This is a genomic window from Bacillus sanguinis, assembly GCF_018332475.1.
In the GTDB taxonomy this organism is placed as follows: domain Bacteria; phylum Bacillota; class Bacilli; order Bacillales; family Bacillaceae_G; genus Bacillus_A; species Bacillus_A sanguinis.
This window is the reverse complement of record NZ_BOQB01000019.1, coordinates 1-57,671: the sequence shown is the minus strand read 5'-3', so window position 1 is coordinate 57,671 and position 57,671 is coordinate 1. Positions and strand designations below refer to the sequence as shown.

Genomic DNA, 57,671 nt, shown 5'->3' with positions numbered 1-57,671 from the left:
CCAAGTTGTTTTTCAAGCAGATAATCCAAGTGAAGGATATGTGCTTGAAGTATTTGATCGAAAAAATGAACTTGTTAGGCCTCCTATTGCTAATGTTGATCAAGCAATTCTCGTTTTCTCTGCAGTAGAACCAGATTTTAATCCGGGACTGTTAGATCGATTTCTAGTGCTGATTGAATATCATAACATTAAGCCAATTATTTGCATTAGTAAGATGGATTTAGTGGATGACAAAATGAGAGATACTGTTGAATCTTATGCAAATGACTATCGAGAAATGGGATATGATGTATTATTTACTTCTATCAATACATCGGAAAGTATTGATATTTTAAAACCATTCTTAGAAGGCTGTGTTTCTGTCGTTGCAGGGCAATCTGGTGTTGGAAAATCTTCTATGCTTAATGTTTTACGTCCAGATTTAGAACTGAAAACGAATGATATTTCCTCACATTTAGGACGCGGGAAACATACGACAAGACACGTGGAATTGATTGCGATTGGAAGCGGACTAGTTGCAGATACACCTGGTTTTAGTTCACTTGATTTCATAGATATAGAGGTAGAAGATCTTACATATTGTTTTCCAGAGTTGAAAGAAGCGAGCCAATACTGTAAATTTAGAGGGTGTACACATCTTTCTGAACCGAAATGTGCCGTGAAGGCTGCGGTTGAAGAAGGGAAAATTACGGAATATCGTTATAAGAATTACAAACAATTCGTAGAAGAAATTAGAGAGAGAAAGCCGAGGTATTAGTTATGATTAAAATTGCACCATCGATCTTATCAGCAGATTTTTCAAAATTAGGAGAAGAGATTAAAGATGTTGAAAAAGGCGGAGCAGATTACATTCACGTCGATGTAATGGATGGACATTTCGTGCCAAATATTACGATTGGACCATTAATTGTAGAAGCGATCCGTCCGATTACATCTTTACCATTAGATGTACATTTAATGATTCAAAATCCTGATAACTATATCCCGACTTTCGCAAAAGCGGGAGCGGATATTATTACTGTTCATGTAGAGGCGTGCCCTCATCTGCATCGTACAATTCAGTTAATTAAATCTCATGGCATTAAAGCGGGAGTTGTATTAAATCCGCATACGCCAGTTTCAACGATTGAGCATGTATTAGAAGATATAGATATGGTATTACTTATGACAGTAAATCCTGGATTTGGTGGACAGAAATTTATCCATTCTGTATTACCGAAAATTAAACAAGTTGCAGAAATGGTTAAAGAACGCAATCTAGAAGTAGAAATTGAAGTTGATGGTGGTGTAAACGCTGAAACAGCAAGACTTTGTGTGGAAGCAGGAGCAAATGTACTTGTAGCTGGATCAGCAGTGTACAATCAAAGAGACCGCGGTGAAGCAATTCGTGTCATTCGTGGATAATGAATGAACGAGTCTTTATCCCAGTGAATCTTCTAGTGTAGTAAGTTTTCACTTATTTATAAAGGGTAGAGAAAAAATATGTAAAAAGGCAATCTACCGAATGGCAGATTGCCTTTTTATAATAGAAGGGGAAGGAAACATGATTATTCATATTTTAGCGGGCGGGCCTGCGGAATATTGCGCAGATTTTTCTCGATATGAAACTGAGAAAGTAGTGTGGGCGGCAGTTGATAGAGGAGTATATCGTTTATTAAAAAGTGGAATTACTCCAGCTGTTGCGTTTGGAGACTACGATTCGGTTACTGAAGAGGAATTAGTATGGATGGGACAGCAAACAAATGACTTACATATTGTTCCTCGTGAAAAAGATCAAACAGATTTAGAAATTGCGATTAACTGGGCGTTAGAACAAAATCCGACATTGATTCGTATTTTTGGTGCTACAGGCGGAAGGTTGGATCATGGTTTAGCAAATATACAAATGCTTTTAAAAGGGTTAGAAGTCGGAATAGAAATGTGTATTGTAGACAATAAAAATGAAATAAGCGTGAAAAAAGTAGGTACACATATAATTGAAGAAAATGAAAATTTCCCTTATGTATCTTTTGTACCAGTTACTGAAATAGTGGAAGGGATTACATTACTTGGTTTTAAGTATCCCCTAACTAATAAAACAATAGAATGGGGATCAACACTTTGTATTAGTAATGAACTCATTGAGGAAAAAGGTACTTTTTCATTTACTTCTGGCATATTAATGGTGATAAGAAGCACTGATTAAAGAAACAATTTTGCTCCTTACATCATATAGTGAACAAGTGGAGTAATGGGGATTAGGAGGGAAACCATGAGATTTTATACAATTAAGTTACCTAAATTTCTTGGTGGAATTGTTCGTGCCATGTTAAATACCTTCAAAAAAGATTAAAAAAAGCACCTATTACCGGTGCTTTTTCCATTTTAATAGTAAAAAAAGAGCCTAGCGGCTCTTTTTTTTATTATTAAACACGTTCGATTTTGCCAGATTTTAATGCTCTAGCAGAAACGTAAACACGTTGAACTTTTCCGTCGATGCGTACGCGAACTTTTTGAAGGTTAGCGCCCCACTTACGTTTTGTAGCGTTCATTGCGTGAGAACGAGAGTTACCAGAACGAGCTTTTCTTCCAGTAATAGCACAAACACGAGCCATTTATATTTCCCTCCCTTGATACCTTACCATACGTAATTTTTCAATGTTAGTCTTTTATGCGATGCTAAAAACACTACTATAATTTAACACAACTAAATAGAGAATGCAACACCGTAGAAAAAAGAAATCAAGAAAAATTACTTGACACTATATGTCAATGAAGAAAAGTTGAAATCAAGAAAAATTGCTTGACATATTATAGTGGTACATGTTGTATAATAACAATGGACTATTTTGCTCATCATAAAAAATGTGATTTAAAACATAAAATATGAGAGTGAAAAGAAAGAACGATGGAATTTTCTTTAAAAAGATTATATGATAGTAACTAAAGTAGTCTAACTCACTTTCACCATTTATGAAGGGGGAAAACGAGATGTCAATTGAAATTAAAACGAAGTACGGTCAAATTGATATTAGTACAGATGTAATTGCAACAATTGCTGGAGGTGCCGCGGTAGATTGCTACGGTATCGTAGGTATGGCATCAAAAAATCAGTTAAAAGATGGATTAACAGACATTTTACGAAAAGAAAACTTCACTAGAGGTGTTATCGTTCGTAAAGATGAAGATGAAGTACATATTGATATGTATATTATTGTGAGCTATGGTACGAAAATTTCAGAAGTAGCACATAACGTGCAGACGAAAGTGAAATATACATTAGATCAAACTGTAGGACTAGCAGTAGATTCTGTAAACATCTACGTACAAGGAGTTAAAGTAATAAACTTGTAATGTGCATTAAGGAGGAAAATCTGTGTCAATTCAAAAAATTGATGGAAAACGTTTATCACAAATGATCATGCAAGGAGCGAATAATTTAACAAATAATGTTCAGCTTGTTGATGCATTAAACGTATTTCCAGTTCCAGATGGCGATACCGGTACAAACATGAACTTATCTATGACTTCAGGCGCACGTGAAGTGAAAGCGAATCCTTCACAGCATGCTGGTAAAGTCGGCGTAAGTTTAGCCAAAGGATTATTAATGGGAGCTCGTGGTAACTCTGGAGTTATTTTATCTCAGTTGTTCCGTGGTTTCTCTAAATCCATTGAACAAAAAGAAGAATTAACAACAGTTGATTTTGCTGCAGCTTTAGAAGCTGGAGTAGAGGCGGCCTACAAAGCGGTTATGAAACCGATTGAAGGAACGATTTTAACGGTTGCGAGAGAAACGGGTAAATATGCAGTAACAGTTGCGAAAAAACAGCGCGACTTTGTTTTGTTTATGGAAGACGTTGTGAAAGAAGCAAATGCATCGTTAAATCGTACGCCAGATTTATTACCTGTATTAAAACAAGTTGGCGTTGTAGATAGCGGTGGTAAAGGTCTTGTAGTAGTATACGAAGGGTTTTTAGCTGACTTAAAAGGAGAAACGATTTCTTCTGATGCACCTGCGCAACCATCTATGAATGAAATGGTACGCGCAGAACATCACCGTAGTGTACAAAGCCAATTGAGTACAGAAGATATTAAGTACGGATATTGTACGGAGTTCATGGTGAAATTAGAGGCTGAAAAAGTGAAAGAACATAATTTCTCTGAACAAAAATTCCGTGAAGATATTAGTGTGTATGGTGATTCTTTATTAGTTGTATCTGATGATGAAATTGTAAAAGTTCATATCCATGCAGAGCATCCTGGAGACGCTATGAACTACGGACAACGTTACGGTAGTTTAATCAAGATTAAAGTAGAGAATATGCGTGAACAGCATACTGCTTTATTAGATGAGCCTACTATGATGCCTGAGCCAACTAACCAGTCTAAAGAGAAACAACCGTACGGTATCGTAACTGTAGCTATGGGATCTGGTATCAAAACTTTATTTGAGAGCATTGGCGCGACGAAAGTTATCGAAGGTGGCCAAACGATGAATCCAAGTACGGAGGATATCGTGAAGGCGATTGAAGAAGCAAACGCTGAAAAAATCATTATTTTACCGAACAACGGGAATATCGTGATGGCAGCAGAACAAGCAGCGTCAGTTGTTGATCAAGAAGTGATTGTAGTTCGTTCAAAAACAGTTCCTCAAGGTATGGCTGCAATGTTAGCATTTAATCCAGTTGGAACGTTAGAAGAGAATGAAGAAAACATGAAAGAAGCTTTATCTCATGTGAAAACCGGTCAAATTACGTATGCTGTACGTGATACGGAAATTGATGGTGTAGCAATTCAAAAAGATGATTTCATGTGTATCGCAGATGGAAAAATCGTATCAACAAATGCTGAAAAAGTAGGAGCTGCGAAGCAATTACTAGAAGCACTTATTGATGAAGATTCTGAAATCGTAACGATTCTACAAGGTGAAGATGCAACTGACGAAGAAGTAGCTGAGTTAGTTGAATTTGTAGAAGTGAATTTTGAAGATGCAGAAGTAGAAGTGCATGCTGGAAACCAACCGGTGTATTCGTTCATCTTCTCTGTAGAATAAGAAAAAATTCATTTTAGGAATAAATGGATTACACACTTGCTAATGGATAAGAAGTAGTAATATGAAGTCTATTACTAGTTTTTATTCAAAAGGCTAGCATATTGAAGATAAAAAAGAGCCTTGCTGCTAATAGTGAGGCTCTTTTCTTTCGTGTTGCTTATGAGGTATTTGAGTAGTTTCTCTTAGAATGCCTATGATAGAATATATAAGGTGAAAGAGAGCGATTACAGATGTCAATCGTGTTAATCGATAATGTATCAAAGAAAATAATGTGACGGAGCGTGAGAATCTTGAATGAAGTTGTACAAGTTCCTGTTACGGATGTAAAGGGAATCGGAGGAGAAACATCTGAGTTACTACACGAGATGGGGATTTATACAGTTTCTCATCTATTAGAACATTTTCCGTACCGTTATGAAGATTATGCGATGAAAGATCTTGCTGAAGTCAAGCATGATGAACGTGTAACAGTTGAGGGAAAAGTTCATAGTGCTCCTTTACTGCAATATTATGGGAAGAAAAAGTCGCGCCTTACGGTTCGTGTCCTCGTAGGTCGTTATTTAATTACAGCTGTATGTTTTAATAGACCGTACTATAAGCAGAAGTTAACTTTAGATGAAACGGTAACGATAACAGGTAAATGGGATCAGCACCGTCAAACGATTGCGGTATCAGAGCTTCATTTTGGACCTGTTGTACGTCAACAAGAAGTTGAACCTGTATACTCGGTGAAAGGGAAACTTACAGTAAAACAGATGCGCCGCTTTATTGCACAAGCGTTAAAGGAGTATGGAGACTCTATAGTCGAAGTATTGCCTGATGGATTGCTAAGTCGATATAAATTACTGCCGCGTTATGAAGCGCTCAAGGCGCTCCATTTCCCGGTAGGGCAGGAAGATTTAAAACAAGCGCGTCGCCGTTTTGTATATGAGGAATTTTTCTTATTTCAGTTGAAAATGCAAACATTACGGAAAATGGAGAGGGAAAATTCGAAAGGGACGAAAAAAGAAATTCCTTTAGCAGAATTGCAAGAGTTTATCGATGCACTTCCGTTTCCGTTAACTGGCGCGCAGCGCCGGGTTGTAGATGAAATTATGAAAGATATGACATCTCCTTATCGAATGAATCGTTTGTTACAAGGTGATGTAGGTTCTGGTAAAACGGTTGTTGCAGCAATTGGTCTTTATGCAGCGAAATTAGCGCACTATCAAGGTGCTTTAATGGTTCCTACAGAAATTTTAGCAGAACAACATTATCAATCGCTTGCAGAGACGTTCTCACACTTTGGTATGAAAGTTGAATTGTTAACAAGTTCAGTTAAAGGCGCGAGACGCCGGGAAATTTTAGCAAAATTAGAACAAGGAGAAATAGATATCCTTGTTGGAACACATGCTTTAATTCAAGATGAAGTTATCTTTCATAGGTTAGGTCTCGTTATTACTGATGAGCAACATCGATTTGGTGTAGCGCAGCGACGAGTTTTAAGAGAGAAAGGTGAAAGTCCGGACGTATTATTTATGACGGCGACCCCAATTCCGCGTACGTTAGCAATTACTGCATTTGGGGAGATGGATGTTTCTATAATCGATGAGATGCCAGCTGGTAGAAAGGTAATTGAAACATACTGGGCAAAACATGATATGTTAGATCGAGTTCTCGGTTTTGTGGAGAAGGAGATAAAAAAAGGAAGACAAGCATATGTAATTTGTCCCCTTATTGAAGAATCTGAGAAACTTGATGTACAAAATGCGATCGACTTACATAGTATGCTGACTCATCATTATCAAGGGAAATGTCAAGTCGGATTAATGCATGGAAGATTATCATCTCAAGAAAAAGAAGAGATAATGGGACAATTTAGTGAAAATAAAGTGCAAATTCTTGTGTCGACAACAGTTGTTGAAGTAGGTGTGAACGTACCGAATGCGACTGTAATGGTTATTTATGATGCAGAGCGTTTTGGTTTATCGCAGCTTCATCAGCTGAGAGGGCGTGTTGGCCGTGGTAGTGAACAGTCGTATTGCTTATTAATCGCGGATCCAAAATCGGAAACGGGAAAAGAACGAATGCGTATTATGACCGAAACGAATGATGGATTTGTATTGTCAGAAAAAGATTTAGAGTTAAGAGGTCCTGGAGATTTCTTCGGAAGTAAGCAAAGTGGTTTACCAGAATTCAAGGTTGCTGATATGGTACATGATTATCGAGCGTTAGAAACAGCTAGACAAGATGCGGCGTTACTAGTAGATTCAGAAGCGTTTTGGCATAATGATCAATATGCATCGCTGCGTACGTACCTTGACGGGACAGGTGTGTTCCAAGGAGAGAAGCTCGATTAAAGGGATGCAACAAAAGTTTTTGTTGCATTCTACTTTTAATGATTATATACTACTGTTAGTACCTAGTCATAAAAATGGATGGTGCGGTATGAAAAAAAGAAGAAGTAAAAAAGAAAGACAAGAATTATTACAACAAACTATAGAAACGAATCCTTTTATTACGGATGAAGATTTAGCAGAAAAATTTCAAGTGAGTATACAAACCGTACGTCTTGATCGTATGGAATTATCTATTCCTGAATTAAGAGAAAGAATTAAACATGTAGCTACAAAGCAACATGAAGAAGATGTGAAATCTTTACCGTTAGAAGAGGTTGTCGGAGAAATTATCGATATAGAATTAGATAGACATGCGATTTCTATCTTTGAAGTGAAGGTAGAACACGTATTTAAAAGAAATCAAATTGCCCGTGGGCATCATTTGTTTGCACAAGCAAACTCACTAGCTGTTGCGGTTATTGATGAAGAATTAGCTTTAACTGCAAAGTCTACCATTCGATACATTCGTCCTGTAAAATTAGGAGAGCGTGTCGTTGCGAAAGCGCGCGTTGAAGATGTAGAGAATGATAAAGGACGGACCGTTGTCAAAGTGCGTAGTTTTGTTGGAGAAGAACTTGTTTTTACAGGCACTTTTGAAATGTATCGATCTAGTAATTATAGTGAGGAAGGTAACAACTTATGAAAATCGCAATAGATGCAATGGGCGGCGATCATGCTCCAAAGGCTGTCGTATTAGGAGCAATGAAAGCTATTAAGGAATATTCTGATTTACATATTACGTTAGTAGGGAAAGAAGAGGAAATTCGTCAATATTTAACGAGTGAAGAACGAATTACTATACTTCATACAGATGAAAAAATTGAATCGACAGATGAACCAGTAAGAGCGGTTCGTCGAAAGAAACAAGCTTCAATGGTACTAGCAGCGCAGCAAGTGAAAGACGGCGTAGCAGATGCTTGTATATCAGCTGGTAGTACAGGGGCTTTAATGGCGGCTGGATTGTTTGTTGTAGGTCGTATGGAAGGTATTGAGCGACCAGCGTTATCCCCTACCATGCCAACTGTTGATGGAGAAGGTTTTGTTATGTTAGATGTTGGAGCGAACGTTGATGCAAAACCAATTCACTTATATCAATATGCAGTAATGGGATCTGTATACGCTGAGAAAGTAAGAGGAATTAAAAATCCTCGCGTTGGACTTTTAAACGTTGGAACAGAGGATGGAAAAGGGAACGAGCTTTCAAAACAAGTCTTTGCAATGCTTAAGGATGCCCCAATTAATTTTGTTGGGAACGTTGAATCAAGAGATTTATTGCAAGGTGTAGCAGATGTTGTTGTATGTGATGGTTTTACAGGTAATGTAGCACTGAAATCATTAGAAGGAACAGCGCTTGCATTATTCTCTATGTTAAAAGACCAGTTAATGAGTTCGTTTACGAGCAAATTAGCCGCAGCGGTATTAAAGCCAAAACTTATGGTATTAAAAGATAAAATGGATTATTCGGAGTATGGAGGAGCGGCATTATTCGGATTGAAGGCTCCTGTCATTAAGGCTCACGGTTCTTCTAATGACCAATCGATATTTAGTGCGATTCGTCAAACGAGAGAAATGGTAGCGAAAGAAGTTATTCCTACTATTTCAAGTGTAATGGAGAAAGAGCCACTCCAATAAGAGGAGGATTTGAAATGGGAAAACTAGCATTTCTTTTTCCGGGCCAAGGTTCACAGGCAGTTGGAATGGGTAAACAGTTAGCAGAGAATAATAAAGAGGTTGCAAATGTATTTGCAAAAGCAGATGAGGTATTGCAAGATTCACTCTCGGAAGTGATTTTTGAAGGGCCGCAGGAAAAGCTTACGTTAACGACAAATGCGCAACCTGCCTTATTAACAACGAGTTTTGCTATTTTGACAGCTTTAAAAGAGTATGATATTACACCAGATTTTGTCGCAGGGCATAGTTTAGGTGAATACAGCGCTCTTGTAGCAGCGGGTGCGATAACTTTTGAAGATGCTGTATACGCTGTAAGGAAACGTGGGGAATATATGGAAGAAGCTGTTCCTGGCGGAGAAGGTGCAATGGCGGCTATTTTAGGTGCTGATCCACATATGCTAAAACAAGTTACGGAGGAAGTAACAAGTGAGGGATATGCAGTACAAATCGCTAATATGAATAGTACGAAGCAAATTGTGATTTCTGGAACAAAGCAAGGAGTCGAGATTGCTTCTCAAAGAGCGAAGGAAAATGGCGCAAAGAGAGCTGTTCCGCTTAAGGTAAGTGGACCGTTCCACTCTTCGCTTATGAAGCCAGCAGCGGAGAAATTCCAAAGTGTCTTAAATGAAATTACAATTCAAGATACGAATATTCCGGTTATCGCAAATGTAACAGCAGACGTTATTACAAGTGGTACACATATTCAAGAAAAGCTAATCGAGCAGCTCTATTCGCCTGTCTTATGGTACCCATCCATTGAATACATGGTGAATCAAGGGGTAGATACATTTATTGAGATTGGACCTGGGAAAGTACTTGCTGGACTTATGAAGTCAATTGATTCGTCAGTGAAAGCATACGCGATATATGATGAAGAGACATTACAAGATACCATTTCGAATTTGAGAGGAGAAAATTGATGTTAAAAGGGAAAGTAGCATTAGTAACGGGTGCTTCACGTGGAATTGGTCGTGCAATTGCGATTGATTTAGCGAAACAAGGGGCAAATGTTGTAGTAAATTATGCTGGTAATGAGCAAAAGGCAAATGAAGTAGTTGATGAAATAAAGAAATTAGGTTCGGATGCAATTGCAGTAAGAGCAGATGTTGCAAATGCTGAAGACGTTACAAATATGGTGAAACAAACTGTAGATACATTTGGACAAGTTGATATTCTTGTAAATAATGCAGGTGTAACAAAAGATAATTTATTAATGCGTATGAAAGAAGAAGAATGGGATACAGTTATTAATACAAACCTAAAGGGTGTATTCTTATGCACGAAGGCAGTATCTCGATATATGATGCGTCAACGTCATGGACGTATTATTAATATCGCTTCTGTTGTTGGGGTAACAGGTAATCCAGGACAAGCAAACTATGTCGCTGCTAAAGCGGGTGTAATTGGATTAACAAAAACGTCAGCAAAAGAATTAGCGAGCCGTAATATTACTGTAAATGCAATTGCTCCAGGGTTTATTGCAACGGATATGACAGATGTATTAGATGAAAATATAAAAGCCGAAATGTTAAAATTAATTCCTGCAGCTCAATTTGGTGAAGCGCAAGATATCGCAAATACTGTAACGTTTTTTGCCTCTGATCAAAGCAAATATGTTACAGGGCAAACGTTAAATGTTGATGGCGGAATGGTAATGTAATAAAAGAATTGATTTCAACTAGTTTTTTTGGACAATATTTAATATAATATTTGAGGGGAGGTGAATGGAATGGCAGATGTTTTAGAGCGTGTAACAAAAATCATCGTTGATCGTTTAGGTGTAGAAGAAACTGAAGTAGTACCAGCTGCGAGCTTTAAAGAAGATTTAGGCGCAGACTCCCTAGATGTAGTAGAACTTGTAATGCAATTGGAAGATGAATTCGAAATGGAAATTTCTGATGAAGATGCTGAAAAGATTGCTACTGTTGGCGATGCTGTGACTTACATAGAGAGTCATCTATAATGCTTAAGTGAAGTCCCGTTTTTTAGCGGGGCTTCTCGGCTTATATCTGGAGGGACCTATGCCGTACCGAAAACATAGAGAAAAAAAATACGAAACAAAATATCGTGAAGCGTTTAAAGTATTTCAAGAAGAGATAGGTATTACGTTTTCAGATGAAAAATTATTGATTCAAGCATTTACGCATTCATCGTATGTGAATGAGCATCGAAAAAAACCGCATGAAGACAATGAGCGTCTCGAATTCCTTGGAGATGCAGTGTTGGAACTTACTGTGTCGCAGTATCTGTTTCAAAAATATCCGACAATGAGCGAAGGAGAGTTAACAAAACTACGTGCAGCTATTGTATGTGAACCATCTCTTGTTCGTTTTGCAAACGAGTTGTCATTTGGTAGCCTTGTTTTATTAGGAAAAGGTGAGGAAATGACAGGTGGACGTGAACGACCAGCTTTATTAGCGGATGTCTTTGAAGCGTTTATTGGTGCCCTTTATCTTGATCAAGGGTTAGAAACAGTATGGGGATTCTTAAAAGAAATTGTATACCCTAAAATTAATGAAGGTGCTTTTTCTCATGTGATGGATTATAAGAGTCAATTACAAGAGTTGATTCAGCGTGATGGTAGTGGCAATATTGAGTATCAAATTTTGCAGGAAAAAGGACCGGCCCACAATCGAGAATTTGTGTCACGTGTTACGTTAAATAACGTGGCTTTAGGTCTTGGTAGTGGCAAGTCGAAAAAAGAAGCAGAGCAGCAAGCTGCTGCAGAAGCATTGAAAAAATTAAAAGAACAACTATAAGGAATCCCCCTTTGAATGAGGGGGATTCCTTATGCATAGAATGAAACTTTCTTTTTGTTTGTGAATAAAAGGAAGGGAAATCCGTATGATAGCTCGTTTTTGTCTAGATAACAGTTATAGCGACGGAGAATAGGAGGAAGGCCTTTCGTGTTTTTAAAAAGATTAGAAATAGCAGGATTTAAGTCTTTTGCTGAGCGTGTATCTGTTGATTTTGTCCCAGGAGTAACTTCTGTAGTAGGACCTAATGGAAGTGGGAAAAGTAATATTACGGATGCTATTCGCTGGGTACTTGGTGAACAATCTGCAAAATCATTACGTGGTGCAAAGATGGAGGATATTATTTTTGCGGGCAGTGATACGAGAAGAGCAGTTAATGTTGCTGAAGTAACAATAACTTTAAATAATGAAGATCAACGTTTACCGATTGAATACAATGAGGTATGTGTAACACGTCGTGTATCTCGTTCTGGTGATAGCGATTTTTATATTAATAAACAATCATGTAGATTGAAAGATATTATCGATTTATTTATGGACTCTGGTATGGGAAGAGAAGCTTTTTCGATTATTAGCCAGGGGAAAGTTGAAGAGATTTTAAGCAGTAAATCAGAAGAACGTCGTGGTGTATTTGAAGAAGCTGCTGGAGTGTTGAAATACAAACTTCGTAAAAAGAAAGCGGAAGCAAAATTAGCAGATACACAAGAAAACTTAAATCGTGTACAAGATATCATTCACGAATTAAGTAGTCAAGTAGAACCTTTAGAAAGACAAGCTTCTATTGCGAAAGATTATCTTGAGAAAAAAGAAGAATTAGAGAAAGTAGAAGCAGCGCTTATTGTACATGAAATTGAAGAATTACATGAAAAATGGGAAGCGCTTCGAAATCAGTTTGGGCATAATAAAAACGAAGAAGCGAAAATGTCAACGCATTTACAAAAAGGTGAAGAAGAGCTAGAGGAATTACGAGGCCAATTACAAGCAGTAGATGAGTCTGTAGATTCCTTACAAGAAGTACTTCTTCTTTCTAGTAAAGAACTAGAAAAGTTAGAAGGGCAGCGTGAGCTATTAAAAGAGAGAAAGCAAAATGCAACGACGCATTGTGCGCAACTCGAACAGTTAATTGTTGAATTAACAGCGAAAGCTACAAGTTATGATGGTGAAATAGAATCAAGTACAGAAGTGTTGATGCAATTTGTAAATCAAGTAAAAGAATTGGAGACGAAATTGCATGATAATGAGCAATTACTTGCAACGTTTGCCGACAATTTAGAGGAACAAATTGAGAATTTAAAAGGTGACTATATTGAACTTTTAAATCAACAAGCTAGTCATCGTAATGAATTATCTATGATTGAAGAACAATCTAAACAACAAAACTCTAAAAATGAACGCCTTGACGAAGAAAATGCGAAATATGTAGAAATGCGCATGGAAATTACAGCGAAAAAGACAAAACTTGTGGAAAGTTATGAACAAGTGAAAGAAAAAGTAGCTGGTATCCTTTCGAATATACAAAAGACAGAAGCAGCACTTGGGAAATGTAAGACACAGTATAGTGAAAACGAAACAAAACTGTATCAAGCGTATCAATTTGTACAACAAGCACGTTCTCGAAAAGAAATGCTAGAAGAGATGCAAGAAGACTACTCTGGTTTCTATCAAGGAGTACGTGAAGTATTAAAGGCTAGAGAAAATAGGTTGCAAGGTATTGAAGGTGCTGTTGCAGAACTGCTGACGGTGCCGAAAGAATATGAAATTGCAATGGAAATTGCTCTAGGTGCAGCAATGCAACATATTGTCGTACAAAAAGAAGAACATGCTCGTAATGCAATTGCGTTTTTAAAACAAAATAAACATGGGCGAGCAACGTTTTTACCGCAAGCTGTTATTAAAAGTAGATCGCTATCATTTGAACAATTACGTATTGTAAATCAACACCCATCGTTTGTAGGTGTGGCGGCAGAACTTGTGCAATATAACAATAAATATGAAAATGTAGTTTCAAATTTATTAGGTACAGTTATTGTTGCGAAAGATTTACGCGGGGCTAATGAGCTAGCGAAACAACTGCAATACCGTTATCGCATTGTAACAATCGAAGGTGATGTAGTGAACCCTGGTGGTTCTATGACAGGTGGAGCGGTAAAACAGGCGAAATCTTCATTATTAGGACGTCAACGTGAACTAGAAGAGTGGACGAGCAAGTTAACTGATATGGAAGAGAAAACAACGAAGTTAGAAAACTTTGTTAAAGCAGTAAAGCAAGAGATTCAAGAAAGAGAAGTGCAAATACGCGAACTAAGACAAAGTGTAGAAGCAGAGCGTGTAGATGAACAGAAATTAAGAGAAGAAATTAATCGCTTAGAATTAGAAGAACATCGTATTAATGATCGTTTATCTATTTACGATTTAGAGATTGAAGGATTCTTACAAGATCAAGTGAAGATACAAGGGCGTAAAGAAGAGCTAGAAAAGATTTTAGCGACCCTTCAAGCGGAGATTACGGGATTAGATAGCAAAATTGTCGCTTTAACACAACAAAAAAGTGAGCAACATACTTCGAAAGAAAAAGTTCAAAAAGAAATGACTGAGTTAAAAGTGTTGGCGGCTGAAAAGCAACAACGCTTATCTAATCAAAAAGAAAAAGTTGAACGATTGACGAAGGAAAAAGAAGAAATGGATGCAACGCTTGTCAAAACGAAAGAGGATTTAGCATTCTTAAAACAAGAAATGACATCGAATTCAAGTGGTGAAGAGCAAATTACGAATATGATCGAGAAGAAAGCATATGATCGTAATCAAACTTCACAGTTAATTCGCTCTCGTCGTGAACAACGCGTATCGTTACAAGAGAGAGTAGAACATTTAGAGCGTAATCTGAAAGAAACAACAGGTAAACATAAATACATTCTTGAGATGTTGAAAGATCAAGAAGTAAAAATAAACCGACTTGATGTAGAGTTAGAAAATAGATTACAACATTTACGTGAAACATATACGATTTCATTTGAAGCAGCAAAACTGAAGTATACAATGGTGATGCCTGCCGAGGATGCACGTAAAAAGGTGAAATTAATTAAACTATCTATCGAAGAGCTAGGCACAGTAAACTTAGGAGCAATTGATGAATATGAGCGTGTAGCAGAGCGTCATACATTCTTACTAGAGCAAAAAGATGACCTAGAAGAAGCAAAAACGACATTGCACCAACTTATTACTGAAATGGATGAAGAAATGAAAAAACGATTTTCCACTACTTTTGAAGGAATTCGAATGGAGTTTCAATCGGTATTCTCTGAATTATTCGGGGGCGGTAGAGCGGATTTAGTCATGACGAATCCAGATGATTTATTAAATACGGGTATTGATATTGTAGCGCAACCGCCAGGGAAGAAACTGCAAAACTTAGGTTTACTTTCAGGTGGAGAGCGTGCTTTAACAGCAATTGCGCTGTTATTTGGTATTTTAAAAGTGCGCCCAGTCCCATTCTGTGTACTAGATGAGGTGGAGGCAGCTCTTGACGAGGCAAACGTTGCCCGTTTTGCCCAGTATTTAAAGAAATTTAGTGATGAGACACAGTTTATTGTAATTACACATAGAAAAGGTACAATGGAAGAGTCTGACGTGTTGTATGGTGTAACAATGCAAGAGTCAGGAGTATCTAAACTTGTCTCCGTTCGTTTAGATGATGGAGAAGAACTAGTTGCAAGCAAATAGGAAGGATGGGACAGTATGAGCTTTTTTAAAAAACTAAAAGAAAAAATTTCAAAACAAACAGATACGGTAACAGAGAAGTTTAAACAAGGATTAGAAAAAACGAGAAATTCGTTTGCGGATAAAGTAAATGATCTAGTATTTCGTTACCGTAAAGTAGATGAAGATTTCTTCGAAGAATTAGAAGAGATTTTAATTGGTGCAGATGTGGGCGTTTCAACAGTGATGGAATTAATCGATCAGTTGAAAGAAGAAGTGCAACGCCGTAACATTCAAGATCCAAGAGAAGTACAAGCTGTTATTTCAGAAAAACTAATAGATATTTATAAAGGCGACAGCGATTTTACTAATGAAATTAATATGCAAAAAGATGGCTTGACAGTTGTTTTATTTGTTGGTGTTAATGGTGTAGGTAAAACGACAACAATTGGTAAGATGGCTCATAAGTTTAAATCAGAAGGTAAGTCTGTCTTATTAGCGGCAGGAGATACATTTCGTGCTGGAGCGATTGAACAATTAGAAGTATGGGGCGATCGCGTTGGTGTAGAAGTGATTAAACAAGGATCAGGGTCTGATCCAGCAGCAGTTATGTATGACGCTGTACAAGCTGCAAAAGCACGTAACGTAGATGTATTACTATGTGATACAGCAGGACGTTTACAAAATAAAGTGAACTTAATGAAAGAGTTAGAGAAAGTAAAGCGTGTAATTGAGCGTGAAGTACCAGGAGCTCCTCATGAAGTATTACTTGTTATTGATGCGACAACAGGACAAAATGGTTTAAGTCAAGCGAAAACATTCCGTGAAGCAACGAATGTTACTGGTATTGTTTTAACGAAGTTAGATGGAACTGCTAAAGGTGGTATTGTATTAGCGATTCGTAACGAAATGGATGTACCGGTGAAATTCGTTGGATTGGGAGAGCAAATGGATGATCTGCAACAGTTTGATCCAGAACAATATGTCTATGGTTTATTTGCGAACTTAGTAGAAACAGAAGAAGTATAAGTGAAAGAAGCGGTATTTTCCGCTTCTTTTTCTATAAAAATATGTGATGTTAAGAAAAAAACTTGACACTCTTTTGTACTCCATGTAAACTAATTCATGTAAAGGGAAATCACTTAACAAAGGATGATCCAACATGCTCGAAAAAACAACGAGAATGAACTATTTATTTGATTTTTATCAATCGTTGTTAACGCAAAAACAAAGAAGTTATATGTCGCTTTATTATCTAGATGATTTATCTCTTGGTGAAATTGCGGAAGAATTTGATGTAAGTCGCCAAGCCGTGTATGATAACATTAAACGGACTGAAGCGATGCTTGAAGAATATGAAGATAAATTAGTATTACTTCAAAAGTTTCAAGAGCGACAGCGACTTGTTGCAAAGCTAAAACAGCTAATCAGCGAAGAAGAGCATGTGAATGAAGAAATGAAACAAGTTGTTGAAGCTATCGAAAAATTAGATTAGGAGGGCGGCAATATGGCATTTGAAGGATTAGCCGACCGACTTCAACAGACGATGCAAAAAATCCGCGGCAAAGGAAAAGTTTCTGAAGCCGATGTGAAAGAAATGATGAGAGAAGTTCGTCTAGCTCTTTTAGAAGCGGATGTTAACTTTAAAGTAGTAAAAGATTTTGTAAAGCGTGTGTCTGAACGTGCTGTCGGACAAGATGTAATGAAAAGTTTGACACCTGGACAACAAGTAATTAAAGTTGTACAGGAAGAACTTACAGAACTTATGGGCGGAGAGCAAAGCAAAATTGCTGTTGCTAATAAGCCACCGACTGTTATTATGATGGTTGGTCTGCAAGGTGCAGGTAAAACAACGACGACAGGTAAGCTTGCGAATTTGCTTCGTAAAAAGCATAATCGTAAACCGATGCTTGTTGCAGCGGATATTTACCGTCCTGCAGCGATTAAACAGCTTGAAACATTAGGGAAGCAATTGGACATGCCTGTATTCTCTTTAGGAGATCAAGTAAGTCCTGTTGAAATTGCGAAACAAGCGATTGCAAAAGCAAAAGAAGATCATCACGATTATGTTTTAATCGATACAGCAGGTCGCCTGCATATTGATGAAGAACTAATGGATGAATTAGCGAAAGTGAAAGAAGTTGCGAAACCGGATGAAATTTTCCTTGTTGTCGATGCGATGACAGGACAAGACGCGGTTAATGTTGCACAAAGTTTCCATGAGCAGTTAGGTTTAACTGGGGTTGTATTAACGAAATTAGATGGTGATACGCGCGGTGGTGCGGCATTATCTATTAAAGCTGTCACAAATACACCAATTAAATTTGCTGGTATGGGTGAAAAACTAGATGCACTTGAAGCGTTCCATCCAGAACGTATGGCATCCCGTATTTTAGGGATGGGAGACGTCTTAACATTAATTGAAAAAGCGCAAGCTACAGTTGATGAAGAGAAAGCAAAAGAACTTGAGCAAAAAATGCGTACGCTTTCGTTTACGCTTGACGATTTCCTAGAACAACTTGGACAAGTGCGTCAACTTGGACCACTTGATGAATTGTTAGGAATGCTTCCTGGTGCAAATAAAATTAAAGGGCTGAAAAATGCACAAGTTGATGAAAAACAAATTGGGCATATTGAGGCAATTATTCGTTCTATGACTAAATTAGAGCGAGAACAACCGGAAATAATCAATGCTAGTCGCAAAAAGCGCATTGCCAAAGGTAGCGGTACAACGGTACAAGAAATCAATCGTTTAATCAAGCAATTTGATGATATGAAAAAGATGATGAAAACGATGACTGGAATGCAAAAAGGTAAGAAAAAAGGACTAGGTGGATTAAAGTTTCCATTCATGTAAGGAAAAAAGATGGCTCTGTTAAGAAAAAATACTTTACAAAGCAATAGTCTTTTTGCTAATATAATTATCTGTGTGAAATAAATTCGGAGGTGCTTTATAAATGGCAGTTAAAATTCGTTTAAAACGTATGGGAGCTAAAAAAACTCCTTTCTATCGTGTAGTTGTTGCAGATTCTCGTTCTCCTCGTGACGGACGTTTCATTGAGGAAATCGGTACTTACAATCCGGTTGCTCAACCAGCTGAAGTTAAGATCAACGAAGAAGCAGCATTAAAATGGTTAGGAAATGGTGCTAAACCATCTGATACAGTTCGTAACTTATTCTCTAACCAAGGTATCATGGAGAAATTCCACTTATCTAAACAAGGTAAGTAATTGAGGCAATGACTATGAAGAAGTTAGTCGAGACGATTGTCAAGCCTCTTGTCGATCATCCTGAAGATGTAAAAGTTACACAGGAACTTTACAACGGAGAGATAAAGTATCGATTAACTGTACATCCTGAGGATGTTGGAAAAGTCATTGGAAAGCAAGGGAAAGTTGCGAAAGCAATTCGAATGCTCTTGTATTCAGTGGGACATCATAACGATGAAAAAGTAACACTGGAAATTCAATAAATGTAAAAAGGGCGAGGAGTTATTTCCTCTCCCTTTTTTAACATTTAAAGAGAAGTTGCATGTTCCATATGTGAAATGGAGATGCTTAATTTATATAGAAACCAGGGGTGACATACTATTTATGACAAAATGGTTTAACGTAGGGAAAATTGTAAATACTCATGGCGTAAGAGGAGAAATTCGTGTTATTTCTCGTACTGATTTCCCAGAAGAGCGATATAAAGTAGGAAACACGTTATACATAAGTAATGAGAAAGATACAGAATATCTGCCGGTCAAGGTAACTTCTCATCGTCAACATAAGACATTTGATTTATTAACACTTGAAGGATACAACAATGTAGATGAAGTAGAGAAGTTTAAAGGTTCTTTAATAAAAGTACCAGAAGAGCAGTTAGGCGAACTAGCTGAAGGTGAATACTACTACCATGAAATTATTGGTTGCAGTGTTGTAACGGAAGAAGGAGAAGAGTTAGGGACAATAAAAGAAATTTTATCTCCTGGTGCAAATGATGTTTGGGTAATTAAACGTCCAAAAGGTCAAGATTTGTTGATTCCTTATATTGATGATGTTGTGCTTCAAGTTAGCATTGAGAATAAATTAGTAACCATTCATGTAATGGAAGGGTTGCTATAATGAAAATTGACATTTTAACATTGTTTCCAGATATGTTTACGGGTGTGTTTGGATCTTCAATTTTAAAGAAGGCACAAGAAAAAGAAGCGGTAGAGCTTCGTGTTGTCAATTTCCGTGATTATACAACGAGTAAGCATAATAGTGTAGATGATTATCCGTACGGTGGTGGCGCGGGGATGGTATTAACTCCTCAGCCTATCTTTGATGCAGTGGAAGAGTTAACGAAGGAAACGGATCGTAAACCGAGAGTTGTCCTAATGTGTCCACAAGGCGAGCGTTTTACGCAAAAGAAGGCAGAAGAGCTTGCTGAAGAAGAGCATGTTATTTTTGTATGTGGTCATTATGAGGGGTACGATGAACGAATTCGTGAGCATCTCGTAACAGACGAAATTTCTATCGGTGACTACGTATTAACTGGTGGAGAGTTAGCCTCTATGGTTATTACTGATAGTGTCGTACGTCTCTTGCCAGGGGTACTAGGAAATCATGCTTCACAAGTTGAGGATTCGTTTAGTACAGGTTTATTAGAGCATCCTCATTATACACGTCCAGCTGATTTTCGTGGTATGAAGGTGCCGGATGTATTGATGTCAGGAAATCATAAAAATATTGATGAATGGCGACATAAAGAATCACTACGTCGTACATACACGCGTAGACCGGATCTATTAGAAGAACGAGAATTGTCTAAGCAAGAAAAGAAATGGCTAGAACAGATAAAAGAAGGCAAATAAGGGCTTGATATATTTTCTATTGCAACAGCCCTAGCAATATGCTATTATAACACTTGTGCTGCTGAAATCAGTGGCCGTATTAACGATGTTCCGCTGTAATTTATTTAGACTTTATAAGAGCATCTGTTTAAAGGAGAGAATTTAATATGCAACAATTAATCGCAGAAATTACAAAAGGCCAATTAAAAACTGACCTTCCTTCATTCCGTCCTGGAGACACTTTACGTGTACACGTAAAAGTAGTTGAGGGAACTCGTGAAAGAATTCAGCTTTTCGAAGGTGTTGTAATTAAACGTCGTGGTGGCGGAATCAGTGAAACATTCACAGTTCGTAAGATTTCTTACGGTGTAGGTGTTGAGCGTACATTCCCAGTTCACACGCCAAGAATCGCGAAAATCGAAGTACTTCGCCGTGGTAAAGTACGTCGTGCTAAGTTATACTACTTACGTAACCTTCGCGGTAAAAAAGCACGTATTAAAGAAATTCGATAAGACATGTATGGGAGCTTGTAAATGCACAAGCTCCCTTTTTCCAATCTATATAAAATTTTGATATAATACGAGCAGCTTACATAATCGTGGAGGGGAAATGCATGAAGAAAGAAAAGAGTTCACTTTGGGAATGGATCAAAGCAATTTTGATTGCTGTAGTATTAGCCGGTGTTATTAGACAGTTTTTCTTTGCGCCAATTCTCGTAGATGGAGTATCGATGGCGTCTACTTTACATGATCGCGATCGAATGATTGTCAATAAAATTGGTTATCACATAGGAGATCCAAAACGATTTGATATTATCGTATTCCGAGCAACGGAAGATAAAGATTATATTAAGCGTATTATCGGCCTACCAGGCGATGAAATAGAGTATCGTAATGATAAACTATATGTTAACGGAAAGGCTTATGAGGAGCCGTATTTAGACAAGCAGAAAAAGCAAATTGCTGACGGACCGCTTACATATGATTTTACTCTTGAAGAAATGACAGGGAAGAAAACTGTTCCAGAAGGTCAATTATTTGTTTTAGGCGATAATCGTCGTTTTAGTAAAGATAGTCGTTCGATTGGTACAATTTCAATGGACCAAGTGATTGGAAAAGCAAATATACTATATTGGCCGTTAAAAGATGCTCGTATTGTGAAATAAAAGAAAAAGAAGGTGGCAACATGGTAATTCAATGGTTCCCGGGACATATGGCAAAGGCTAGACGCCAAGTAACAGAAAAATTAAAGTTAATTGATGTTGTAATTGAGCTTGTAGATGCTCGATTACCTTTATCTTCACGAAATCCAATGATTGATGAGATTATCACACATAAACCGAGGCTTGTCGTTTTAAATAAAGCGGATATGGCAGATGATCGTTTAACAAAACAATGGATCGCATATTTTAAAGAAAAAGGCCATATGGCCATTTCAATTAACGCGCAAGCTGGACAAGGTATGAAGGAAATTGCAGCAGCTTGTAAAGTATTAGTGAAAGAAAAATTTGATAAAATGGTTGCAAAAGGTATTAGACCAAGAGCGATTCGTGCATTAATTGTAGGTATACCAAACGTTGGTAAATCTACGTTAATTAATAAATTAGCAAAGAAAAATATTGCTAAAACAGGAGATCGCCCTGGTGTGACAACAGCTCAACAATGGATTAAAGTTGGGAAAGAAATGGAACTGTTAGATACACCTGGTATTTTATGGCCTAAATTTGAAGATCAATTAGTGGGTCTTCGATTAGCGACAACGGGTGCAATTAAAGATTCAATTTTAAATTTACAAGATGTCGCTGTTTATGCACTACGTTTTATGGAGAAACATTATCCAGAACGTTTGAAAGAGCGATATAATTTAAATGAGATTCCAGAAGATATTGTGGAATTATTCGATGCAATCGGAAAAAACAGAGGCTGTTTAATGGGCGGCGGAATGATTGATTATGATAAAACATCTGAGCTTGTACTTCGTGAGCTTCGTGGTGGAAAACTTGGAAAAATGACGTTTGAAACACCAGAAGAGTTTGCAGAGCAAACAGAAGATGTAGAAAAAGTAGAAGAAGTATAAGACGTGCGTTCGTACGTCTTTTCTTTTTTGTATATAAAGGGAGTGGCATGAATGCAAAAAGTGACTATTCAAGAAGCGGAACGTTTACTGCAAGAAATTATGAGTGAAGAAGATGACCGCTTTCGAATTTTAATGAAAGATGAGCGAAAAGGGGTGCAAAAGCTCATTTTGAAGTGGTATAAACAAAAGGAGTTAGCACAGAAAGAAAAAGAAAAGTTTTTCGAAATGTCCAAGTACGAGATTGCGTTACGTGAAAAAGGGATCATATATATTGCAGGTATAGATGAAGTAGGGCGTGGGCCGCTAGCTGGGCCTGTCGTGACGGCAGCTGTTGTCCTTCCGGAAGATTTTTATATTCCAGGGTTAAATGATTCGAAAAAGCTGAGTGAGGCGAAGCGAGAGCGTTTTTATGATGAGATTAAAGCACAAGCAATTGCCATTGGAGTTGGAATTGTATCACCGCAAGTGATTGATGAGATAAACATTTATCAAGCGACGAAACAAGCGATGCTAGATGCTGTTGCGAATTTATCTTGTACACCAGAATATTTATTAATTGATGCGATGAAACTCCCTACACCAATTCCGCAAACATCCATCATTAAAGGTGATGCGAAAAGCATCTCTATTTCAGCTGCATCTATTATTGCGAAAGTAACGAGAGATCGTATGATGAAAGAGCTTGGAGAAAAGTATCCTGCATATGGATTTGAACAACATATGGGATATGGCACAAAACAACATTTAGAAGCGATTGAAGCACATGGAATATTAGAAGAACATCGAAAATCGTTTGCACCAATTAAAGATATGATTCAAAAATAAGCTGTGTTTTCGCAGCTTATTTTTTATTTTGACATATAAACATTACTATTTTCAAAAAAGAATAAAGCGATTTCAGTTTTCTGACACTTTATTGTAGACAGCGTGCCAATCATCTTATACAATGGCAATGTAATGTTTTTTAAACATTAAAAAACTTTTCGAGTAAAACAGGAAAACAGGGGAGGATGGGACCATGAATATCCATGAGTACCAAGGTAAGGCAGTCCTTAGAAGCTATGGGGTTAGCGTTCCGAACGGGAAGGTTGCATTTACAGTAGAAGAAGCTGTAGAAGCAGCGAAAGAATTAGGAACGGATGTATGTGTAGTAAAAGCACAAATTCACGCTGGTGGACGCGGCAAAGCTGGCGGAGTAAAAGTTGCAAAAAATTTAGATGAAGTTCGTACATATGCAGAGAGCATTTTAGGAACTACACTTGTGACACATCAAACAGGTCCTGAAGGTAAGGAAGTAAAACGCTTACTTATCGAAGAAGGTTGCGATATTAAAAAAGAATATTATGTTGGTCTTGTTTTAGACCGTGCAACTTCTCAAGTTGTTTTAATGGCGTCTGAAGAAGGCGGAACAGAAATTGAAGAAGTAGCAGAGCAAACACCTGAAAAAATCTTTAAAGAATATATTGATCCAGCAGTAGGCTTACAAGGCTTCCAAGCACGCCGAATCGCATTTAACATCAATATTCCAAAAGAGCTTGTAGGACAAGCTGTGAAGTTTATGATGGGCTTATACCGTGCATTTATTGAAAAAGATTGCTCTATTGCGGAGATTAATCCACTTGTTACAACAGGTGACGGTAAAGTTATGGCATTAGATGCGAAATTAAACTTTGATTCTAATGCTTTATATCGCCATAAAGACATTTTAGAACTTCGTGATCTTGATGAGGAAGATTCAAAGGAAATTGAAGCTTCTAAATATGACTTAAACTACATTCCTTTAGATGGAAATATCGGTTGTATGGTTAATGGTGCAGGTTTAGCGATGGCTACAATGGATATCATTAAACATTACCATGGTGATCCAGCTAACTTCTTAGATGTTGGTGGCGGTGCAACAGCTGAAAAAGTTACAGAAGCATTCAAAATTATCCTTTCTGATAAAAACGTAAAAGGTATCTTCGTTAACATTTTTGGTGGCATTATGAAGTGTGATGTTATTGCAGAAGGTGTTATTGAAGCAACGAAACAAGTAGGTCTTGAATTACCTTTAGTTGTACGTCTTGAAGGTACAAACGTAGAGTTAGGTAAGAAAATTTTAAATGAGTCTGGCTTAAATATTGTTGCAGCAGAATCTATGGCAGACGGTGCACAAAAAATTGTTTCACTAGTGGGCTAATAGAAAGCGGGGGAGAAAAATGAGCGTATTAGTTAATAAAGATACAAAAGTTATTGTTCAAGGTATTACAGGTTCTCAAGGATTATTCCATACAAAACAAATGATTGAATACGGTACGAAAATTGTCGGTGGTGTAACGCCAGGTAAAGGTGGCACTGATATTGAAGGTGTACCAGTATTTGATACTGTAGAAGATGCAGTGAAAGCAACAGGCGCAAACGCTTCAGTTGTATACGTTCCACCCGCTTTTGCGGCTGATGCAATTATGGAAGCAGTTGATGCAGAAATTGATTTAGTAGTGTGTATTACTGAAGGGATTCCTGTATTAGATATGGTAAACGTAAAGAGATATATGGCTGGTAAACATACACGTTTACTTGGACCAAACTGCCCGGGGGTTATCACGCCTGATGAATGTAAAATCGGTATTATGCCAGGATACATTCATAAAAAAGGTCATGTAGGTATCGTATCTCGCTCTGGTACATTAACGTATGAGGCTGTACATCAGTTAACACAAGAAGGTATTGGTCAATCTACGGCTGTAGGTATCGGCGGAGACCCTGTTAACGGTACAGACTTTATTGATGCGTTAAAAGCATTTAACGAAGATGAAGAAACACATGCTGTAATTATGATTGGTGAAATTGGTGGTACAGCGGAAGAAGAGGCAGCTGAATGGGTGAAAGCTAATATGACAAAACCTGTTGTAGGCTTCATTGGTGGCCAAACAGCACCTGCTGGCAAACGTATGGGTCATGCTGGTGCAATCATTTCTGGTGGTAAAGGAACAGCTGCTGAAAAGATTAAAACGATGGAAGCTTGTGGTATTAAAGTAGCGGAAACTCCAGCGGTTATGGGCGAAACGCTAATCTCTGTCTTAAAAGAAAAAGGTCTATTTGAGACTTGTAAAAACTACTAATCTGTTGAAAGACACCTTCTTGCTTGAAGGTGTCTTTTTACACAATTCTTGTTTACATAATAAAAATTATGGGTAAGGAGAATTGAAATGAAAAGAGAACGATTATTACATCTTCATTATTTGTTAGCAGATCATTGGAAGGCGATAGAAAGACTATTATATGTCGATCCCGAATTGAAGGGAATATACACTTTTAATGCAAAACAAATAGAATACTACACTGGAATATCCTCGAAAAAATCTTCAGAATTAGTAAAATTTCTTCAAAGTTCAAATCTCCCGCAATATATATCTTATTTAGAGAAAAATCGAATCTTTTATATGACAATATGGGATGAAGATTACCCCCAATTATTACGTGAAATACAAGATTCTCCCTTTGTAATATATGGAAAAGGAGAGAAGGGTTTTCTTAATAAATCGAATAAATTAGCGGTTGTGGGAACGAGAGAACCCACCTTATATGGACATGACAGTTTAAAATTTATTTTACACCCATTATTAGAAAGGGGATGGCTTATTGTAAGTGGTTTTGCAAGAGGAATAGATACGATGTCTCATGAAATTACAGTAAGACGGCATTGCCCGACTATTGCGATACTAGGACACGGATTATCGTATATATATCCAAAAGAGAATCGATATTTATATGAAGATTGGAATGAATATATATTGTTATTAACAGAGTATCCTCCGCACTATGCACCGAAAAAATGGTATTTTCCAAAAAGGAATCGGATTATTAGTGGTATAAGTAAAGGTGTTTTAGTTGTAGAAGCGAAATCGAGAAGCGGAACACTGATTACTGCGGACCTTGCTTTAGAACAAAATAGAGAGGTATTTGCACTTCCTGGACCTATATTTATAGATAGTGCATCAGGAACAAATCATCTAATTCAACAAGGAGCGAAACTAGTAAGAAATGCAGAAGATATACTAGAAGAGATTTTAAATTAACCTTATATTTTCATGTTTTTATTAAACAATTATTGACAAATGGTAGATAGGCACTGTATGGTATATTCATTCTTGATTGACAAAAACAAGAGAAATCAATAAGATTAATGAAGACTTGAATCCACCTCTTAAGGAGGCACTAGCATGTCAGATTACCTCGTAATCGTGGAGTCGCCTTCTAAGGCGAAGACCATTGAGAAATATTTAGGGAAAAAATACAAAGTTGTCGCGTCTATGGGACACGTTCGCGATTTACCTAAAAGCCAAATGGGGATAGAAGTAAAGAACAACTTCACCCCGAAGTATATTACCATTCGTGGTAAAGGTCCTGTCTTAAAAGATTTAAAATCAGCGGCAAAAAAAGCGAAGAAAGTCTATCTCGCGGCCGATCCGGACCGCGAAGGAGAAGCAATTGCTTGGCATTTAGCCAATACGTTAAATGTAGACGTGGAATCAGATTGCCGAGTTGTGTTTAATGAGATTACAAAAGATGCAATCAAAGAATCATTTAAACATCCTCGTGCAATTAATATGGATTTAGTAGATGCACAACAAGCAAGACGTATACTAGATCGTCTTGTTGGTTACAATATTAGTCCTTTATTATGGAAGAAAGTAAAAAAAGGATTAAGTGCAGGTCGCGTACAATCTGTAGCAGTTCGTTTAATTATCGAACGTGAAAGAGAAATTCAAAGTTTTGAGCCTGAAGAATTCTGGACAATTAAGACAGAATTTGTGAAAGGGAAAGACACATTTGAAGCAAGCTTTTACGGTGTAGATGGTGAAAAAGTTCAATTAACGAATGAAACGCAAGTGAATGACATAATTGAACAGATGAAAGATAATGCGTTTTCAGTTGAAAATGTAGCGCGAAAAGAGCGAAAACGTAATCCTGCGTTACCGTTTACAACATCTTCCTTACAACAAGAGGCAGCGCGTAAGTTAAACATGCGAGCAAAGAAAACAATGATGCTTGCGCAGCAATTGTATGAAGGGATCGATCTTGGAAAACAAGGGACTGTCGGTCTTATTACGTATATGAGAACTGACTCAACACGTATCTCAGAAACAGCTCAAACAGAGGCGCGTACTTACATTACTGATGCGTTTGGTGCGGAATACATAGGAACAGAAAAGAAGAAAGAAACGAAAAAGTCGAACGCGCAAGATGCGCATGAGGCAATTCGTCCTACTTCGGTAATGAGAAAGCCAGAGGAACTAAAGAGTTTCTTAAGTCGTGATCAACTTCGATTGTATAAATTGATTTGGGAGCGATTTGTTGCAAGTCAAATGGCGTCTGCTATAATGGATACTGTGACAGCGAAACTCATTAATAACAATGTTCAGTTCCGTGCAAGTGGATCGGTTGTAAAGTTCCCAGGATTTATGAAAGTGTATGTAGAGTCGAAAGATGATGGGGCTGAAGAAAAGGATAAAATGTTGCCACCTTTAGAAGTAGGGGAAACGGTATTTTCGAAGGATTTAGAACCGAAGCAACACTTTACGCAACCTCCGCCGCGCTATACAGAGGCTCGACTAGTAAGAACACTTGAAGAGCTTGGAATTGGAAGACCGTCGACTTACGTACCGACACTTGAAACGATTCAAAAACGTGGATACGTAGGTTTGGATAATAAACGCTTCGTTCCAACTGAACTTGGTGAAATAGTAATTGAACTTATTTTAGAGTTTTTCCCGGAAATTATTAACATTGAATTTACTGCTAACATGGAGCAAAGTCTTGATGAAGTTGAAGAAGGAAATGCGAATTGGGTAAAAATTGTTGATGATTTTTACGTAGGCTTTGAACCGCGTTTAGAAAAAGCGGAAAAAGAAATGCGTGAAGTGGAAATTAAAGATGAACCAGCTGGGGAAGACTGTGAATTATGTGATCACCCAATGGTCTTTAAAATGGGTAAATACGGGAAATTTATGGCTTGCTCGAATTTCCCGGATTGTCGTAATACAAAACCGATTGTGAAAGAAATCGGTGTTACTTGTCCAAAATGTGATAAAGGTCAAATTATTGAACGTCGTAGTAATAAAAAGAAACGTCTTTTCTATGGATGCGGTACGTATCCAGAGTGTGATTTTGTATCTTGGGATAAGCCGATTGGCCGTAAATGTCCGAAGTGCGAAGGTATGCTTGTAGAGAAGAAGTTGAAAAAAGGCGTGCAAGTACAATGTATTTCGTGTGATTATGAAGAAGAACAACAAATGTGAGCGTAACTGCTCACATTTTTTTCGGGAAGAAAAGGAAAGGTGATATATATGACAACACAAGTAGTAAACGTCATTGGCGCAGGTCTTGCAGGAAGTGAAGCAGCTTACCAAATTGCAAAACGTGGTGTCCAAGTAAAATTATATGAAATGAGACCGGTAAGGCAAACACCAGCTCATCACACAGATAAATTTGCAGAGTTAGTATGTAGTAACTCGCTTCGTGCAAACACATTAACAAATGCTGTTGGTGTTATTAAAGAAGAAATGCGCCTAATGGATTCTGTTATTATTCGTGCGGCTGATGAGTGCTCTGTGCCAGCAGGAGGGGCTTTAGCTGTAGATCGTCATGAATTTGCAGCTAAAGTAACGGAGTATGTGAAAAACCATCCGAATGTAACTGTGATGAATGAAGAAATTACTGAAATTCCAGAAGGACCTACTATTATCGCGACAGGTCCACTTACGTCTCCTGATCTTGCTGCACAATTAAAAGAATTAACAGGTGAAGATTATTTTTATTTCTATGATGCTGCAGCACCGATTGTTGAGAAAGACAGCATTGATATGAATAAAGTGTATTTAAAATCTCGTTATGATAAAGGTGAAGCTGCGTATTTAAACTGCCCGATGACGGAAGAAGAATTTGACCGTTTTTACGAAGCATTAATTGCAGCTGAAACAGTACCTTTAAAAGAATTTGAAAAAGAAATTTTCTTTGAAGGTTGTATGCCGGTAGAAGTTATGGCAAGTAGAGGAAGACAGACGCTAGTATTTGGACCGATGAAACCTGTTGGATTAGAAGATCCGAAAACAGGGAAAACGCCATACGCTGTTGTTCAATTACGTCAAGATGATGCAGCAGGAACGTTATACAATATCGTAGGTTTCCAAACACATTTAAAGTGGGGACCACAAAAAGAAGTGTTACAGTTGATTCCAGGACTGGAAAACGCAGAGATTGTACGTTATGGTGTAATGCATCGTAATACGTTTATTAACTCACCAAACTTACTTCGTCCAACATATCAATATAAACAACGTGATGATTTATTCTTCGCCGGTCAAATGACTGGAGTAGAGGGATATGTTGAATCGGCAGCATCAGGATTACTAGCAGGTATTAACGCAGCTCGACTTGTGAAAGGTGAAGAGCCAGTTGTATTACCATCTGTAACTGCAATGGGAAGTATGGCGAATTATATTACGGCAACAAACGCGAAAAACTTCCAACCAATGAATGCAAACTTTGGTCTGTTTGCACCGTTAGAGAAGAAAATTAAGAAAAAAGCAGAACGAAATGAAGCCTATGCAACACGCGCTTTAGAAACAATTCAAAATTTTGTAAATATTTAGTTAAATTTCTTGCAAAGGCTACTAAGTTGTGATACGATTTAGTAGCCTTTATTGAGGTGAATTGTGTGAATGTGAAGAAATTGTTACAATTATTCGTTGGATATTTACAAATTGAAAGAAATTATTCAAAATATACAATTGCAAGTTATCAAAATGATTTAGAACATTTTGTGCAATTTATGGAGCGAGAAGGCATATCCTCTTTTTTAGATGTTACATACGCGGATGTTCGTTTGTACTTAACGACGTTGCATGATGAAAAGTTAGCCCGTAAATCTGTCGCAAGAAAAGTATCAAGTTTACGAAGTTTATATCGTTTTTTGATGCGTGAAGGTTATCGGAAAGATAATCCGTTTGCACTTGCGTCACTCCCCAAAAAAGAATTGTCAATCCCAAAGTTTTTATATGCTGAAGAATTAGAGGAATTATTCGAAGTTTCTGACACGGAAACACCGCTAGGTCAAAGGAATCAAGCTTTATTAGAGTTGATGTATGCGACTGGGATCCGTGTGAGTGAATGTATCAATTTACAACTTACTGATATTGACTTCGCAGTGGGAACAATTTTAGTAATGGGAAAAGGAAAAAAACAAAGATATATTCCGTTCGGAAGCTATGCGCAAGATGCTTTAATTACTTATATAGAGAACGGAAGAAAACAGTTAGCTCAAAAAACTGAAGAACACTCTCATATGGTATTTTTAAATGCGAAAGGCACGCCGCTAACAAGTCGAGGGGTACGCTATGTATTGAATGAACTCATTAAGAAAGCTTCGCTGACAATGCGGATAAGTCCCCATATGTTAAGGCATACATTTGCTACACATATGTTAGATGAAGGGGCAGATTTACGTACTGTACAGGAGCTACTCGGTCATGAGAATTTGTCGACGACACAAATTTATACGCATGTCTCTAAAGAAAGATTGCGTTCGGTCTACATGAAGCATCACCCACGGGCATAAATTGCTTTTAAAGCTATAAAAACATATAAAGGAGTTTTTTCTATGGGAAATTTCCACGCTACAACGATATTTGCAGTTCATCATAATGGAGAATGTGCAATGGCTGGAGATGGCCAGGTGACAATGGGGAATGCTGTTGTAATGAAACATACAGCTCGTAAAGTTCGTAAACTTTTCCAAGGGAAAGTTTTAGCTGGTTTTGCAGGTTCGGTTGCTGACGCATTTACTCTTTTTGAAATGTTTGAAGGGAAGTTAGAAGAGTACAATGGCAACTTGCAGCGTGCTGCAGTTGAGATGGCAAAACAATGGCGTGGCGACAAAATGTTACGTCAGCTAGAAGCGATGCTCATTGTCATGGATAAAACAACTATGCTCCTTGTTTCAGGCACAGGAGAAGTAATTGAACCGGATGATGGTATTTTAGCAATTGGATCTGGCGGGAATTATGCGCTTTCTGCAGGTCGTGCTTTAAAGCAATATGCAAGTGAACATTTAACAGCGAAGCAAATTGCGAAAGCGAGTTTAGACATTGCTGGCGATATTTGTGTTTATACAAACCACAATATAATTGTGGAAGAATTGTAGAATCGTAAGGGAGGCATTTTATATGCATTTACATTTTACTCCGCGTCAAATTGTGGAAAAATTAGATCAATACATTATCGGTCAAAAAGATGCGAAGAAAGCGGTTGCTGTAGCTTTAAGAAATCGATACCGTCGAAGTAAATTAGCTGAAAATCTACGTGATGAAATTGCGCCTAAAAATATTTTAATGATTGGACCGACAGGTGTTGGTAAAACAGAGGTAGCACGACGAATGGCGAAACTCGTTGGAGCACCTTTTATTAAGGTTGAAGCTACGAAATTTACAGAAGTTGGATATGTAGGTAGAGATGTAGAATCGATGGTACGTGACCTTGTGGAAACGTCAGTTCGTATCGTGAAAGAAGAAATGGTAGTTAAAGTACAAGATAAAGCAGAAGAACAAGCGAACCAACGTCTTGTTGAAATTTTAGTGCCTAGTCCAGAGAAACAATCTGGATTTAAAAACCCATTAGAAATGCTATTTGGCGGTGCTCAAAATTCGAATCAAACAACTGATGCACAGGAAGATGTTGAAATCGAAAAGAAACGTCAAGATGTAGAAAGAAAGCTTGCTGCAGGACTTCTTGAAGATGAAATTGTATCGATTGAAGTGACTGAACAACAGTCTTCCATGTTCGATATGTTACAAGGAACTGGCATGGAACAAATGGGAATGAATTTCCAGGATGCGCTAGGAAGTTTTATGCCGAAAAAAACAAAAAAACGTAAACTTTCTGTAAAAGAAGCAAGAAAACTCTTGACAAATGAGGAAGCACAGCGCTTAATTGATATGGATGAAGTTACACAAGAGGCTGTTTATCGTGCTGAACAGCTCGGGATTATTTTTATCGATGAAATTGACAAAATTGCTGGTAAGCAGTCGAATAGCGTAGATGTATCACGTGAAGGTGTGCAACGTGACATTCTGCCGATTGTAGAAGGATCGAATGTTGCGACAAAATACGGATCAGTAAAAACGGATTATATTTTATTCGTTGCAGCTGGAGCGTTTCATATGTCTAAACCGTCGGATTTAATTCCGGAACTGCAAGGGAGATTTCCGATTCGAGTAGAACTAACAAAATTATCGACAGATGATTTTGTTAAAATATTAATCGAGCCTGACAACGCGTTAATTAAACAATATATGGCTTTATTAGCGACTGAAGGTATAGAAATTGAATTTTCAGACGATGCTATTCGTAAGATTGCTGAGATTGCTTATCAAGTTAATCAGGATACAGATAATATTGGAGCAAGAAGACTTCATACGATTATGGAGAAGCTCCTTGAAGATTTATCGTTTGAAGCATCTGAAATTACGTTAGAGAAAATAACGATAACACCTCAATACGTTGAGGAGAAATTAGCAACGATTGCTAAAAATAAAGATGTGAGCCAGTTTATTTTGTAATAGTGTCATCAGGTGACTCGCCCTAGTTTCCAAGTGATGAAAAAATATGTGAGTAACATGTAGGAGGAACTTTTGAAATGGAATTATTAGCAAAAACAAGAAAATTAAATGCGTTATTACAGAGCGCAGCAGGAAAGCCTGTAAACTTTAGAGAAATGTCTGACACAATGTGTGAAGTAATTGAAGCGAACGTATTCGTAGTAAGCCGTCGTGGTAAATTACTAGGTTATGCAATTCACCAACAAATTGAGAATGAGCGTATGAAGCAAATGCTTGCAGAGCGTCAATTCCCAGAAGAGTACACACAAAGCTTATTCAACATTACAGAAACATCTTCAAACTTAGATGTAAACAGTGCTTACACAGCATTCCCAGTAGAAAATAAAGAATTATTTGGTCAAGGTTTAACTACAATCGTACCAATCGTTGGTGGCGGTGAGCGTCTAGGTACATTAGTGTTAGCTCGTCTTGGTCAAGAGTTCTTAGATGATGATTTAATTCTTGCTGAGTACAGCTCAACTGTTGTAGGTATGGAAATTTTACGTGAAAAAGCAGAAGAAATCGAAGAAGAAGCACGTAGTAAAGCTGTTGTTCAAATGGCGATCAGCTCATTATCTTACAGTGAGTTAGAAGCAATCGAGCACATCTTCGAAGAATTAAATGGAACAGAAGGTTTACTTGTTGCAAGTAAAATTGCTGACCGCGTAGGAATCACTCGTTCTGTAATCGTAAATGCACTTCGTAAATTAGAGAGTGCTGGTGTAATTGAGTCGCGTTCTTTAGGTATGAAAGGAACATACATTAAAGTATTAAACGACAAATTCTTACATGAACTTGCTAAATTAAAAACAAACTAATTTATAAAACTCTCCTCATTTTTTTGAGGGGAGTTTTTTGTGTATACAAGATTAATGTTGTTTGCAAAAAGCGTCCTAATCGTGTTTTTCGGAAAAACTATGAATTGAATTTCATTTTTTTGCTTAAAAGAAATACGGGTTGGTAATACTAGAATTCGAGTGTGAACAAAGAAAGTTTTACATTGTTCGCATTTTCGACTTGATTGTAATATTTCAGTATGATATAGTAAGCAGTGGTGTCAGTACAAAGTACACACGTTTACTGATTTAAGTGTTGGTGCTACGTTTGTAGTTTCGCTTAGAGATGAAGTAAACGGAGGATATCAAAAACCATTTAGGAGGAACTATATTATGTCAGTAATTTCTATGAAGCAATTGCTTGAAGCTGGTGTTCATTTCGGACATCAAACTCGTCGTTGGAACCCAAAAATGAAGCGTTACATTTTCACAGAGCGTAACGGTATCTACATCATCGACTTACAAAAAACTGTGAAAAAAGTTGAGGAAGCTTACAGAACGATGCGTGACATCGCTGCTGAAGGTGGAGACATCTTATTCGTAGGTACTAAAAAACAAGCACAAGAAGCTATTAAAGAAGAAGCAACTCGTGCTGGTATGTACTTCGTTAACCAACGTTGGTTAGGTGGAACTTTAACAAACTTCCAAACAATCCAAAAGCGTATCAAGCGTCTTAAAGACATCGAAAGAATGCAAGAAGATGGTACTTTCGAAGTACTTCCTAAGAAAGAAGTTGTTCAACTTAAAAAAGAGTTAGAGCGTCTTGAGAAATTCTTAGGCGGTATTAAAGATATGAAAGGTCTTCCAAGTGCATTATTCGTAGTAGACCCTCGTAAAGAGCGTATTGCAGTTGCTGAAGCACGCAAATTACACATTCCAATCATCGGTATCGTTGATACAAACTGTGATCCAGACGAAATCGATCACGTTATCCCAGCAAACGATGATGCAATTCGTGCTGTAAAACTTCTTACATCTAAAATGGCAGACGCGATCCTTGAAGCAAAACAAGGTGAAGAAACTGTTACTGCGTAACAAAGTTGGAAAGGTGATAAGGGGTTCGGCCTTTTATCACCTTTTTTAAGGTATAAACACCTTTATAAAAGGTATAAATACATATTTTAGGAGGATGAATAGTATGGCAATCACTGCACAAATGGTAAAAGAATTACGTGAAAAAACTGGCGCAGGTATGATGGACTGCAAAAAAGCTTTAACAGAAACTAATGGCGACATGGAGAAGGCAATTGACTTCTTACGTGAAAAAGGTATTGCAAAAGCTGCTAAAAAAGCAGACCGCATTGCTGCTGAAGGTTTAACTTTCATCGAAACAAACGGTAACGATGGTTTAATCTTAGAATTAAACTCTGAAACTGATTTCGTTGCGAAAAACGAAGGTTTCCAAACATTAATTAAAGAATTAGCTGCTCACTTATTAACTAACAAACCAGCTAACGTTGAAGAAGCTATGGCTCAAACAATGGAAAACGGCAAACAAGTAGAAGAACACATCAACGAAGCAATTGCTAAAATTGGTGAAAAACTTACACTTCGTCGTTTCGAAATCGTAACAAAAACTGATGCAGATGCATTCGGTGCTTACCTACACATGGGTGGACGCATTGGTGTTCTAACAGTTCTTGAAGGTTCTACTGATGAAGCAGCTGCTAAAGATGTAGCTATGCACATTGCAGCAGTTAACCCTAAATACATCGACCGCGATGCTGTAACAGCTGAAGAAGTTGAGCATGAGCGTCAAGTATTAACACAACAAGCATTAAACGAAGGCAAGCCTGAAAAAATCGTTGCAAAAATGGTTGAAGGCCGTCTTGGCAAATTCTTCGAAGAAATTTGCTTACTTGACCAAGCATTCGTTAAAAACCCTGATATGAAAGTTCGTCAGTTCGTTGAGTCTAAAGGCGGAACATTAAAAGGATTCGTTCGCTACGCTGTTGGTGAAGGTATCGAAAAACGCGAAGACAACTTTGCTGAAGAAGTAATGAACCAAGTAAAAGGTAGTAACTAATACAGATTAGGGAACACATTGTGTTCCCTTTTTTAAAATAAAGATGTAAGCAATTGGAGGTTCATTATGAGTAAACCGAAATATAATCGTGTCGTTTTAAAGCTGAGTGGAGAAGCTTTAGCTGGCGAGCAAGGATTTGGAATTAACCCATCTGTTATTAAATCAGTTGCGGAGCAAGTAAAAGAAATTGCAGAACTTGATGTAGAGGTTGCTGTTGTTGTTGGTGGCGGTAACATTTGGCGTGGAAAAATTGGAAGTGAAATGGGCATGGATCGTGCAGGAGCAGATTACATGGGCATGTTAGCAACAGTTATGAATTCATTAGCTCTTCAAGATAGCTTGGAGAATATCGGAATTCAAACTCGTGTACAAACTTCAATTGAGATGCGTCAAGTGGCAGAGCCTTACATTCGTCGTAAAGCAGTTCGTCACTTAGAGAAGAAACGTGTTGTGATTTTTGCAGCAGGTACAGGTAATCCATACTTCTCTACAGATACAACAGCAGCATTACGTGCGGCAGAGATTGAAGCAGACGTAATTTTAATGGCAAAAAACAATGTAGATGGCGTATATAATGCGGATCCATCTATTGACCCAACAGCTACGAAATACGAAACGCTTACTTACTTAGATGTATTAAAAGAAGGTTTAGGTGTAATGGATTCTACAGCTTCTTCTCTATGTATGGATAATGATATTCCATTAATTGTATTCTCAGTTATGGAAAAAGGTAATATTAAACGTGCCGTTTTAGGCGAAAATATCGGAACAGTTGTAAGGGGGAAATAAATATGGGACAACAAGTATTGAAGTCTTCAAATGAAAAAATGGAAAAAGCAGTTGCTGCGTATTCTCGTGAATTAGCAACAGTTCGTGCTGGCCGTGCAAACGCGTCTGTATTAGATAAAGTACAAGTTGATTACTATGGTGCACCAACACCAGTTGTGCAATTAGCGAACATTACAGTTCCAGAAGCACGTTTACTTGTAATTCAACCTTATGATAAAACTTCTATCGGTGATATCGAAAAAGCAATTTTAAAAGCAGATTTAGGCTTAAACCCTTCTAATGACGGAACTGTAATTCGTATTGCATTCCCTGCATTAACAGAAGAGCGTCGTCGTGATCTTGTAAAAGTTGTGAAAAAATATGCTGAAGAAGCAAAAGTTGCAGTTCGTAACGTACGTCGTGACGGTAACGATGATCTTAAGAAGCTTGAAAAAGCTGGCGAGATTACAGAAGATGATTTAAGAGGATATACTGAAGATATCCAAAAAGAAACAGATAAATATATTGCAAAAGTTGACGAAATCGCAAAAAACAAAGAAAAAGAAATCATGGAAGTGTAATAGCGATACCTTCGCAAATATGACCCTCTTCTTAAGGGGGTCTTTTTACACTTTTAGGCATATGTCTGCTTGCTGGAGGGTATGAATGATGTTTAAAAACTTTCCTTTTTTTAAAAGTAAAAAGGTCGCATCGTTTGATCATCTCGTTGAAGAAGTGAAAAAAGGATACATCCCGGAACATATTGCCATCATTATGGATGGTAATGGGAGATGGGCAAAGAGGAGAGCGATGCCCCGTATTGCGGGACATCATGAAGGCATGCAAGTTGTAAAGAAAATCACAAAATTTGCAAGCAAACTTAATGTGAAAGTATTAACTCTTTATGCTTTTTCAACTGAGAACTGGAAAAGACCGAAAAAGGAAGTTGACTATTTAATGAGGCTTCCAGAAGAATTTTTAGGTACATTTTTACCAGAATTGATTGAAGAGAACGTACAAGTCCGAGTGATAGGACAACAAGATCGTCTTCCTACGCATACACGCAGAGCGATGGAAAAGGCCATGGAAGATACGAAAGAGAATACGGGATTAATTCTTAATTTCGCGTTAAACTATGGAAGTCGAGATGAAATCGTTTCTGCTGTGCAACATATGGTGAAAGATAGTGAGGAAGGAAAAATTCGTGTTGAAGATGTAAGTGAAGAAATGATTTCTTCCTATTTAATGACGAGTTCTTTACCTGACCCGGAGTTGTTAATCCGTACGAGCGGAGAGCTACGTATTAGTAATTTCATGTTATGGCAAATTGCATATTCGGAATTTTGGTTTACAGATGTGTATTGGCCAGATTTTACCGAGGAACATTTGCTAAATGCGATTACAGACTTTCAGCATAGAGGGCGCAGATTCGGAGGCGTGTAGAAAGAGAGGGTTTGGTAGTGAAACAGAGAATTATTACTGGAGTGGTTGCTGCCGCGCTATTCATTCCCATCGTAATTTACGGTGGCGTGCCTTTTACGGTTTTAGTGTATGCACTTGCTTCTATAGGTTTATATGAATTAATTCGTATGAATAAGCTTACGCTTATTTCAGTACCAACAGTTTTAGCTGCAGTATTATTATGGATTATTTTAATTCCAAGTAGTGCATCAGAACTGTTTACACAGATTGGATTAGGTAAATTAGAAATCACATTTGTGATTGTTTTATTACTTTTATCATATACAGTCCTTTCTAAGAATACATTTACTTTTGACCATGCTTCATTTTTACTAATGGCAACAACATATGTTGGAATGGGATTCCTATATTTAAATGAAACGAGAATATTAGGAATTAAATATGTGTTTTGTGCATTATTTGTTATATGGGCTACTGATTCAGGTGCATATTTCGTAGGAAAGGCATTAGGAAAGAGGAAATTGTGGCCAGAAATTAGTCCAAATAAAACGATTGAAGGTTCATTAGGTGGCATCGTTTGTGGAATTGTTGTAGCACTTGTTTACAATATGTTTTTCCCAGTTGAGGCTAATGTAGGGATTTTAATTGTATTGACAATTATCATTTCTATTTTTGGACAAATTGGTGATTTAGTGCAGTCTGCATTTAAACGTCATTATGGTGTAAAGGATTCAGGTACAATTTTACCTGGACATGGTGGTATATTAGATCGAACAGATAGTTGGTTATTTGTTTTACCAATTCTCTACTTCTTATTACAATATAATTAATAAATGAACGAGGGGTTGGAGTCATGAAAAACATTAGTTTATTAGGTGCAAGCGGATCAATTGGTACACAAACTTTAGATGTATTACGCTCGCACCCAGACCAATTCCGTCTCGTTGCTTTTTCTGTAGGGAAAAATATTGACTACGCAGTAAAGGTAATTCAAGAATTTTCTCCGCAAATCGTCTCTGTGCAAAGAGAGGAAGATGTTTTAAAATTACAAGCTGTCTCTGGTAATACAAAAATTGTATATGGTAGTGAAGGGCTTTTAGAAGTGGCATTACATCCAGATGCGGAGATTGTAGTAAATGCTGTTGTAGGTAGCGTAGGGTTGTTACCAACACTTCGTGCAATTGAGGCGAAAAAAACAATTGGAATTGCAAACAAAGAAACGTTAGTAACTGCAGGGCATCTTGTAATGGAAGCAGCGCGAAAACATAATGTTTCGTTACTTCCGGTAGATAGTGAACATTCAGCTATTTTTCAATGTTTGAATGGTGAAAATGAAAAAAGAATTTCTCGACTAATTATTACGGCTTCTGGTGGAAGTTTCCGTGACAAAACGAGAGATGAATTGCATCATGTGACCGTAGAAGATGCGCTTCGACATCCAAACTGGTCAATGGGTTCGAAAATTACAATTGATTCTGCTACAATGATGAATAAGGGGCTAGAAGTAATTGAAGCACATTGGCTTTTTGGTATCCCTTATGAGCAAATCGATGTTGTTTTACATAAAGAAAGTATTATCCATTCTATGGTTGAATTTGAAGATCGTAGTGTAATGGCACAGCTTGGCTCACCTGATATGCGAGTACCAATTCAATACGCACTTACATATCCTGATCGATTGCCTCTTTCAGACACAAAACAGTTAAACTTATGGGAAATAGGGACGTTGCATTTTGAGAAAATGAACCAAGAACGTTTCCGTTGCCTACGTTTTGCGTATGAAGCTGGAAAAGCAGGTGGAAGTATGCCAGCTGTAATGAATGCAGCGAATGAAGTAGCTGTTGAAGCTTTTTTACAAAAGAGAATTGGTTTCTTAACAGTGGAAGACCTCATTGAAAAAGCAATGAACCATCACAATGTCATTGCGCGTCCGAGCTTAGAGGAAATTCTGGAAATTGATGCAGCCACAAGACGGTTTGTGATGGAACAAATTTAGCAAAGGTGGTATGGAATTGAATACAGCGATTGCCTTTATATTAATTTTCGGTGCACTCGTATTTTTCCATGAGCTAGGGCATCTATATTTCGCAAAAAGAGCAGGTATTTTATGCCGTGAGTTTGCGATTGGTTTTGGTCCGAAAATATTCTCATTTGAAAAGAATGAAACGGTGTATACGATTCGATTACTGCCCCTTGGTGGCTATGTAAGAATGGCTGGCGAGGATGCAGATACAGTTGAGTTAAAGCCTGGTAAAAAGGTTGGCCTTGTATTAAATGAAAAAGACGAAGTTGCAAAATTAGTTTTTGATGGATATGAAAAGTATCCAAATGTTCGCGTCATTGAAGTCGAACAAGCTGATTTAGAGCATAATTTAACAATTTCGGGCTATGAAGAGTACGAGGAAGAGCTTCAAACATTCCGAGTGAATGAAAAGGCTCGTATCATTACTGCTGGTGAAGAAATTCAAATTGCTCCGTATAATAGGCAGTTTGGCTCCAAGAAATTGGGTCAACGTGCTTTGACAATCTTTGCAGGTCCTGCAATGAACTTCATTTTAGCATTTGTCATTTTTGTGATTCTAGGGTTTGTACAAGGTGTTCCTGTTGACAAGCCAATGGTCGGAAAAGTAATGGAGAATAGTGCAGCCGAGCAAGCTGGATTAAAAGAAAATGATACAATTCAAGCAATCGATGGGAAAAACACAAGTACATGGAAAGATGTTGTTACCATTGTACGTGAGAACCCGAATAAAGAAATTACGTTACAAGTAAAGCGTGATAGTGAACAATTTAATGTGAAAGTAACGCCAACGCTCGATAAAGAGGGTAAAGAAGAAGTTGGTAGAATTGGTGTTTACTCTCCAGTAGAGAAAACAGTAATGGGTTCTATTAAATCAGGTTTTGAACAAACATACCAATGGACGAAATTAATTTTTGAGTCACTTGTGAAATTAGTAACTGGTCAATTCTCTATTAATGAGTTGTCAGGTCCAGTAGGGATTTATAATCTAACAGATCAAGTTGTAGATTATGGATTTACGCGTGTATTAAGTTTAGCAGCAGTATTAAGTATTAACCTTGGTTTATTTAATTTACTACCAGTTCCAGCTTTAGACGGTGGACGTTTGTTCTTCTTCTTAATTGAAGCGTTACGAGGGAAACCAATTGACCGTCAAAAAGAAGGAATGGTTCACTTTATTGGTTTTGCATTATTAATGTTACTTATGTTAGTTGTAACTTGGAATGACATTCGTAAGTTTTTCTTGTAAAATAAAGTGAAACTTATAATGAAATAGAGATCGTAGAATAAAATCCCTCACCTAACTCGAGGTGAGGGGTTTTACTGCGTATAAGAGTAAAATGAAGAGGTGCGAATAAATGAGACAAAGTATGGTATTCAGTCCTACATTACGTGAAGTTCCAGCTGACGCGGAGATTAAGAGTCATCAGTTATTACTTCGTGCAGGTTTTATGCGTCAAAATGCTTCTGGTATTTATAGTTTTCTACCATTTGGATTAAAAGTACTACACAAAGTAGAACGTATCGTTCGAGAAGAAATGGAGCGCGCAGGAGCTGTAGAATTATTAATGCCAGCGATGCAAGCTGCAGAATTATGGCAAGAATCAGGCCGTTGGTATTCTTACGGATCTGAATTAATGCGTATGAAAGATCGTAACGCTCGTGAGTTCGCATTAGGAGCGACACATGAAGAAGTAATTACAGATCTTGTACGTGATGAAGTGAAATCATATAAAAAATTACCATTAACATTATACCAAATTCAAACAAAATTCCGTGATGAACAAAGACCTCGTTTCGGTTTATTACGTGGAAGAGAGTTTCTAATGAAAGATGCATACTCTTTCCATGCTACACAAGAGAGCTTAGACGAAGTGTACGATCGCTTGTACAAAGCATATTCTAACATTTTTGCTCGTTGTGGCTTGAATTTCCGTGCAGTTATTGCTGACTCTGGAGCAATGGGTGGAAAAGATACGCATGAATTTATGGTGTTATCTGAAGTTGGTGAAGATACAATTGCATACTCTGATACATCTGATTATGCAGCAAACATCGAAATGGCTCCTGTTGTAGCTACGTATACGAAGAGTGATGAAGCAGAAAAAGCACTTGAAAAAGTAGCAACACCAGATCAAAAAGCAATTGAAGAAGTATCTGCATTCTTAAACATTGAAGCTGATCAGTGCATTAAGTCTATGGTATTTAAAGTAGATGAGAAATTAGTAGTTGTACTTGTTCGTGGTGATCATGAAGTAAACGATGTAAAAGTGAAAAATGTATACGGTGCTTCAGTTGTTGAGCTTGCTTCTCATGAAGAAGTGAAAGAACTATTAAATTGTGAAGTTGGTTCATTAGGACCGATCGGTGTAACAGGTGACATCGAAATTATCGCTGACCATGCTGTAGCATCAATTGTTAACGGATGCTCTGGAGCGAACGAAGAAGGATTCCATTATGTAAATGTAAATCCAGAGCGTGACTTTAAAGTAAGTCAATATACAGATTTACGCTTCATTCAAGAAGGAGACCAGTCTCCAGATGGAAATGGAACAATTCTTTTCGCACGCGGAATTGAAGTTGGTCATGTATTCAAATTAGGAACTCGTTATAGTGAAGCAATGAACGCAACATTCCTAGATGAAAACGGAAAAACACAACCACTTATTATGGGTTGTTACGGTATCGGTGTATCTCGTACAGTGGCAGCAATCGCAGAGCAGTTTAATGATGAGAACGGTTTAGTTTGGCCAAAAGCTGTAGCACCGTTCCATGTGCATGTAATTCCAGTAAATATGAAATCTGATGCACAACGTGAAATGGGTGAGAATATCTACAACTCATTACAAGAGCAAGGATATGAAGTATTACTAGATGATCGTGCAGAACGTGCAGGTGTTAAATTTGCGGATGCAGATTTATTCGGACTTCCAGTTCGCGTGACGGTTGGTAAAAAAGCAGACGAAGGTATTGTAGAAGTGAAAGTACGCGCTACAGGCGAGTCTGAAGAAGTAAAAGTAGAAGAACTTCAAACATATATTGCTAATATTTTAAACTAAGAAGAGGTACCTCGTAATGGGGTACCTTCTCTTTCTTTGTAAACGTATTTTGTAAAAGAAGAAGGGAGAAATCTTTCTTTGTAGTACGTTTCAATTTATAATAGCAAATGGAAGGAGAGTGCTTATGTCTTTAACAAATGAACAACAAGAGCGATTTCAAATTTTGCTCCAGCAGTTGCAAATACCAGACGAACTTATAAATCAATATTTACAAGGCGGTGGTATTGAAAGGCTCGTTATTGATAAAGCGAATAAAAGTTGGCATTTTGATTTACAAGTGCCACGTATTTTGCCTACAGAATTATATGAATTGCTAGAAACAAAGCTTAAGCAATCATTTTCTCATATTGCAAGAACAACATTTGCATTAGAAACAGAGAATAAACAATTTACAGAAGAAGAAGTGCGGGCGTATTGGCCACTTTGTACGGAGCGAATTACATTTTCACCTATGTTTGCTTATTTGAAGAAGCAGCTTCCACAGGTGAATGGAGTGAAGTTACTTATAAATGTGAATAACGAGCTGGAATCTACTGCTTTAAAGAAAAACGTTGCGAAACCAGTAGGGGATCAATACGAGGCTTTTGGATTCCCTCGTTTCCAGTTAGACACACATATACAGCAAAATACAGAAGAAATGCAAAAGTTTCGTGAGCAAACGCAGCAAGAAGACCGTGAGCGTGTTATACAAGCTATGGAAGAAATGGCGAAGAAGCAAGCTGAAGAAAGCAGCGTTGTGCATGAAGGACCGATTACACTTGGATATCTTATTAAGCCGGATGAAGAGATTACACCGATGCGAGAAATTCAAGATGAAGAAAGAAGAAAAACGGTTCAAGGATATGTCTTCCATGTGGAAACGAAAGAACTTCGTAGTGGACGTACGTTATTAACTTTAAAAATAACGGATTATACAGATTCTATTATGATTAAAATGTTCTCACGTGATAAGGAAGATATTCCAATGCTACAATCTTTGAAAAAAGGAATGTGGGTGAAGGCTCGTGGTTCTGTCCAAAATGATACATTTGTTCGAGATTTAGTAATGATTGCAAATGATATTAATGAAATAACAGGACCGTCTCGTAAAGATAAAGCGCCAGAAGGTGAAAAACGTGTAGAGCTGCATCTTCACACACCGATGAGCCAAATGGATGCTGTTACTCCTGTTTCTAGACTTGTTGCTCAAGCAGGTAAATGGGGGCATGAGGCAATTGCGGTTACAGACCATGCTGTTGCGCAGTCTTTCCCAGAGGCGTATTCTGCCGGTAAAAAAGCTGGGGTTAAAGTTATATATGGTGTAGAGGCGAATTTAGTTAATGATGGTGTACCGATTGCATATAACGAAGCGCATCGTGTACTTGCAGATGAAACATATGTTGTTTTTGACGTTGAGACGACAGGGTTATCTGCTGTGTATGATACTGTCATTGAGTTAGCTGCCGTAAAAGTAAAAGGTGGCGAAATTATTGATCGTTTTGAATCGTTCGCAAATCCGCATCAACCATTATCGGCGACGATTATTGAATTAACAGGTATTACAGATGATATGTTAACCGATGCACCAGAAGTGGACGAGGTGTTTAAAAAGTTTGAGGAATGGATGGGCGATCATACACTTGTTGCTCACAATGCAAGCTTTGATATGGGCTTTATTAACGTAGGTTTTAAAAAGGCTGGACTAGAAAAAACGAATAACCCAGTTATTGATACGTTAGAACTTGCAAGATTCTTATTCCCGGAAATGAAAAACCATCGATTAAATACGATGTGTAAAAAGCTTGATATTGAATTAACGCAACATCACCGTGCGATTTATGATACAGAAGCAACGGGATATTTACTTGTGAAAATGTTAAAAGATGTAATTGAAAAGGGATTTGAATATCACGATCAATTAAATGATAGCATGGGGCAAGGGGATGCGTATAAGCGTGGACGTCCAAGTCATATGACGTTACTTGCTACATCAGATGTTGGGTTGAAAAATTTATATAAACTTGTTTCATACTCTCACTTAAATTATTTTTACCGTGTACCACGAGTACCGAGGTCACTATTAAAAAAATACCGTGAAGGAATTTTAGTAGGAACGGCTTGTGATAAAGGTGAAGTGTTTGAGGCAATGATGCAAAAAGCACCTGAAGAGGTAGAAGAAATTGCGCAGTTCTATGATTACATTGAAGTCATGCCGCCAGATGTGTTACGTCATTTAGTAGAGCGTGAACTCGTTCGAGATGAAGGGCAATTAAAAACAATTATTTCTAACTTAGTTAAACTAGGTGAGACGTTAGATAAACCCGTTGTCGCTACCGGAAACGTGCATTACTTAGATCCAGAAGATGCGATGTATCGCAAAATTTTAGTTAGTTCGCAGGGCGGAGCCAATCCGTTAAACAGACATTCATTACCGCCTGTACATTTCCGTACAACGGATGAAATGTTAGAGTGTTTCTCATTCTTAGGTGAAGAAGTAGCGAAAGAAATTGTCGTAACGAATACACAAAAGGTTGCATCATTAATTGGCGATGTTCATCCAGTAAAGGATGATTTATATACTCCGAAAATTGAAGGTGCAGATGATGAAACGCGTGATATGAGCTATGAAATGGCGCGTAGCATTTATGGTGAAGAGTTACCTGAAATTGTAGAAGCACGTTTAGAAAAAGAATTAAAAAGTATTATTGGACATGGATTCGCCGTAATTTATTTAATTTCACATAAACTTGTAAAAAAATCATTAGTAGACGGATATTTAGTAGGTTCGCGTGGATCGGTAGGTTCATCATTTGTAGCAACTATGATGGAAATTACAGAAGTAAATCCATTACCACCACACTATGTATGTCCGAAGTGTAAGCAATCAGAATTCTTTAATGATGGTTCTGTAGGTTCTGGTTTTGACTTACCAGATAAAGATTGTCCTACATGTAATGTTCCATATGTAAAAGATGGACATGATATTCCGTTCGAAACGTTCCTTGGATTTAAAGGAGATAAGGTACCCGACATCGATTTGAACTTTTCTGGGGAATACCAACCACGTGCCCATAACTATACGAAAGTACTGTTCGGTGAAGATTATGTATATCGTGCAGGAACGATTGGTACAGTTGCGGAAAAAACTGCTTATGGATATGTAAAAGGTTATGCAAATGATCATAACTTAACGATTCGAAATGCAGAGATTGACCGCTTAGTAGCAGGATGTACTGGTGTAAAACGTACAACGGGACAGCATCCAGGTGGTATTATCGTTGTGCCAGATTATATGGACATCTTTGATTTCTCACCAATTCAGTTCCCGGCAGATTCAATAGGTGCTGAGTGGCGAACGACACACTTTGATTTCCACTCAATTCATGATAATTTATTGAAACTTGATATACTAGGACACGATGATCCAACTGTTATTCGTATGTTACAAGATTTAAGTGGTATTGATCCGAAAACAATCCCAACAGACGATCCAGAAGTAATGAAAATTTTCTCTGGGCCAGAATCGTTAGGGGTAACGGAAGAACAAATTAACTGTAAAACAGGTACACTTGGTATACCAGAGTTTGGTACGAAATTCGTAAGGCAGATGTTAGAAGAAACAAAACCTACGACATTCTCAGAGTTAGTCCAAATTTCAGGACTATCTCATGGTACGGACGTATGGCTTGGTAATGCAAACGAGTTAATTTATAATGGTACATGTACGCTGAGTGAAGTTATTGGTTGTCGTGATGACATCATGGTATATTTAATCTATCAAGGTTTAGACCCATCACTAGCCTTCAAAATCATGGAGTCGGTTCGTAAAGGTAAAGGTGTACCAGAAGAATGGGAAGAGGACATGAAAAGTAATAATGTACCAGGTTGGTATATTGATTCATGTAAGAAGATCAAGTACATGTTCCCTAAAGCCCATGCGGCTGCTTACGTACTTATGGCTGTACGTATTGCATATTTTAAAGTACATTTCGCGCTTCTATTCTATGCGGCATACTTTACAGTTCGTGCAGATGACTTTGACGTAGAGGCGATGGCGAAAGGTTCAGCATCTATACGCGCAAGAATTGATGAAATTGCGCAAAAAGGTTTGGATGCAGCGCCGAAAGAGAAAAGTTTATTAACAGTACTAGAAATGACACTTGAAATGTGTGAGCGTGGATACTCATTCCAAAAGGTTGATTTATACCGTTCGCATGCAACAGAATTTATTATTGATGGGGATACTTTAATTCCTCCATTTAATGCAGTGCCTGGACTTGGTACAAACGCAGCTTTAAGTATTGTAGAAGCACGTAAAAATGGAGATTTCTTATCAAAAGAAGATTTACAGCAGCGTAGTAAGGTTTCGAAAACAATTATTGAGTATTTAGATAGTCAAGGTTGCTTAGGCGATTTACCTGATCAAAACCAGTTATCACTGTTCTAACAGGTAGGAAAAGTCTTTGCAAATCAACATTTGCTATGGTATACTATTAACCGAGATAACCATGTCATGTATATTGTGTGAAAAAAAGAGTGGGGAAACCCACTCTTTCGTGTTACTATCTACGTTTTATTGATGTGGAGAGGTAAGAAATTTCTGTCGTATATACATATTTTGTTACAAGTTTTACTACTTAAATTTGGTAATACTAAGACAGATATTCCCTGCTTAACGGCAGGGGCTTTTGTTAGCTAACGAGAAAGAATAAGATAGACCGTTTTATGGACGGGGTCTTTTCTTGTAAATGGTACATGGCGGCAGGAAGGAGGCTGTTTATGGATAAGAAAGTCACAGAAGTTGTAGAAGCATTTGCGCAGCCAATCGTTGAAGAGTTAAATCTTGAACTTGTAGATGTAGAGTATGTGAAAGAAGGACAAGACTGGTTCTTACGCGTATTCATCGATTCTGAAAAGGGAGTCGACATTGAAGAATGCGGTGCGGTAAGTGAACGTTTAAGCGAAGCTTTAGATAAAGAGGATCCAATTCCTCATCTTTACTTTTTGGATGTATCATCTCCTGGAGCGGAACGCCCATTAAAGAAAGAGAAAGACTTCCAGCAAGCGGTAGGAAAACAAGTGGCAATTAAAACATATGAGCCGATTGATGGTGAAAAAATGTTTGAAGGAAAGCTACTTTCCTACGATGGTACTACAATTACACTACTATTAACAATTAAAACACGTAAAAAAGAAATCCAAATTCCAATGGACAAAGTTGCAAATGCGCGACTTGCTGTTACGTTTTAGTTAGAAGGGGGATCTTCATGAGCACTGAGTTGTTAGATGCCTTGCTCGTATTAGAGTCAGAAAAAGGAATTAGCAAAGATATTATTATTGATGCGATTGAAGCAGCGTTAATCTCTGCTTATAAACGCAATTTTAACCAAGCACAAAACGTTCGTGTGAGCTTTAACCCAGAAGTGGGAACAATTCAAGTTTTAGCACGTAAAGACGTTGTTGATAACGTGTTTGATCCACGTCTTGAAATTTCTGTTGAAGAAGCAAGACAAATTAATCCGAACTATCAAGATGGTGACGTACTAGAGATTGAAGTAACACCAAAAGATTTCGGTCGTATTGCAGCACAAACTGCAAAACAGGTTGTAACACAACGAGTGCGTGAAGCAGAGCGTGGTGTTATTTACTCTGAGTTTAGTGACCGTGAAGAAGATATTATGGTGGGTATCGTACAACGTCAAGATGCTCGTTTCATCTATGTAAGCTTAGGGAAAGTAGAAGCTTTATTACCTGTAAGTGAGCAAATGCCAAATGAACAGTACAAACCACATGATCGTATTCGCGTATTCATTACGAAAGTAGAAAAAACAACAAAAGGACCACAAATTTACGTATCACGTACACATCCTGGTCTTTTAAAACGTTTATTCGAAATGGAAGTTCCTGAGATTTATGATGGAACTGTTGAAATTCGTTCTGTAGCACGTGAAGCAGGAGATCGTTCTAAAATTTCTGTACATGCAGAGAACATTGATGTTGATCCAGTAGGTTCTTGTGTAGGACCGAAAGGACAACGTGTACAACGCATTGTAGACGAACTAAAAGGCGAAAAGATTGACATCGTTCGCTGGTCAAATGATCCAGTAGAATATGTTGCCAATGCTTTAAGCCCATCACAAGTTGTTAAAGTACTTGTAGATGAAGAGGAAAAAGCAACAACTGTTGTTGTTCCAGACCACCAACTGTCATTAGCCATCGGTAAACGTGGACAAAATGCACGTTTAGCAGCTAAATTAACAGGTTGGAAAATTGATATTAAGAGTGAGTCTGATGCGAAACAACTTGGTATTGTAACAGAAGAAGATAGCGTAATCGCATTCGGATTCGATTCAGTTGAAGACGAAATCGAATAGAGGTGATGAGTATGAGCAATCGAAAAGTTCCGTTACGAAAATGTGTTGCAACGCAAGAAATGAAATCAAAACGAGAGCTCGTTCGCATTGTTCGTTCCAAAGAGGGAGAAGTGTCTATTGATTTAACTGGAAAGAAATCAGGACGAGGTGCTTATTTATCAAAAGATAAAGAAAGCATTCTTCAAGCTCAAAAGAAAAATGTCTTGGAACATCATCTAAAAGCGAAAATCGACAGTTCTCTTTATGAAGAGCTTCTTGAGCTTGTTGAGAAGGAGTCGAAATAAGTGTCCGATTGGAAATCGTTTTTAGGACTAGCAAACCGGGCTCGAAAAATTATTTCGGGTGAAGAACTCGTTTTAAAAGAAGTACGAAGTGGCAAGGCAAAACTAGTTTTGCTATCTGAGGATGCGTCAGCAAATACTGCAAAGCGTATTACGGATAAAACGACGTATTACAACGTACCAATGAGAAAGGTCGAAAATCGACAACAATTAGGGCATGCGATTGGGAGAGATGAGCGAGTCGTTGTAGCTGTGTTAGATGAAGGCTTTGCGAAAAAGCTGCGTAGCATGCTCGATACAAATTACCGGGGGTGAAGGTATGAGTAAAATTCGAGTGCATGAATATGCAAAACAACATAATATCTCAAGTAAAGATCTTATGACAAAACTAAAAGAAATGAATATCGAGGTTTCGAATCATATGACAATGTTAGACGATGAAGTAGTAAACAAATTAGATAATGAGTATCAAGCTGAAAAACCTTCTGTTGCAGATGAGTTTGAAGTAGAAGAAAAAGTTGTTCGTAGTAAAAAGAACAGCAATAAGAAAAAGAAAAAAGGCAAAGGAAACGAAGACAAACGTCAAGATAACTTTGCTGGAAGACAACAAACACAAACTGTAGAAACACCAGATAAAATTACTTTCTCTGGAAGTCTTACAGTAGGTGAGCTTGCTAAAAAATTAAGCAAAGAGCCTTCTGAAATTATTAAGAAACTCTTTATGCTTGGAATTATGGCAACAATTAACCAAGACTTAGATAAAGATACAATTGAATTAATTGCTACTGATTATGGTATTGAAGTAGAAGAAGAAGTAGTTGTGAGCGAGACTGAGTTTGAAACATTCATCGATGAGCAAGATGATGAAGAGAACTTAAAAGAGCGTCCAGCTGTAGTTACAATCATGGGACACGTTGACCATGGTAAAACAACTTTACTTGACTCTATCCGTAATTCAAAAGTAACTGCTGGCGAAGCAGGTGGAATTACTCAACATATTGGTGCATACCAAGTTGAAGTAAATGACAAGAAAATTACATTCTTAGATACACCTGGTCACGCGGCATTTACAACGATGCGTGCTCGTGGTGCGCAAGTAACAGATATTACAATCCTTGTTGTTGCAGCTGATGACGGTGTTATGCCACAAACAGTTGAAGCAATTAGCCATGCGAAAGCAGCAGGAGTACCAATTATTGTTGCTGTGAATAAAATGGATAAACCAGCTGCGAATCCTGATCGCGTAATGCAAGAACTAACAGAATATGAATTAGTTCCGGAAGCATGGGGTGGAGATACTATCTTCGTACCAATCTCTGCGATTCAAGGCGAAGGCATTGACAACTTACTAGAAATGATTCTTCTTGTAAGTGAAGTAGAAGAATATAAAGCAAATCCAAACCGCTATGCAACTGGTACTGTAATTGAAGCACAGCTTGATAAAGGTAAAGGAACTATCGCGACGTTACTTGTTCAAAACGGTACACTTCGAGTTGGAGATCCAATCGTTGTTGGTACTTCATTCGGACGTGTTCGTGCAATGGTAAGTGATATTGGTCGTCGTGTAAAAGTTGCTGGTCCATCAACTCCTGTTGAAATTACAGGTTTAAACGAAGTACCACAAGCGGGAGATCGTTTCATGGCATTCGCTGATGAGAAGAAAGCTCGTCAAATCGGTGAATCACGTGCACAAGAAGCGTTACTTGCTCAACGTGGTGAGAAATCTAAATTAAGCCTTGAAGATTTATTCCAACAAATCCAAGAGGGCGATGTAAAAGAAATTAACTTAATTGTGAAAGCAGACGTACAAGGTTCTGTAGAAGCAATGGCAGCATCACTTCGTAAAATTGATGTTGAAGGTGTTAAAGTTAAAATTATCCATACAGGCGTAGGTGCGATTACAGAATCTGATATCATTTTAGCTTCTGCATCTAATGCAATTGTAATTGGATTTAACGTACGCCCTGATGTGAATGCGAAGCGTACAGCTGAATTAGAGAACGTTGATGTTCGTTTACACCGTATTATTTATAAAGTAATCGAAGAAATTGAATCAGCAATGCAAGGTATGCTGGATCCAGAATTCGAAGAAAAAGTAATCGGTCAAGCAGAAGTACGTCAAACGTTTAAAGTAACAAAAGTTGGAACAATCGCAGGTTGTTACGTAATAGACGGTAAAATTACACGTGATAGTGGCGTGCGTATTATCCGTGATGGCGTAGTAATCTTCGAAGGACAACTTGATACGTTAAAACGTTTCAAAGACGACGTAAAAGAAGTTGCACAAAACTATGAGTGTGGTATTACAATTGAACGATATAATGATCTTAAAGAAGGGGACATCATTGAAGCGTACATTATGGAAGAAGTGAAGCGATGATTATCGCTTCACTCTCATTCGAGTGTATGATTTACGATGTACATTCTTTAAAAGAGAAACGAGCAATTTTGCAACGGGTGCTAACTCGTGTGAAGCAGCGTTATAATGTAGCTGTTTCAGAAGTGGGGCATCAAGATGTATGGCAACGTACAGAAATTGCAATTGTTTCTGTATCCTCTAATCGTGTTATTTGTGAAAAAGAAATGAATCGTGTACTTGAGTACATCGATTCATTTCCTGAAATTGAACGTACAATAACACAATTGGAATGGTATTGAATGAGGTGAAGAGTTATGAAATTACGTGCAAACCGTGTAGGCGAGCAAATGAAAAAAGAATTAGGCGACATCATCAGTCGTAAAATTAAAGATCCACGTGTCGGATTTGTTACAGTAACAGATGTACAAGTGAGTGGGGATTTACAAATTGCTACAGTATATATTTCTGTTTTAGGTGATGAAGAACAGAAAGAAAGTACGTTAAAAGGTTTAGCGAAGGCAAAAGGCTTCATTCGTTCAGAAATTGGCCAACGTATTCGTCTTCGTAAAACACCGGAAATTTCCTTTGAGTTTGATGAGTCTATCGGATATGGTCATCGAATTGATACACTTTTACATCAAATTAATAAAGACGGTAAACGTGAAGAATAATGGATAGACATTTGTCTATCCATTTTTTCAATGCAAAATAAATTTTGGATAATTACTATGAAAGAATTATGATGAGGTGAACATATATGGAAGGTGTAGTATTATTACATAAGCCAAAAGGCATGACATCACATGATTGTGTATTTAAATTAAGAAAGATATTGCGTGAGAAACGAATTGGTCATACAGGAACATTAGATCCAGATGTAACAGGCGTATTACCTATTTGTGTGGGACGAGCAACGAAGATTGCACAATTTTTAACAAGTGAGACGAAAACATATGAAGGTGAAGTAACACTTGGATTTTCAACAACAACTGAAGATGCTTCTGGTGAAGTTGTTGAAACGAAAAATGTAGATCGTGTTATTACTCGTAAGGAAGTAGAAGGAGCTCTTGCTGCATTAACAGGTACGATTGAACAAATGCCTCCGATGTTTTCAGCTGTAAAAGTTAACGGGAAAAAATTATATGAATATGCAAGAGCAGGACAAGAAGTTGAACGTCCAGTTCGTACAATTACAATTCATGAATTTGTATTACTTGATGACCGTGAAGTGTTTGAGGGGGAAAATATTTCATTCCGTTTCCGTGTAACGTGCAGTAAAGGAACATATGTAAGAACATTAGCAGTAATGATTGGTGAAGAACTTGGCTTTCCATCACATATGTCTCACCTTGTAAGAACAGCTTCTGGAGAATTTTTATTAGAAGATTGCATATCATTTGAAGAAATTGAAGAAAACGTGCAAAATGAAACAGTAGAGTCTATCTTCATTTCAATTGATGAAGCGTTAAGTAAGTTCCCGAAAATGGTTGTAGATGAAAAGCAAGCAGAGAAAATAAAGAATGGTATGTTCTTAAAAAATGAATTGCAAATAACGGCGCCATTTATAACAGTGTTTGATAAAAATGATCGCTGCCTTGCAATTTATGAGCACCATCCAAAACACCCTGGTATGCTAAAGCCGATGAAAGTACTTGTGAATAATCAAGAACTAAAGCTATAATGAATTATTGGAAGGATTATTACAGAAAAAGGTGAATGCAAGCGTGAAACTTATTCATTTAACTCATCCACATGAACAAAATAAATTAGAATTACCACCTACTGTAATGGCATTAGGATTTTTTGATGGCATTCATTTAGGACATCAATGTGTAATTCGAACTGCGAAACAAATAGCGGATGAACGGGGATATAAAAGTGCAGTGATGACATTTTATCCGCATCCATCTGTTGTTTTAGGTAAAAAAGAAGCGCATGCCGAGTATATTACACCGATGTGTGATAAAGAAAAAATAGTCGAGGACTTAGGAATCGATATATTATATGTTATTAAATTTGATGAATCATTTGCAGGTTTATTACCACAACAATTTGTTGATGATTATATTATTGGTTTAAATGTAAAGCATGTAGTAGCAGGGTTTGATTATTCATATGGACGTTTAGGAAAAGGAAAGATGGAGACTTTACCATTTCATGCAAGAGGGGAGTTTACACAGACTGTGATTGAAAAAGTTGAATTTCAAGAAGAGAAAGTAAGTTCTACAGCATTACGAAAGTTAATTCGAAATGGCGAAATGGAACAAATTCCATCTATTTTAGGTAGAGCATATACAGTAGGGGGAACGGTTGTACACGGTGATAAGCGTGGACGTCAAATTGGTTTTCCTACAGCTAATGTAGGTTTAAGTGATGAGTATCTATTACCACCTGTAGGGGTCTATGCAGTGAGATTAAAAGTTCACGATGAATGGTACGATGGTGTATGTAATATTGGCTATAAACCAACTTTTAAAGAAGATGAGCGTCAATTATCTATTGAAGTGCATTTATTTGAATTTAACAAAGACATATATGATCAAAATGTTACAGTAGAATGGCATATGCGTATAAGAGAAGAAAAGAAATTCAATGGCATTGATGAGTTGGTTGAACAAATCGCAAAAGATAAGAAAACAGCACAAGAATATTTTGCGAACGAAAAGAATATACTTGCTTTTTCAAATGAAAAGTAGTATTCTATGTTATGTACTTTATGACAACCATTGCTTGGCATTGCGACTCACCGACGCTTGCTAGGTAATTGGGGGTTTAATTAATAGGAGGTGAAATAGGATGGCTTTAACACAAGAGCGTAAAAATGAAATCATTGCACAATTTAGAACTCATGAGACTGATACTGGTTCTCCAGAGGTTCAAATTGCTGTCCTAACGGAGCAAATTAACACTCTAAACGAGCACTTACGTACTCACAAGAAAGATCATCATTCACGTCGTGGTCTATTAAAGATGGTTGGTAAACGTCGTAACTTACTAACTTACCTTCGTAATAGCGATATCACACGTTACCGTGAATTAATCACAAAGCTTGGCTTACGTCGATAGTCAAAGAAGCGGGAATATTCCCGCTTTTTTGTTAGGTAAAAATATATCTTCTACTCTTTATAGCTTACCTCATTTTCGGTAATACTAGAGGTAGAATATTGTGATATACTATCCATTTACATAGAAGAATTGAATACTTAAATTGAGAGGGGTACTTAAATGAGTCAAGAAAAGCAAGTCTTCTCGATAGATTTAGCTGGTCGCCAGCTAACAGTTGAAACAGGTCAGCTTGCAAAGCAAGCGAACGGAGCAGTATTAGTAAGATATGGCGATACAGCGGTTCTATCTACAGCAACTGCATCAAAAGAAGCAAAAAATGTAGATTTCTTCCCACTTACAGTAAACTATGAAGAGCGTTTATATGCAGTCGGAAAAATTCCTGGCGGTTTCATTAAACGTGAAGGTCGTCCGAGTGAAAAAGCAATTTTGGCAAGTCGTTTAATCGACCGTCCAATTCGTCCACTTTTCGCAGATGGTTTCCGTAACGAAGTACAAGTTGTCAGCATCGTAATGAGTGTTGATCAAGATTGTTCTTCTGAAATGGCAGCTATGCTTGGTTCTTCATTAGCGTTATCGATTTCAGATATTCCATTTGAAGGCCCAATCGCGGGTGCAACAGTTGGTCGTATTAACGGCGAATTCGTTATTAATCCAACAGTCGAACAGCAAGAACAAAGTGATATTCACCTTGTTGTAGCTGGTACGAAAGATGCAATTAACATGGTTGAAGCAGGAGCAGATCAAGTGCCTGAAGAAACAATGTTAGAAGCGATTATGTTTGGACATGATGAAATTAAACGTCTAATTGCATTCCAAGAAGAGATTGTACAAGCTGTAGGTAAAGAGAAGTCAGAAGTGAAACTTTATGAAGTTGACGCTGATCTTAATCAAGCTGTACGTGAAATGTCTGAGAAGGATATGCATTCTGCAATTCAAGTACATGAGAAACATGCGCGTGAAGATGCAATTAACGAAGTGAAAAAGCGTGTAATTGAACATTACGAAGCGCAGGAAGCTGACGCTGATACATTAGGACAAGTAAATGAGATTTTATATAAAATTGTAAAAGAAGAAGTACGTCGTCTTATTACAGTTGAAAAAATCCGTCCAGATGGTCGTAAAGGTGATGAAATCCGTCCATTAGCATCAGAGGTTGGCATTTTATCTCGTACACACGGTTCTGGTTTGTTCACACGTGGACAAACACAAGCATTAAGTATTTGTACATTAGGTGCATTAGGCGATGTGCAAATTTTAGATGGTCTTGGTGTAGAAGAATCAAAACGCTTTATGCACCATTACAATTTCCCATCATTTAGTGTTGGTGAAACAAGACCGATGCGTGGACCAGGTCGTCGTGAAATTGGTCACGGTGCACTAGGAGAACGTGCTCTTGAGCCTGTAATTCCATCTGAAAAAGATTTCCCATACACAGTACGTCTTGTATCTGAAGTTTTAGAATCAAATGGTTCTACTTCACAAGCAAGTATTTGTGGTAGTACTTTAGCAATGATGGACGCTGGTGTTCCACTTAAAGCTCCAGTTGCAGGTATTGCAATGGGTCTAGTTAAAACTGGTGAGCATTACACAATTTTATCTGATATTCAAGGTATGGAAGATCATTTAGGTGATATGGACTTTAAAGTAGCAGGTACAGCACAAGGTGTAACTGCACTGCAAATGGACATTAAAATCGATGGTCTATCTCGTGAAATTTTAGAAGAGGCATTACAACAAGCGAAAGTTGGTCGTGTGCACATTCTAAATCATATGTTATCTGTTATTGCAGAGCCACGTACTGAATTATCAGCTTACGCTCCAAAAATTATTACAATGACAATTAATCCAGATAAAATCCGTGACGTTATCGGACCAAGCGGTAAACAAATCAATAAAATTATTGAAGAAACTGGCGTTAAAATTGATATCGAGCAAGATGGTACAGTATTCATTTCTTCAATAAATCAAGAAATGAACGACAAAGCTAAGAAAATTATCGAAGATATCGTTCGCGAAGTACAAGTAGGTGAAATCTACGAAGGAAAAGTGAAACGTGTTGAGAAATTCGGTGCTTTCGTTGAATTATTCAGCGGTAAAGATGGATTAGTTCACATTTCTGAACTTGCACTTGAGCGTGTAGGTAAAGTAGAAGACGTTGTAAAGATCGGTGACGTAATTACAGTTAAAGTTATCGAGATTGACAAGCAAGGTCGTGTGAATCTATCTAGAAAAGTATTGCTAAAAGAAGAGCAAGAAAAAGAAGCTGCTAAAGAAGAAAACAAACAAGAGCAGCAATAAGCAAAAGCCAGTTTAACTGGCTTTTTTTGTTATGTAAAAATATGATTTATATATATTTTTATGTCAGCATAGGTATAGTTTTCATTATAACGCTCAAATTAACAAAGATAAGAAG

56 protein-coding genes (1 of these 56 running past the window's edge) are annotated in these 57,671 nt (G+C 37.5%); 55 read left to right on the top strand and 1 reads right to left on the bottom strand.

The window, feature by feature from the left end:
- The 4 genes from rsgA to spoVM form a co-directional block, all read left to right on the top strand.
- Window positions 1–757 carry the 3' portion of a ribosome small subunit-dependent GTPase A gene (rsgA, locus tag KI369_RS02965; RefSeq protein ID WP_212954993.1) on the top strand. 125 nt of this gene lie to the left of the window's left edge, so 757 of the gene's 882 nt are visible here — the last part of the coding sequence; its start codon lies beyond the left edge, outside the window; its stop codon occupies window positions 755–757.
- 2 nt (window positions 758–759) lie between these two features.
- Window positions 760–1,404 (top strand): ribulose-phosphate 3-epimerase, encoded by a 645-nt coding sequence (rpe, locus tag KI369_RS02960; RefSeq protein WP_212954992.1) that lies wholly within the window; start codon window positions 760–762, stop codon window positions 1,402–1,404.
- Between the two features lie 100 nt (window positions 1,405–1,504).
- A complete protein-coding gene (locus tag KI369_RS02955) occupies window positions 1,505–2,185 on the top strand; it encodes a thiamine diphosphokinase (RefSeq protein ID WP_212954991.1) in 681 nt (226 codons plus the stop codon).
- A gap of 66 nt (window positions 2,186–2,251) precedes the next feature.
- Window positions 2,252–2,332, top strand: coding sequence for a stage V sporulation protein SpoVM (gene spoVM / locus KI369_RS02950; RefSeq protein ID WP_001213599.1), 81 nt, complete (start codon window positions 2,252–2,254; stop codon window positions 2,330–2,332).
- Window positions 2,333–2,405: 73 nt separating this feature from the next.
- On the opposite strand, the gene rpmB is transcribed toward spoVM, so the two are convergent.
- Window positions 2,406–2,594 carry a 50S ribosomal protein L28 gene (gene rpmB, locus KI369_RS02945; protein WP_000124776.1) on the bottom strand — a complete coding sequence of 63 codons (189 nt, stop codon included), beginning with the start codon at window positions 2,592–2,594 and terminating at the stop codon, window positions 2,406–2,408.
- A 376-nt stretch (window positions 2,595–2,970) separates the two neighbouring features.
- On the opposite strand from rpmB, the gene KI369_RS02940 reads away from it, so the two are divergent.
- The 51 genes from KI369_RS02940 to pnp all read left to right on the top strand — a co-directional run bounded on the left by KI369_RS02940 (window position 2,971) and on the right by pnp (window position 57,556).
- Entirely contained in the window at window positions 2,971–3,333 is a 363-nt protein-coding gene (locus tag KI369_RS02940) for an Asp23/Gls24 family envelope stress response protein (protein ID WP_000021109.1), read from the top strand.
- A gap of 22 nt (window positions 3,334–3,355) precedes the next feature.
- Entirely contained in the window at window positions 3,356–5,032 is a 1,677-nt protein-coding gene (locus KI369_RS02935; protein ID WP_212954990.1) for a DAK2 domain-containing protein, read from the top strand.
- 290 nt (window positions 5,033–5,322) lie between these two features.
- Window positions 5,323–7,371, top strand: a complete 2,049-nt coding sequence (gene recG / locus KI369_RS02930; protein ID WP_212954989.1) for an ATP-dependent DNA helicase RecG — start codon at window positions 5,323–5,325, stop codon at window positions 7,369–7,371.
- An 88-nt stretch (window positions 7,372–7,459) separates the two neighbouring features.
- The gene (gene fapR, locus KI369_RS02925) at window positions 7,460–8,053 is read left to right on the top strand and encodes a transcription factor FapR (protein WP_000747352.1); all 594 of its coding nucleotides are present in this window, start codon (window positions 7,460–7,462) and stop codon (window positions 8,051–8,053) included.
- A complete protein-coding gene (gene plsX / locus KI369_RS02920; protein WP_212954988.1) occupies window positions 8,050–9,042 on the top strand; it encodes a phosphate acyltransferase PlsX in 993 nt (330 codons plus the stop codon). Before fapR ends, plsX begins: the two co-directional genes overlap by 4 nt.
- Window positions 9,043–9,056: 14 nt before the next feature.
- Window positions 9,057–10,001 (top strand): ACP S-malonyltransferase, encoded by a 945-nt coding sequence (fabD, locus tag KI369_RS02915; protein WP_212954987.1) that lies wholly within the window; start codon window positions 9,057–9,059, stop codon window positions 9,999–10,001.
- Complete coding sequence (fabG, locus tag KI369_RS02910; RefSeq protein WP_071713227.1) at window positions 10,001–10,741, top strand: 3-oxoacyl-[acyl-carrier-protein] reductase; 741 nt, start codon at window positions 10,001–10,003, stop codon at window positions 10,739–10,741. Before fabD ends, fabG begins: the two co-directional genes overlap by 1 nt.
- Before the next feature lie 69 nt (window positions 10,742–10,810).
- Complete coding sequence (gene acpP, locus KI369_RS02905) at window positions 10,811–11,044, top strand: acyl carrier protein (protein ID WP_000786062.1); 234 nt, start codon at window positions 10,811–10,813, stop codon at window positions 11,042–11,044.
- Window positions 11,045–11,102: 58 nt separating this feature from the next.
- Complete coding sequence (gene rncS, locus KI369_RS02900) at window positions 11,103–11,840, top strand: ribonuclease III (protein ID WP_001146867.1); 738 nt, start codon at window positions 11,103–11,105, stop codon at window positions 11,838–11,840.
- A 147-nt stretch (window positions 11,841–11,987) separates the two neighbouring features.
- Complete coding sequence (gene smc, locus KI369_RS02895; RefSeq protein WP_212954986.1) at window positions 11,988–15,557, top strand: chromosome segregation protein SMC; 3,570 nt, start codon at window positions 11,988–11,990, stop codon at window positions 15,555–15,557.
- A 15-nt stretch (window positions 15,558–15,572) separates the two neighbouring features.
- A complete protein-coding gene (gene ftsY / locus KI369_RS02890) occupies window positions 15,573–16,562 on the top strand; it encodes a signal recognition particle-docking protein FtsY (protein WP_212954985.1) in 990 nt (329 codons plus the stop codon).
- Window positions 16,563–16,695: 133 nt separating this feature from the next.
- Entirely contained in the window at window positions 16,696–17,028 is a 333-nt protein-coding gene (locus KI369_RS02885) for a putative DNA-binding protein (RefSeq protein ID WP_000891061.1), read from the top strand.
- Window positions 17,029–17,040: 12 nt separating this feature from the next.
- Complete coding sequence (gene ffh, locus KI369_RS02880; RefSeq protein ID WP_000863461.1) at window positions 17,041–18,390, top strand: signal recognition particle protein; 1,350 nt, start codon at window positions 17,041–17,043, stop codon at window positions 18,388–18,390.
- A gap of 100 nt (window positions 18,391–18,490) precedes the next feature.
- Window positions 18,491–18,763 (top strand): 30S ribosomal protein S16, encoded by a 273-nt coding sequence (rpsP, locus tag KI369_RS02875; protein ID WP_000268750.1) that lies wholly within the window; start codon window positions 18,491–18,493, stop codon window positions 18,761–18,763.
- 14 nt (window positions 18,764–18,777) lie between these two features.
- A complete protein-coding gene (locus tag KI369_RS02870) occupies window positions 18,778–19,005 on the top strand; it encodes a KH domain-containing protein (RefSeq protein ID WP_000737397.1) in 228 nt (75 codons plus the stop codon).
- 121 nt (window positions 19,006–19,126) lie between these two features.
- Window positions 19,127–19,642 carry a ribosome maturation factor RimM gene (rimM, locus tag KI369_RS02865; protein WP_212954984.1) on the top strand — a complete coding sequence of 172 codons (516 nt, stop codon included), beginning with the start codon at window positions 19,127–19,129 and terminating at the stop codon, window positions 19,640–19,642.
- Window positions 19,642–20,376: a tRNA (guanosine(37)-N1)-methyltransferase TrmD gene (trmD, locus tag KI369_RS02860; protein WP_144614539.1), complete on the top strand. Its 735-nt coding sequence runs from the start codon at window positions 19,642–19,644 to the stop codon at window positions 20,374–20,376. The genes rimM and trmD overlap by 1 nt, the downstream gene beginning before the upstream one ends.
- Before the next feature lie 146 nt (window positions 20,377–20,522).
- On the top strand, window positions 20,523–20,867 hold the full coding sequence (rplS, locus tag KI369_RS02855; RefSeq protein WP_001186516.1) for a 50S ribosomal protein L19: 345 nt from the start codon (window positions 20,523–20,525) through the stop codon (window positions 20,865–20,867).
- Between the two features lie 101 nt (window positions 20,868–20,968).
- On the top strand, window positions 20,969–21,520 hold the full coding sequence (gene lepB / locus KI369_RS02850; RefSeq protein ID WP_000711857.1) for a signal peptidase I: 552 nt from the start codon (window positions 20,969–20,971) through the stop codon (window positions 21,518–21,520).
- A gap of 20 nt (window positions 21,521–21,540) precedes the next feature.
- Window positions 21,541–22,431 carry a ribosome biogenesis GTPase YlqF gene (ylqF, locus tag KI369_RS02845; protein ID WP_016135245.1) on the top strand — a complete coding sequence of 297 codons (891 nt, stop codon included), beginning with the start codon at window positions 21,541–21,543 and terminating at the stop codon, window positions 22,429–22,431.
- Between the two features lie 51 nt (window positions 22,432–22,482).
- Window positions 22,483–23,256 (top strand): ribonuclease HII, encoded by a 774-nt coding sequence (rnhB, locus tag KI369_RS02840; protein ID WP_212954983.1) that lies wholly within the window; start codon window positions 22,483–22,485, stop codon window positions 23,254–23,256.
- A gap of 193 nt (window positions 23,257–23,449) precedes the next feature.
- The gene (sucC, locus tag KI369_RS02835) at window positions 23,450–24,610 is read left to right on the top strand and encodes an ADP-forming succinate--CoA ligase subunit beta (RefSeq protein WP_144614534.1); all 1,161 of its coding nucleotides are present in this window, start codon (window positions 23,450–23,452) and stop codon (window positions 24,608–24,610) included.
- 19 nt (window positions 24,611–24,629) lie between these two features.
- A complete protein-coding gene (sucD, locus tag KI369_RS02830) occupies window positions 24,630–25,532 on the top strand; it encodes a succinate--CoA ligase subunit alpha (protein WP_000115178.1) in 903 nt (300 codons plus the stop codon).
- Between the two features lie 87 nt (window positions 25,533–25,619).
- Window positions 25,620–26,489 carry a DNA-processing protein DprA gene (dprA, locus tag KI369_RS02825; RefSeq protein WP_212954982.1) on the top strand — a complete coding sequence of 290 codons (870 nt, stop codon included), beginning with the start codon at window positions 25,620–25,622 and terminating at the stop codon, window positions 26,487–26,489.
- A 144-nt stretch (window positions 26,490–26,633) separates the two neighbouring features.
- On the top strand, window positions 26,634–28,712 hold the full coding sequence (topA, locus tag KI369_RS02820) for a type I DNA topoisomerase (protein ID WP_212954981.1): 2,079 nt from the start codon (window positions 26,634–26,636) through the stop codon (window positions 28,710–28,712).
- Between the two features lie 48 nt (window positions 28,713–28,760).
- Window positions 28,761–30,065: an FADH(2)-oxidizing methylenetetrahydrofolate--tRNA-(uracil(54)-C(5))-methyltransferase TrmFO gene (gene trmFO, locus KI369_RS02815; protein ID WP_144614529.1), complete on the top strand. Its 1,305-nt coding sequence runs from the start codon at window positions 28,761–28,763 to the stop codon at window positions 30,063–30,065.
- A gap of 65 nt (window positions 30,066–30,130) precedes the next feature.
- Window positions 30,131–31,030 (top strand): tyrosine recombinase XerC, encoded by a 900-nt coding sequence (gene xerC / locus KI369_RS02810; protein WP_144614527.1) that lies wholly within the window; start codon window positions 30,131–30,133, stop codon window positions 31,028–31,030.
- A 42-nt stretch (window positions 31,031–31,072) separates the two neighbouring features.
- Window positions 31,073–31,615 (top strand): ATP-dependent protease proteolytic subunit HslV, encoded by a 543-nt coding sequence (hslV, locus tag KI369_RS02805; protein WP_000526271.1) that lies wholly within the window; start codon window positions 31,073–31,075, stop codon window positions 31,613–31,615.
- Window positions 31,616–31,637: 22 nt separating this feature from the next.
- Window positions 31,638–33,029 (top strand): ATP-dependent protease ATPase subunit HslU, encoded by a 1,392-nt coding sequence (hslU, locus tag KI369_RS02800; protein WP_144614526.1) that lies wholly within the window; start codon window positions 31,638–31,640, stop codon window positions 33,027–33,029.
- A gap of 77 nt (window positions 33,030–33,106) precedes the next feature.
- Window positions 33,107–33,886, top strand: coding sequence for a GTP-sensing pleiotropic transcriptional regulator CodY (gene codY, locus KI369_RS02795; protein ID WP_000421288.1), 780 nt, complete (start codon window positions 33,107–33,109; stop codon window positions 33,884–33,886).
- A 351-nt stretch (window positions 33,887–34,237) separates the two neighbouring features.
- Entirely contained in the window at window positions 34,238–34,939 is a 702-nt protein-coding gene (rpsB, locus tag KI369_RS02790; RefSeq protein WP_000111485.1) for a 30S ribosomal protein S2, read from the top strand.
- Between the two features lie 103 nt (window positions 34,940–35,042).
- On the top strand, window positions 35,043–35,930 hold the full coding sequence (gene tsf, locus KI369_RS02785; RefSeq protein WP_212954980.1) for a translation elongation factor Ts: 888 nt from the start codon (window positions 35,043–35,045) through the stop codon (window positions 35,928–35,930).
- A gap of 66 nt (window positions 35,931–35,996) precedes the next feature.
- Complete coding sequence (gene pyrH / locus KI369_RS02780; protein ID WP_088230123.1) at window positions 35,997–36,719, top strand: UMP kinase; 723 nt, start codon at window positions 35,997–35,999, stop codon at window positions 36,717–36,719.
- Between the two features lie 2 nt (window positions 36,720–36,721).
- Window positions 36,722–37,279 (top strand): ribosome recycling factor, encoded by a 558-nt coding sequence (frr, locus tag KI369_RS02775; protein ID WP_000531501.1) that lies wholly within the window; start codon window positions 36,722–36,724, stop codon window positions 37,277–37,279.
- Window positions 37,280–37,364: 85 nt separating this feature from the next.
- Complete coding sequence (gene uppS, locus KI369_RS02770; RefSeq protein WP_212954979.1) at window positions 37,365–38,141, top strand: undecaprenyl pyrophosphate synthase; 777 nt, start codon at window positions 37,365–37,367, stop codon at window positions 38,139–38,141.
- Between the two features lie 17 nt (window positions 38,142–38,158).
- Window positions 38,159–38,950, top strand: coding sequence for a phosphatidate cytidylyltransferase (gene cdsA, locus KI369_RS02765; RefSeq protein ID WP_212954978.1), 792 nt, complete (start codon window positions 38,159–38,161; stop codon window positions 38,948–38,950).
- A 23-nt stretch (window positions 38,951–38,973) separates the two neighbouring features.
- The gene (gene dxr, locus KI369_RS02760) at window positions 38,974–40,116 is read left to right on the top strand and encodes a 1-deoxy-D-xylulose-5-phosphate reductoisomerase (RefSeq protein ID WP_000790359.1); all 1,143 of its coding nucleotides are present in this window, start codon (window positions 38,974–38,976) and stop codon (window positions 40,114–40,116) included.
- A gap of 16 nt (window positions 40,117–40,132) precedes the next feature.
- Window positions 40,133–41,389: an RIP metalloprotease RseP gene (gene rseP / locus KI369_RS02755; protein WP_139365409.1), complete on the top strand. Its 1,257-nt coding sequence runs from the start codon at window positions 40,133–40,135 to the stop codon at window positions 41,387–41,389.
- 109 nt (window positions 41,390–41,498) lie between these two features.
- Window positions 41,499–43,199 carry a proline--tRNA ligase gene (locus tag KI369_RS02750; protein WP_212954977.1) on the top strand — a complete coding sequence of 567 codons (1,701 nt, stop codon included), beginning with the start codon at window positions 41,499–41,501 and terminating at the stop codon, window positions 43,197–43,199.
- Between the two features lie 124 nt (window positions 43,200–43,323).
- On the top strand, window positions 43,324–47,625 hold the full coding sequence (locus tag KI369_RS02745; RefSeq protein WP_212954976.1) for a PolC-type DNA polymerase III: 4,302 nt from the start codon (window positions 43,324–43,326) through the stop codon (window positions 47,623–47,625).
- 332 nt (window positions 47,626–47,957) lie between these two features.
- Entirely contained in the window at window positions 47,958–48,428 is a 471-nt protein-coding gene (gene rimP / locus KI369_RS02740) for a ribosome maturation factor RimP (RefSeq protein WP_000359095.1), read from the top strand.
- Window positions 48,429–48,445: 17 nt separating this feature from the next.
- Window positions 48,446–49,552: a transcription termination factor NusA gene (gene nusA / locus KI369_RS02735; protein ID WP_000102596.1), complete on the top strand. Its 1,107-nt coding sequence runs from the start codon at window positions 48,446–48,448 to the stop codon at window positions 49,550–49,552.
- Window positions 49,553–49,563: 11 nt separating this feature from the next.
- The gene (gene rnpM / locus KI369_RS02730; RefSeq protein WP_000071128.1) at window positions 49,564–49,836 is read left to right on the top strand and encodes an RNase P modulator RnpM; all 273 of its coding nucleotides are present in this window, start codon (window positions 49,564–49,566) and stop codon (window positions 49,834–49,836) included.
- Window positions 49,837–50,148 (top strand): YlxQ family RNA-binding protein, encoded by a 312-nt coding sequence (locus tag KI369_RS02725; RefSeq protein WP_001286518.1) that lies wholly within the window; start codon window positions 49,837–49,839, stop codon window positions 50,146–50,148. It begins immediately after the preceding gene.
- A gap of 4 nt (window positions 50,149–50,152) precedes the next feature.
- Window positions 50,153–52,213: a translation initiation factor IF-2 gene (infB, locus tag KI369_RS02720; RefSeq protein ID WP_212954975.1), complete on the top strand. Its 2,061-nt coding sequence runs from the start codon at window positions 50,153–50,155 to the stop codon at window positions 52,211–52,213.
- A complete protein-coding gene (locus tag KI369_RS02715) occupies window positions 52,210–52,491 on the top strand; it encodes a DUF503 domain-containing protein (protein ID WP_000582364.1) in 282 nt (93 codons plus the stop codon). The genes infB and KI369_RS02715 overlap by 4 nt, the downstream gene beginning before the upstream one ends.
- Before the next feature lie 15 nt (window positions 52,492–52,506).
- Entirely contained in the window at window positions 52,507–52,863 is a 357-nt protein-coding gene (gene rbfA, locus KI369_RS02710) for a 30S ribosome-binding factor RbfA (protein ID WP_000776445.1), read from the top strand.
- 86 nt (window positions 52,864–52,949) lie between these two features.
- A complete protein-coding gene (gene truB, locus KI369_RS02705; protein WP_212954974.1) occupies window positions 52,950–53,873 on the top strand; it encodes a tRNA pseudouridine(55) synthase TruB in 924 nt (307 codons plus the stop codon).
- 43 nt (window positions 53,874–53,916) lie between these two features.
- Window positions 53,917–54,888 carry a bifunctional riboflavin kinase/FAD synthetase gene (ribF, locus tag KI369_RS02700; protein WP_212954973.1) on the top strand — a complete coding sequence of 324 codons (972 nt, stop codon included), beginning with the start codon at window positions 53,917–53,919 and terminating at the stop codon, window positions 54,886–54,888.
- 100 nt (window positions 54,889–54,988) lie between these two features.
- Entirely contained in the window at window positions 54,989–55,258 is a 270-nt protein-coding gene (gene rpsO / locus KI369_RS02695; RefSeq protein ID WP_001229392.1) for a 30S ribosomal protein S15, read from the top strand.
- A 159-nt stretch (window positions 55,259–55,417) separates the two neighbouring features.
- Complete coding sequence (gene pnp / locus KI369_RS02690; protein ID WP_144614505.1) at window positions 55,418–57,556, top strand: polyribonucleotide nucleotidyltransferase; 2,139 nt, start codon at window positions 55,418–55,420, stop codon at window positions 57,554–57,556.
- The last annotated feature ends 115 nt before the right edge of the window (window positions 57,557–57,671 follow it).

Excerpts from the sequence above, each read along its gene's own strand:
- rpe (WP_212954992.1), top strand. The coding sequence starts at position 760 with ATGATTAAAATTGCACCATCGATCTTATCAGCAGATTTTTCAAAATTA.
- KI369_RS02955 (WP_212954991.1), top strand. The coding sequence starts at position 1,505 with ATGGCAGATTGCCTTTTTATAATAGAAGGGGAAGGAAACATGATTATT.
- spoVM (WP_001213599.1), top strand. The coding sequence starts at position 2,252 with ATGAGATTTTATACAATTAAGTTACCTAAATTTCTTGGTGGAATTGTT.
- rpmB (WP_000124776.1), bottom strand. The coding sequence starts at position 2,594 with ATGGCTCGTGTTTGTGCTATTACTGGAAGAAAAGCTCGTTCTGGTAAC.
- KI369_RS02940 (WP_000021109.1), top strand. The coding sequence starts at position 2,971 with ATGTCAATTGAAATTAAAACGAAGTACGGTCAAATTGATATTAGTACA.
- fapR (WP_000747352.1), top strand. The coding sequence starts at position 7,460 with ATGAAAAAAAGAAGAAGTAAAAAAGAAAGACAAGAATTATTACAACAA.
- plsX (WP_212954988.1), top strand. The coding sequence starts at position 8,050 with ATGAAAATCGCAATAGATGCAATGGGCGGCGATCATGCTCCAAAGGCT.
- fabD (WP_212954987.1), top strand. The coding sequence starts at position 9,057 with ATGGGAAAACTAGCATTTCTTTTTCCGGGCCAAGGTTCACAGGCAGTT.
- fabG (WP_071713227.1), top strand. The coding sequence starts at position 10,001 with ATGTTAAAAGGGAAAGTAGCATTAGTAACGGGTGCTTCACGTGGAATT.
- acpP (WP_000786062.1), top strand. The coding sequence starts at position 10,811 with ATGGCAGATGTTTTAGAGCGTGTAACAAAAATCATCGTTGATCGTTTA.
- rncS (WP_001146867.1), top strand. The coding sequence starts at position 11,103 with ATGCCGTACCGAAAACATAGAGAAAAAAAATACGAAACAAAATATCGT.
- ftsY (WP_212954985.1), top strand. The coding sequence starts at position 15,573 with ATGAGCTTTTTTAAAAAACTAAAAGAAAAAATTTCAAAACAAACAGAT.
- KI369_RS02885 (WP_000891061.1), top strand. The coding sequence starts at position 16,696 with ATGCTCGAAAAAACAACGAGAATGAACTATTTATTTGATTTTTATCAA.
- ffh (WP_000863461.1), top strand. The coding sequence starts at position 17,041 with ATGGCATTTGAAGGATTAGCCGACCGACTTCAACAGACGATGCAAAAA.
- rpsP (WP_000268750.1), top strand. The coding sequence starts at position 18,491 with ATGGCAGTTAAAATTCGTTTAAAACGTATGGGAGCTAAAAAAACTCCT.
- KI369_RS02870 (WP_000737397.1), top strand. The coding sequence starts at position 18,778 with ATGAAGAAGTTAGTCGAGACGATTGTCAAGCCTCTTGTCGATCATCCT.
- rimM (WP_212954984.1), top strand. The coding sequence starts at position 19,127 with ATGACAAAATGGTTTAACGTAGGGAAAATTGTAAATACTCATGGCGTA.
- trmD (WP_144614539.1), top strand. The coding sequence starts at position 19,642 with ATGAAAATTGACATTTTAACATTGTTTCCAGATATGTTTACGGGTGTG.
- rplS (WP_001186516.1), top strand. The coding sequence starts at position 20,523 with ATGCAACAATTAATCGCAGAAATTACAAAAGGCCAATTAAAAACTGAC.
- lepB (WP_000711857.1), top strand. The coding sequence starts at position 20,969 with ATGAAGAAAGAAAAGAGTTCACTTTGGGAATGGATCAAAGCAATTTTG.
- ylqF (WP_016135245.1), top strand. The coding sequence starts at position 21,541 with ATGGTAATTCAATGGTTCCCGGGACATATGGCAAAGGCTAGACGCCAA.
- rnhB (WP_212954983.1), top strand. The coding sequence starts at position 22,483 with ATGCAAAAAGTGACTATTCAAGAAGCGGAACGTTTACTGCAAGAAATT.
- sucC (WP_144614534.1), top strand. The coding sequence starts at position 23,450 with ATGAATATCCATGAGTACCAAGGTAAGGCAGTCCTTAGAAGCTATGGG.
- sucD (WP_000115178.1), top strand. The coding sequence starts at position 24,630 with ATGAGCGTATTAGTTAATAAAGATACAAAAGTTATTGTTCAAGGTATT.
- dprA (WP_212954982.1), top strand. The coding sequence starts at position 25,620 with ATGAAAAGAGAACGATTATTACATCTTCATTATTTGTTAGCAGATCAT.
- topA (WP_212954981.1), top strand. The coding sequence starts at position 26,634 with ATGTCAGATTACCTCGTAATCGTGGAGTCGCCTTCTAAGGCGAAGACC.
- trmFO (WP_144614529.1), top strand. The coding sequence starts at position 28,761 with ATGACAACACAAGTAGTAAACGTCATTGGCGCAGGTCTTGCAGGAAGT.
- hslV (WP_000526271.1), top strand. The coding sequence starts at position 31,073 with ATGGGAAATTTCCACGCTACAACGATATTTGCAGTTCATCATAATGGA.
- hslU (WP_144614526.1), top strand. The coding sequence starts at position 31,638 with ATGCATTTACATTTTACTCCGCGTCAAATTGTGGAAAAATTAGATCAA.
- codY (WP_000421288.1), top strand. The coding sequence starts at position 33,107 with ATGGAATTATTAGCAAAAACAAGAAAATTAAATGCGTTATTACAGAGC.
- rpsB (WP_000111485.1), top strand. The coding sequence starts at position 34,238 with ATGTCAGTAATTTCTATGAAGCAATTGCTTGAAGCTGGTGTTCATTTC.
- tsf (WP_212954980.1), top strand. The coding sequence starts at position 35,043 with ATGGCAATCACTGCACAAATGGTAAAAGAATTACGTGAAAAAACTGGC.
- pyrH (WP_088230123.1), top strand. The coding sequence starts at position 35,997 with ATGAGTAAACCGAAATATAATCGTGTCGTTTTAAAGCTGAGTGGAGAA.
- frr (WP_000531501.1), top strand. The coding sequence starts at position 36,722 with ATGGGACAACAAGTATTGAAGTCTTCAAATGAAAAAATGGAAAAAGCA.
- uppS (WP_212954979.1), top strand. The coding sequence starts at position 37,365 with ATGATGTTTAAAAACTTTCCTTTTTTTAAAAGTAAAAAGGTCGCATCG.
- dxr (WP_000790359.1), top strand. The coding sequence starts at position 38,974 with ATGAAAAACATTAGTTTATTAGGTGCAAGCGGATCAATTGGTACACAA.
- KI369_RS02750 (WP_212954977.1), top strand. The coding sequence starts at position 41,499 with ATGAGACAAAGTATGGTATTCAGTCCTACATTACGTGAAGTTCCAGCT.
- KI369_RS02745 (WP_212954976.1), top strand. The coding sequence starts at position 43,324 with ATGTCTTTAACAAATGAACAACAAGAGCGATTTCAAATTTTGCTCCAG.
- rimP (WP_000359095.1), top strand. The coding sequence starts at position 47,958 with ATGGATAAGAAAGTCACAGAAGTTGTAGAAGCATTTGCGCAGCCAATC.
- nusA (WP_000102596.1), top strand. The coding sequence starts at position 48,446 with ATGAGCACTGAGTTGTTAGATGCCTTGCTCGTATTAGAGTCAGAAAAA.
- rnpM (WP_000071128.1), top strand. The coding sequence starts at position 49,564 with ATGAGCAATCGAAAAGTTCCGTTACGAAAATGTGTTGCAACGCAAGAA.
- infB (WP_212954975.1), top strand. The coding sequence starts at position 50,153 with ATGAGTAAAATTCGAGTGCATGAATATGCAAAACAACATAATATCTCA.
- KI369_RS02715 (WP_000582364.1), top strand. The coding sequence starts at position 52,210 with ATGATTATCGCTTCACTCTCATTCGAGTGTATGATTTACGATGTACAT.
- rbfA (WP_000776445.1), top strand. The coding sequence starts at position 52,507 with ATGAAATTACGTGCAAACCGTGTAGGCGAGCAAATGAAAAAAGAATTA.
- truB (WP_212954974.1), top strand. The coding sequence starts at position 52,950 with ATGGAAGGTGTAGTATTATTACATAAGCCAAAAGGCATGACATCACAT.
- rpsO (WP_001229392.1), top strand. The coding sequence starts at position 54,989 with ATGGCTTTAACACAAGAGCGTAAAAATGAAATCATTGCACAATTTAGA.
- pnp (WP_144614505.1), top strand. The coding sequence starts at position 55,418 with ATGAGTCAAGAAAAGCAAGTCTTCTCGATAGATTTAGCTGGTCGCCAG.